The organism is Pseudolysinimonas sp. (assembly GCF_057350545.1).
On record NZ_JBMRCP010000067.1, the window covers coordinates 1 to 55,077 of the forward strand.

At 70.0% G+C, this 55,077-nt stretch carries 58 protein-coding genes (1 of these 58 only partly in view); 15 read left to right on the forward strand and 43 right to left on the reverse strand.

Going from position 1 to position 55,077, the window contains the following annotated elements; genetic code table 11:
• Positions 1 to 677: 30S ribosomal protein S2 (gene rpsB, locus ACO1X9_RS09435; RefSeq protein ID WP_486350574.1), on the reverse strand; the 677-nt coding region annotated here is incomplete at its 3' end.
• Positions 678 to 1,002: 325 nt separating this feature from the next.
• On the opposite strand from rpsB, the gene ACO1X9_RS09440 reads away from it, so the two are divergent.
• Together ACO1X9_RS09440 and ACO1X9_RS09445 are read left to right on the forward strand one after the other, a co-directional pair.
• Positions 1,003 to 1,863 carry a serine protein kinase RIO gene (locus tag ACO1X9_RS09440; RefSeq protein ID WP_486350575.1) on the forward strand — a complete coding sequence of 287 codons (861 nt, stop codon included), beginning with the start codon at positions 1,003 to 1,005 and terminating at the stop codon, positions 1,861 to 1,863.
• An 87-nt stretch (positions 1,864 to 1,950) separates the two neighbouring features.
• The gene (locus ACO1X9_RS09445) at positions 1,951 to 2,397 is read left to right on the forward strand and encodes a M23 family metallopeptidase (RefSeq protein WP_486350576.1); all 447 of its coding nucleotides are present in this window, start codon (positions 1,951 to 1,953) and stop codon (positions 2,395 to 2,397) included.
• 80 nt (positions 2,398 to 2,477) lie between these two features.
• Here the strand turns inward: ACO1X9_RS09445 and ACO1X9_RS09450 are convergent, their stop codons facing one another.
• The 12 genes from ACO1X9_RS09450 to ACO1X9_RS09505 all read right to left on the reverse strand — a co-directional run bounded on the left by ACO1X9_RS09450 (position 2,478) and on the right by ACO1X9_RS09505 (position 14,143).
• Positions 2,478 to 3,386: a tyrosine recombinase XerC gene (locus ACO1X9_RS09450; protein ID WP_486350577.1), complete on the reverse strand. Its 909-nt coding sequence runs from the start codon at positions 3,384 to 3,386 to the stop codon at positions 2,478 to 2,480.
• 64 nt (positions 3,387 to 3,450) lie between these two features.
• Positions 3,451 to 4,386 carry a phosphodiesterase gene (locus tag ACO1X9_RS09455; protein ID WP_486350578.1) on the reverse strand — a complete coding sequence of 312 codons (936 nt, stop codon included), beginning with the start codon at positions 4,384 to 4,386 and terminating at the stop codon, positions 3,451 to 3,453.
• Positions 4,387 to 4,433: 47 nt separating this feature from the next.
• Positions 4,434 to 5,129: a GntR family transcriptional regulator gene (locus tag ACO1X9_RS09460; protein ID WP_486350579.1), complete on the reverse strand. Its 696-nt coding sequence runs from the start codon at positions 5,127 to 5,129 to the stop codon at positions 4,434 to 4,436.
• Between the two features lie 99 nt (positions 5,130 to 5,228).
• On the reverse strand, positions 5,229 to 6,563 hold the full coding sequence (locus tag ACO1X9_RS09465) for an MFS transporter (protein ID WP_486350580.1): 1,335 nt from the start codon (positions 6,561 to 6,563) through the stop codon (positions 5,229 to 5,231).
• 66 nt (positions 6,564 to 6,629) lie between these two features.
• Positions 6,630 to 7,010, reverse strand: coding sequence for a cupin domain-containing protein (locus ACO1X9_RS09470; protein ID WP_486350581.1), 381 nt, complete (start codon positions 7,008 to 7,010; stop codon positions 6,630 to 6,632).
• A complete protein-coding gene (locus ACO1X9_RS09475; protein WP_486350582.1) occupies positions 7,007 to 8,053 on the reverse strand; it encodes a Gfo/Idh/MocA family oxidoreductase in 1,047 nt (348 codons plus the stop codon). The genes ACO1X9_RS09470 and ACO1X9_RS09475 overlap by 4 nt, the downstream gene beginning before the upstream one ends.
• Positions 8,050 to 8,982 (reverse strand): sugar phosphate isomerase/epimerase family protein, encoded by a 933-nt coding sequence (locus ACO1X9_RS09480; protein WP_486350583.1) that lies wholly within the window; start codon positions 8,980 to 8,982, stop codon positions 8,050 to 8,052. Before ACO1X9_RS09480 ends, ACO1X9_RS09475 begins: the two co-directional genes overlap by 4 nt.
• On the reverse strand, positions 8,969 to 9,796 hold the full coding sequence (locus ACO1X9_RS09485; protein WP_486350584.1) for a phosphoenolpyruvate hydrolase family protein: 828 nt from the start codon (positions 9,794 to 9,796) through the stop codon (positions 8,969 to 8,971). The genes ACO1X9_RS09480 and ACO1X9_RS09485 overlap by 14 nt, the downstream gene beginning before the upstream one ends.
• Complete coding sequence (locus tag ACO1X9_RS09490; protein ID WP_486350585.1) at positions 9,793 to 11,016, reverse strand: Tm-1-like ATP-binding domain-containing protein; 1,224 nt, start codon at positions 11,014 to 11,016, stop codon at positions 9,793 to 9,795. Before ACO1X9_RS09490 ends, ACO1X9_RS09485 begins: the two co-directional genes overlap by 4 nt.
• A 66-nt stretch (positions 11,017 to 11,082) precedes the next feature.
• The gene (gene dprA, locus ACO1X9_RS09495) at positions 11,083 to 12,252 is read right to left on the reverse strand and encodes a DNA-processing protein DprA (protein ID WP_486350586.1); all 1,170 of its coding nucleotides are present in this window, start codon (positions 12,250 to 12,252) and stop codon (positions 11,083 to 11,085) included.
• Entirely contained in the window at positions 12,249 to 13,781 is a 1,533-nt protein-coding gene (locus tag ACO1X9_RS09500) for a YifB family Mg chelatase-like AAA ATPase (RefSeq protein ID WP_486350587.1), read from the reverse strand. The genes dprA and ACO1X9_RS09500 overlap by 4 nt, the downstream gene beginning before the upstream one ends.
• Positions 13,781 to 14,143, reverse strand: a complete 363-nt coding sequence (locus ACO1X9_RS09505; RefSeq protein WP_486350588.1) for a YraN family protein — start codon at positions 14,141 to 14,143, stop codon at positions 13,781 to 13,783. Before ACO1X9_RS09505 ends, ACO1X9_RS09500 begins: the two co-directional genes overlap by 1 nt.
• A 203-nt stretch (positions 14,144 to 14,346) precedes the next feature.
• On the opposite strand from ACO1X9_RS09505, the gene ACO1X9_RS09510 reads away from it, so the two are divergent.
• Positions 14,347 to 15,201: a trypsin-like serine protease gene (locus ACO1X9_RS09510; protein ID WP_486350589.1), complete on the forward strand. Its 855-nt coding sequence runs from the start codon at positions 14,347 to 14,349 to the stop codon at positions 15,199 to 15,201.
• 174 nt (positions 15,202 to 15,375) lie between these two features.
• On the opposite strand, the gene ACO1X9_RS09515 is transcribed toward ACO1X9_RS09510, so the two are convergent.
• The 4 genes from ACO1X9_RS09515 to rplS all read right to left on the reverse strand — a co-directional run bounded on the left by ACO1X9_RS09515 (position 15,376) and on the right by rplS (position 17,731).
• Entirely contained in the window at positions 15,376 to 15,699 is a 324-nt protein-coding gene (locus tag ACO1X9_RS09515) for a DUF2469 family protein (protein WP_486350590.1), read from the reverse strand.
• A 17-nt stretch (positions 15,700 to 15,716) separates the two neighbouring features.
• Complete coding sequence (locus tag ACO1X9_RS09520; RefSeq protein WP_486350591.1) at positions 15,717 to 16,409, reverse strand: ribonuclease HII; 693 nt, start codon at positions 16,407 to 16,409, stop codon at positions 15,717 to 15,719.
• 1 nt (position 16,410) lies between these two features.
• Positions 16,411 to 17,274 (reverse strand): signal peptidase I, encoded by an 864-nt coding sequence (gene lepB, locus ACO1X9_RS09525; RefSeq protein WP_486350592.1) that lies wholly within the window; start codon positions 17,272 to 17,274, stop codon positions 16,411 to 16,413.
• Positions 17,275 to 17,383: 109 nt separating this feature from the next.
• The gene (gene rplS / locus ACO1X9_RS09530) at positions 17,384 to 17,731 is read right to left on the reverse strand and encodes a 50S ribosomal protein L19 (protein ID WP_486350593.1); all 348 of its coding nucleotides are present in this window, start codon (positions 17,729 to 17,731) and stop codon (positions 17,384 to 17,386) included.
• 207 nt (positions 17,732 to 17,938) lie between these two features.
• Between rplS and map the strand changes: the two genes are divergently transcribed.
• Positions 17,939 to 18,709 carry a type I methionyl aminopeptidase gene (gene map / locus ACO1X9_RS09535; RefSeq protein ID WP_486350594.1) on the forward strand — a complete coding sequence of 257 codons (771 nt, stop codon included), beginning with the start codon at positions 17,939 to 17,941 and terminating at the stop codon, positions 18,707 to 18,709.
• A gap of 17 nt (positions 18,710 to 18,726) precedes the next feature.
• Here the strand turns inward: map and trmD are convergent, their stop codons facing one another.
• The 8 genes from trmD to ffh all read right to left on the reverse strand — a co-directional run bounded on the left by trmD (position 18,727) and on the right by ffh (position 26,155).
• Positions 18,727 to 19,416 (reverse strand): tRNA (guanosine(37)-N1)-methyltransferase TrmD, encoded by a 690-nt coding sequence (gene trmD / locus ACO1X9_RS09540; RefSeq protein ID WP_486350595.1) that lies wholly within the window; start codon positions 19,414 to 19,416, stop codon positions 18,727 to 18,729.
• Between the two features lie 91 nt (positions 19,417 to 19,507).
• Positions 19,508 to 20,119: a ribosome maturation factor RimM gene (rimM, locus tag ACO1X9_RS09545; protein ID WP_486350596.1), complete on the reverse strand. Its 612-nt coding sequence runs from the start codon at positions 20,117 to 20,119 to the stop codon at positions 19,508 to 19,510.
• Positions 20,116 to 20,355: an RNA-binding protein gene (locus ACO1X9_RS09550; RefSeq protein ID WP_486350597.1), complete on the reverse strand. Its 240-nt coding sequence runs from the start codon at positions 20,353 to 20,355 to the stop codon at positions 20,116 to 20,118. The genes rimM and ACO1X9_RS09550 overlap by 4 nt, the downstream gene beginning before the upstream one ends.
• Before the next feature lie 2 nt (positions 20,356 to 20,357).
• Positions 20,358 to 20,897: a 30S ribosomal protein S16 gene (rpsP, locus tag ACO1X9_RS09555; RefSeq protein WP_486350598.1), complete on the reverse strand. Its 540-nt coding sequence runs from the start codon at positions 20,895 to 20,897 to the stop codon at positions 20,358 to 20,360.
• 194 nt (positions 20,898 to 21,091) lie between these two features.
• On the reverse strand, positions 21,092 to 22,789 hold the full coding sequence (locus ACO1X9_RS09560) for a carboxypeptidase-like regulatory domain-containing protein (protein ID WP_486350599.1): 1,698 nt from the start codon (positions 22,787 to 22,789) through the stop codon (positions 21,092 to 21,094).
• 32 nt (positions 22,790 to 22,821) lie between these two features.
• Positions 22,822 to 23,745 carry a DMT family transporter gene (locus ACO1X9_RS09565; RefSeq protein WP_486350600.1) on the reverse strand — a complete coding sequence of 308 codons (924 nt, stop codon included), beginning with the start codon at positions 23,743 to 23,745 and terminating at the stop codon, positions 22,822 to 22,824.
• A gap of 71 nt (positions 23,746 to 23,816) precedes the next feature.
• The gene (locus ACO1X9_RS09570; protein ID WP_486350601.1) at positions 23,817 to 24,602 is read right to left on the reverse strand and encodes an LLM class F420-dependent oxidoreductase; all 786 of its coding nucleotides are present in this window, start codon (positions 24,600 to 24,602) and stop codon (positions 23,817 to 23,819) included.
• Positions 24,599 to 26,155 (reverse strand): signal recognition particle protein, encoded by a 1,557-nt coding sequence (gene ffh / locus ACO1X9_RS09575; RefSeq protein ID WP_486350602.1) that lies wholly within the window; start codon positions 26,153 to 26,155, stop codon positions 24,599 to 24,601. Before ffh ends, ACO1X9_RS09570 begins: the two co-directional genes overlap by 4 nt.
• A gap of 64 nt (positions 26,156 to 26,219) precedes the next feature.
• On the opposite strand from ffh, the gene ACO1X9_RS09580 reads away from it, so the two are divergent.
• Positions 26,220 to 26,486: a hypothetical protein gene (locus tag ACO1X9_RS09580; protein ID WP_486350603.1), complete on the forward strand. Its 267-nt coding sequence runs from the start codon at positions 26,220 to 26,222 to the stop codon at positions 26,484 to 26,486.
• Between the two features lie 15 nt (positions 26,487 to 26,501).
• Here ACO1X9_RS09580 and ACO1X9_RS09585 read toward each other — a convergent pair whose 3' ends face one another.
• Positions 26,502 to 26,939: a hypothetical protein gene (locus tag ACO1X9_RS09585; protein WP_486350604.1), complete on the reverse strand. Its 438-nt coding sequence runs from the start codon at positions 26,937 to 26,939 to the stop codon at positions 26,502 to 26,504.
• Between the two features lie 148 nt (positions 26,940 to 27,087).
• Between ACO1X9_RS09585 and ACO1X9_RS09590 the strand changes: the two genes are divergently transcribed.
• Genes ACO1X9_RS09590 through ACO1X9_RS09600 form a run of 3 tightly spaced genes read left to right on the forward strand, consistent with a single transcriptional unit; the run spans position 27,088 to position 29,770 of the window.
• Positions 27,088 to 27,936, forward strand: coding sequence for an SDR family NAD(P)-dependent oxidoreductase (locus tag ACO1X9_RS09590; protein ID WP_486350605.1), 849 nt, complete (start codon positions 27,088 to 27,090; stop codon positions 27,934 to 27,936).
• Positions 27,933 to 29,237 carry an AMP-binding protein gene (locus tag ACO1X9_RS09595; RefSeq protein WP_486350606.1) on the forward strand — a complete coding sequence of 435 codons (1,305 nt, stop codon included), beginning with the start codon at positions 27,933 to 27,935 and terminating at the stop codon, positions 29,235 to 29,237. Before ACO1X9_RS09590 ends, ACO1X9_RS09595 begins: the two co-directional genes overlap by 4 nt.
• 5 nt (positions 29,238 to 29,242) lie before the next feature.
• Complete coding sequence (locus ACO1X9_RS09600) at positions 29,243 to 29,770, forward strand: gamma carbonic anhydrase family protein (RefSeq protein WP_486350607.1); 528 nt, start codon at positions 29,243 to 29,245, stop codon at positions 29,768 to 29,770.
• Here the strand turns inward: ACO1X9_RS09600 and ACO1X9_RS09605 are convergent.
• The 4 genes from ACO1X9_RS09605 to ftsY all read right to left on the reverse strand — a co-directional run bounded on the left by ACO1X9_RS09605 (position 29,740) and on the right by ftsY (position 32,330).
• The gene (locus ACO1X9_RS09605; protein ID WP_486350608.1) at positions 29,740 to 30,300 is read right to left on the reverse strand and encodes a hypothetical protein; all 561 of its coding nucleotides are present in this window, start codon (positions 30,298 to 30,300) and stop codon (positions 29,740 to 29,742) included. The two genes, ACO1X9_RS09600 and ACO1X9_RS09605, sit on opposite strands and share 31 nt — an antisense overlap.
• Positions 30,297 to 30,617, reverse strand: coding sequence for a hypothetical protein (locus tag ACO1X9_RS09610; RefSeq protein WP_486350609.1), 321 nt, complete (start codon positions 30,615 to 30,617; stop codon positions 30,297 to 30,299). Before ACO1X9_RS09610 ends, ACO1X9_RS09605 begins: the two co-directional genes overlap by 4 nt.
• A gap of 32 nt (positions 30,618 to 30,649) precedes the next feature.
• A complete protein-coding gene (locus tag ACO1X9_RS09615; protein WP_486350610.1) occupies positions 30,650 to 31,384 on the reverse strand; it encodes a hypothetical protein in 735 nt (244 codons plus the stop codon).
• Between the two features lie 79 nt (positions 31,385 to 31,463).
• Positions 31,464 to 32,330, reverse strand: a complete 867-nt coding sequence (gene ftsY / locus ACO1X9_RS09620) for a signal recognition particle-docking protein FtsY (RefSeq protein WP_486350611.1) — start codon at positions 32,328 to 32,330, stop codon at positions 31,464 to 31,466.
• 14 nt (positions 32,331 to 32,344) lie between these two features.
• Between ftsY and ACO1X9_RS09625 the strand changes: the two genes are divergently transcribed.
• Complete coding sequence (locus tag ACO1X9_RS09625; RefSeq protein ID WP_486350612.1) at positions 32,345 to 32,965, forward strand: histidine phosphatase family protein; 621 nt, start codon at positions 32,345 to 32,347, stop codon at positions 32,963 to 32,965.
• 61 nt (positions 32,966 to 33,026) lie between these two features.
• Here the strand turns inward: ACO1X9_RS09625 and ACO1X9_RS09630 are convergent, their stop codons facing one another.
• From ACO1X9_RS09630 to ACO1X9_RS09690, 13 genes are all read right to left on the reverse strand, one after another.
• Positions 33,027 to 33,992: a carbohydrate ABC transporter permease gene (locus ACO1X9_RS09630; RefSeq protein ID WP_486350613.1), complete on the reverse strand. Its 966-nt coding sequence runs from the start codon at positions 33,990 to 33,992 to the stop codon at positions 33,027 to 33,029.
• Positions 33,989 to 34,915, reverse strand: a complete 927-nt coding sequence (locus ACO1X9_RS09635) for a carbohydrate ABC transporter permease (RefSeq protein ID WP_486350614.1) — start codon at positions 34,913 to 34,915, stop codon at positions 33,989 to 33,991. Before ACO1X9_RS09635 ends, ACO1X9_RS09630 begins: the two co-directional genes overlap by 4 nt.
• A gap of 60 nt (positions 34,916 to 34,975) precedes the next feature.
• A complete protein-coding gene (locus ACO1X9_RS09640; protein ID WP_486350615.1) occupies positions 34,976 to 36,334 on the reverse strand; it encodes an ABC transporter substrate-binding protein in 1,359 nt (452 codons plus the stop codon).
• A 52-nt stretch (positions 36,335 to 36,386) separates the two neighbouring features.
• The gene (locus ACO1X9_RS09645; protein WP_486350616.1) at positions 36,387 to 38,081 is read right to left on the reverse strand and encodes a glycoside hydrolase family 13 protein; all 1,695 of its coding nucleotides are present in this window, start codon (positions 38,079 to 38,081) and stop codon (positions 36,387 to 36,389) included.
• 119 nt (positions 38,082 to 38,200) lie between these two features.
• Complete coding sequence (locus tag ACO1X9_RS09650; RefSeq protein WP_486350617.1) at positions 38,201 to 39,214, reverse strand: LacI family DNA-binding transcriptional regulator; 1,014 nt, start codon at positions 39,212 to 39,214, stop codon at positions 38,201 to 38,203.
• Positions 39,215 to 39,324: 110 nt separating this feature from the next.
• Positions 39,325 to 40,395: a hypothetical protein gene (locus tag ACO1X9_RS09655; protein WP_486350618.1), complete on the reverse strand. Its 1,071-nt coding sequence runs from the start codon at positions 40,393 to 40,395 to the stop codon at positions 39,325 to 39,327.
• A gap of 161 nt (positions 40,396 to 40,556) precedes the next feature.
• Positions 40,557 to 41,720: a hypothetical protein gene (locus tag ACO1X9_RS09660; RefSeq protein ID WP_486350619.1), complete on the reverse strand. Its 1,164-nt coding sequence runs from the start codon at positions 41,718 to 41,720 to the stop codon at positions 40,557 to 40,559.
• Positions 41,717 to 42,658 carry a U32 family peptidase gene (locus tag ACO1X9_RS09665; RefSeq protein ID WP_486350620.1) on the reverse strand — a complete coding sequence of 314 codons (942 nt, stop codon included), beginning with the start codon at positions 42,656 to 42,658 and terminating at the stop codon, positions 41,717 to 41,719. Before ACO1X9_RS09665 ends, ACO1X9_RS09660 begins: the two co-directional genes overlap by 4 nt.
• A gap of 2 nt (positions 42,659 to 42,660) precedes the next feature.
• Positions 42,661 to 44,514: a putative glycoside hydrolase gene (locus ACO1X9_RS09670; protein ID WP_486350621.1), complete on the reverse strand. Its 1,854-nt coding sequence runs from the start codon at positions 44,512 to 44,514 to the stop codon at positions 42,661 to 42,663.
• Positions 44,515 to 44,568: 54 nt separating this feature from the next.
• Positions 44,569 to 45,462 (reverse strand): carbohydrate ABC transporter permease, encoded by an 894-nt coding sequence (locus tag ACO1X9_RS09675; protein WP_486350622.1) that lies wholly within the window; start codon positions 45,460 to 45,462, stop codon positions 44,569 to 44,571.
• Positions 45,462 to 46,367: a carbohydrate ABC transporter permease gene (locus ACO1X9_RS09680; RefSeq protein ID WP_486350623.1), complete on the reverse strand. Its 906-nt coding sequence runs from the start codon at positions 46,365 to 46,367 to the stop codon at positions 45,462 to 45,464. Before ACO1X9_RS09680 ends, ACO1X9_RS09675 begins: the two co-directional genes overlap by 1 nt.
• 62 nt (positions 46,368 to 46,429) lie before the next feature.
• Positions 46,430 to 47,764, reverse strand: a complete 1,335-nt coding sequence (locus ACO1X9_RS09685; RefSeq protein WP_486350624.1) for an ABC transporter substrate-binding protein — start codon at positions 47,762 to 47,764, stop codon at positions 46,430 to 46,432.
• 8 nt (positions 47,765 to 47,772) lie between these two features.
• Positions 47,773 to 50,154, reverse strand: a complete 2,382-nt coding sequence (locus tag ACO1X9_RS09690) for a hypothetical protein (RefSeq protein WP_486350625.1) — start codon at positions 50,152 to 50,154, stop codon at positions 47,773 to 47,775.
• A gap of 182 nt (positions 50,155 to 50,336) precedes the next feature.
• Between ACO1X9_RS09690 and ACO1X9_RS09695 the strand changes: the two genes are divergently transcribed.
• The 6 genes in view from ACO1X9_RS09695 to ACO1X9_RS09720 are tightly spaced (at most 1 nt apart) and all read left to right on the forward strand, a layout consistent with a single transcriptional unit that may run on beyond the window.
• Positions 50,337 to 51,479 carry a mandelate racemase/muconate lactonizing enzyme family protein gene (locus tag ACO1X9_RS09695; RefSeq protein ID WP_486350626.1) on the forward strand — a complete coding sequence of 381 codons (1,143 nt, stop codon included), beginning with the start codon at positions 50,337 to 50,339 and terminating at the stop codon, positions 51,477 to 51,479.
• A complete protein-coding gene (locus ACO1X9_RS09700) occupies positions 51,476 to 52,252 on the forward strand; it encodes an amidohydrolase family protein (RefSeq protein ID WP_486350627.1) in 777 nt (258 codons plus the stop codon). The genes ACO1X9_RS09695 and ACO1X9_RS09700 overlap by 4 nt, the downstream gene beginning before the upstream one ends.
• Before the next feature lies 1 nt (position 52,253).
• Complete coding sequence (locus tag ACO1X9_RS09705; protein ID WP_486350628.1) at positions 52,254 to 53,045, forward strand: amidohydrolase family protein; 792 nt, start codon at positions 52,254 to 52,256, stop codon at positions 53,043 to 53,045.
• Positions 53,042 to 53,812, forward strand: a complete 771-nt coding sequence (locus ACO1X9_RS09710) for a creatininase family protein (protein ID WP_486350629.1) — start codon at positions 53,042 to 53,044, stop codon at positions 53,810 to 53,812. The genes ACO1X9_RS09705 and ACO1X9_RS09710 overlap by 4 nt, the downstream gene beginning before the upstream one ends.
• Positions 53,809 to 54,540 carry an SDR family NAD(P)-dependent oxidoreductase gene (locus ACO1X9_RS09715; protein ID WP_486350630.1) on the forward strand — a complete coding sequence of 244 codons (732 nt, stop codon included), beginning with the start codon at positions 53,809 to 53,811 and terminating at the stop codon, positions 54,538 to 54,540. Before ACO1X9_RS09710 ends, ACO1X9_RS09715 begins: the two co-directional genes overlap by 4 nt.
• Positions 54,537 to 55,077: the 5' portion of a hypothetical protein gene (locus tag ACO1X9_RS09720; protein WP_486350631.1), read on the forward strand. 1,667 nt of this gene lie beyond the right edge of the window; 541 of the gene's 2,208 nt are visible here — the first part of the coding sequence; its start codon is at positions 54,537 to 54,539; the stop codon falls past the right edge of the window. Before ACO1X9_RS09715 ends, ACO1X9_RS09720 begins: the two co-directional genes overlap by 4 nt.

The window sequence follows — 55,077 nt, forward strand, 5'->3', positions numbered from 1 at the left end:
ACGAGACCCTCGGCGGCGGCGTCGGCGATGATGCGGGTGAGCAGCGCCACCGAGCGGATCGCGTCGTCGTTGCCCGGGATCGGGTACTGGAGCTCGTCGGGGTCGGCGTTCGTGTCGAGAATGCCGATGATCGGGATGCCGAGCTTCGTGGCCTCATCGACCGCGAGGTGCTCGCGCTTGGCGTCGATCACCCAGATCGCCGACGGCGTCTTCGTGAGGTTGCGGATACCACCGAGCGTCTTGTGGAGCTTGTCGAGCTCCCGCTTCTTGATGAGGAGCTCCTTCTTGGTGAAGCCCTTGGTGGTGTCGTCGAAGTCGAGCTCCTCGAGCTCCTTCATGCGCGCGAGGCGCTTGGAGACCGTCTGGAAGTTCGTGAGGAGGCCACCGAGCCAGCGCTGGTTGACGAAGGGCTGGCCGACGCGCTGCGCCTGCTCGGCGATGGTCTCCTGAGCCTGCTTCTTGGTGCCGACGAAGAGCACGGTGCCGCCGTGGGCGACGGTGTCCTTGACGAAGTCGTACGCCTTGTCGATGTAGCCCAGCGACTGCTGCAGGTCGATGATGTGGATGCCGGAGCGCTCGGTCAGGATGAAGCGCTTGACCTTCGGGTTCCACCGGCGGGTCTGGTGTCCGAAGTGCACGCCGCTGTCGAGCAGCTGGCGGATGGTGACGACGGCCATGGCCGTACTCCTTTGATCTCAGTTGTCTGATCCCACGGCGGATGCCGGCGATCCCTGGTGCCCGGGCGCGCATCCGCCGCTCATTGCTGAGGGGACTGAAGGAGTTGCGCCGCTGGAGTTGCAGCACGCTGCAGGGCACGCGAAGTCACCTCCCGGAAGAGGTGCTGCGAGAATTGTAGCAGCGCAGGCGTTTGGGGAGTACTCTGGGCGCCGGCTGCAGAAGCGGCTCCAGCTGAGGAAGGGAGGACCCGATGAACACCGACGCTGTCGTGTCCGGAATCCGACCCCTCATCCCCGAGGCCGCCGCCTAACCAGTTCTCTCCCGGTGGCCTCCTATCCGGAGCCCACTCTCTTGAACAACTTCTTCGGCGACGATTTCGTCGTCCCCACTTTCACCTTCGCCGACGTCGAACCCGACGCCGGCCAACGCTGGTCGACCTGGTCGTCGGTGACCCCGAGCGAGCGCGGCCCGCAGCCGTGGCCCGACTGGGTCGTCACGTCGCGCGACGCGATGGACACGGAGCTCGGCGTGCTCAAGACCGGCAAGGAGGCCGACGTGTTCCTCGTCGAGCGCGCCATCCCCGGGCAACCCGGCGTGCTGCTCGCCGCGAAGCGCTACCGATCGAGCGAACATCGCGACTTCCATCGGTCGAGCGTCTACCGCGAGGGACGCAGCGTCGAGAAGAAGAGCCGCGACCAGCGGGCCGTCGAGCGCGGCAGCTCGTACGGTCGCGGTGTCGCGGCGGTCGCCTGGTCGTACGCGGAGTTCGCGGCGCTGTCACGGCTCTACTCGATCGGGCTGCCCGTGCCGTATCCCGTGCAGGTCAACGGCACCGAGATGCTCATGGAGTTCATCGGTGACGGGATGTCCGCGGCCCCGCGGCTCGCGGCATCCCGAGCGACCGGCACCGAGCTCGCCGACCTGTTCGCGCAGGTCGCCGAGATCGTGCTCGCCCTCGCGCGGGAGGGATGCGCGCACGGCGACCTGTCGCCGTACAACCTGCTCGTGCACGACGGGCGGGTCGTCGCGATCGACCTGCCGCAGCTCGTCGACGTCGTCGCCAACCCCAACGGGATGGCGCTGCTCGAACGCGACTGCCGCAACGTGTGCGAGTGGTTCACGCGGCGGGGCCACCGTGCCGACGCGGGCGAGCTGTTCGCGCACGCGCTCGGCGAGCTCGGATGACCCCTCCCCCGGCGGCGAGCGGCCGCGCTCTCCCCCGATCGGCGCTGAGCGCTCCCGGCGCTCGGCGGTCACGGCTGGAATGTCGGGATGCGGCTGCGACGGGTCCTCGCGACGGCCCTCGTCGCAGCCCCGCTCTGGTCGTGGCCGGTCGCCGCGCCGCATCCGATCGCCCGGCCGTTCATCGCGCCCGAGACCCCGTACTCGGCGGGCCACCGCGGGATCGACATCCGTGCGCCGGTCGGTTCCGAGGTGCGTGCCCCCGCGGACGGCGTCGTGCACTTCGCAGGATTCGTCGTCGATCGGCCGGTCATCTCGATCCGCCACGCCGGCGGGGTGCTCTCGTCGTTCGAACCCGTCGAGCCGCTCGTCACGACCGGCGACCGGGTGCGGCGGGGGGATGTCCTCGGCACGCTGCTACCCGGTCACTGCGTGTCCGCGTGCCTGCACTTGGGCGCCCGCGTCGACGGCGGGTACGTCAACCCGTTGCTCTTCCTTGGCGGCCTCGACCACGCCGTCCTCTACCCGTTGGAATGACGCGGAGTTCGAGTGCATCGATTTGCGTCGAGCCCACACCACCCCGCAAGTGCGTTCGACGGAAATCGATGAACTCGGCGCTAGGCACGGGGGTGCGCGAGGCGGTAGGACTCCTTGAGCCGTTCGGCGGAGACGTGAGTGTAGATCTGGGTGGTCGCGAGGCTCGCGTGCCCGAGCAGCTCCTGCACGGCGCGGAGGTCGGCTCCGCCGTCGAGCAGGTGTGTCGCCGCGGTGTGCCGGAAGGCGTGCGGCCCGGCCGGGCCCGACCCGGGCAGGTCGACGAGCAGGTGGGCGACGAGCTCGTACACGGCGCGGGTGCTGAGGGCGCGGCCGCGCGGGCTGACGAAGATCGTGCCGGGATCGTCGCGGTCTCCTCGCAGCACCGCGCGCGCATCTCGCAGGTACGCGTCGAGCGCGCGGCGGGCGGGGATGCCGAACGGTACGACCCGCTCCTTGCCGCCCTTGCCGAGCACCCGGAGGGTCATGCGCTCGAGGTCGAGGTCGGCGGCCTTCGCCCCGACGACCTCGCTCACACGAAGGGCGGACGCGTAGAGCAGTTCGACGACGGCGAGGTCGCGCACGGCGTTCGGCTCTCCCGTGGCAGCGCGTGCGGCGAGGTCGTCGAGCAGTCCGTCGACCTGCGGGCGGGTGAGCACGCGTGGGAGGTGACGATCGGGACGCGGGGCTTTCAGGCGGGAGCCGCTGTCGGCATCCGTCACTCCGGTGCGGGTGAGCCACTTGGTGTAGCCGCGGACGGCGGCGCTGCGGCGGGAGAGGGTCGACTTCGCGAGGCCCGCGCTCGACCCTCGCCAGAGCCAGCCGCGCAGCAGCTCGAGGTCGATTCCGGCGGTGTCGTCGAGCTCTGCGGCGGCGGCGAAGTGGGCGAGGTCGAGCAGGTCGGTGCGATAGCCGCGGAGGGTGTGCGCGCTGAACCCGCGGTCGAGCTCGAGGTGACGGAGGTACCCGTCGATCGACGCGCGGAGGTCCACGCCCCTATGGTCGCGCGCCCGGCTCTCGTTGCTGCTCGGGCGCGCCGGGCTGCTGCGCGCCGGGCTACTCGGGCGCGCCGCTCGCCTCGACCTCGGCTTCGTTGAACGTCGACTTCTTGTTGGAGAACGCTTCGATGCGCTGCTCGTGCGTGAGTTCGGCGAGCCGGTCGAGCACCGAGTCGGGGAAGCCCGACACCGGACGGGTCTCGTTGACCGGCACGACGGTGTGCAGGATCTGGTCGTCGTAGACGTGCACGAGGTTGACCGACTGCGCGCCGTCGACCCCGAGCAGGCTGCCTGCGGGCGCCGACGCGTCGATCGTGTAACACGTGGCCGCGGCGACGGAGACGGGGATGCCGGCGAACGTGCCCGACATCGCGTGGTGCAGGTGGCCGGCGAGGATGCCGCGCACGTCGGTGCCGCGGAGCACGTCGGCGAGGCGATCCATCTGCTGCAGTTCGAGGATCGCCATGATCTCGACCGGCGACGGCAGCGGCGGGTGGTGGAGGGCGAGAAGGGTGCCGTCGGCGGCGGGCTCGGCGAGCACATCGCTCAGCCAGTCGAGTTGGCTGTCGAGCAGCGCGCCGTGGTGGTAGCCCGGAACCGTCGAGTCTAGCGAGATGATGCGCAGGCCGCCGATCATCTCGACGCGGTCTTGCGGGGCAGTGCTTTCCTCGCCGAAGAGTCCGGAGGAGTACGCGGGCCGCTCGTCGTGGTTGCCCATGACCCAGATGATCTGAGCGCCCATCTTCTCGGCGACGGGCTCGACGAGGCTGCGGAGGCGCACATAGGCGTCGGGTTCGGCGAGGTCGGCGAGGTCTCCCGTGAAGACGATCGCTTCGATCGGCAGGTTCGACCGGTGCAGCTGCTCGAGCGCGCGCACGAGCGGCGGATCGGTGTCGACCGTCCCGTAGAGCGCCCGACCCCCGCCCAGGAGATGAGTGTCGGAGATGTGCGCGACGACGTGCCGCGCGGGAGGGAACTGGCCCAGTTGCACCATGCGCGAACTCTACGCGGCGCCGGTGTCGTCGCCGGGTGTTCGGGGTACTACGCCGGGGGACGTCCTGCTTCGCCCGATCGCGGATCTTCGAGCTCCTCGATGAGCGCGATCCGCACGCTCTCGATGTGCTGACGCATCGACTTCACCGCCGCCTCGACATCCGACTCCTCGACCGCGCGCAATAGCACGTGGCGTTCCTGATCGGTCGTCTCCGGGAGGCCGGGGTGTTGATTCGCGAGGTTCCGGGCCATGCGGATGAGCGAGTCGATGCGGGCGAGCACGTCGACGAGCGCCGCATTGCCGGAGTGGTTCGCGAACAGTTCGTGCATGCGATGGTCGTGGGCGGCGAACGCGACGAGGTCACGCCGCGAGAGCGCCTCCTCCGACCCCTCGACGATCTCTCGCAGTTCCGCGACGAACGCCGGCGTTGCGTGCGTCATCGCGAGGCGGACGGCGAGACCTTCCAGCTCTTGGCGGAGGACGTAGAGGTCGTTGACCTCTTTGACGGTGAGCCGCCGGACGAAGCTGCCCTGGTGCGGTCGGTAGTCGACGAGCCCTTCGGACGCGAGCTTCGCGATCGCGTCGCGCACAGGCGTCCTGCTGACAGCGAGCTGCTCCGACAGGGCGCGCTCATCGAGGCGCGCTCCGATCGGAACCCCGCCGGCGAGGACGAACTCGCGAATCCGACGGTAGACGGTCTCGTTGACGGTGCGGGAGTCGTCGAGCCCTTCCAGCGCACTCATCCCGACTCCCTGATTCTCGCGAGTGTCCCGAGCATACCGGCGACGTGCGGGCTCAGGCGGTGGCCCCGCCGATGACGGATCGGCGGGGCCACCGTCGGCTCAGGCGACTCGGGTCGTCGCGGGATCGGTGACCGAATCCGTTCGGTCGAGCTCCTCCACCGGAATGCCCCGCGTCTCCTTCGCACTCAGCGCGGAGAGCGCTGCCACCACGCAGCATGCCGCGCTGAAGACCGCGACCGGCCACCAGCCCATCTCACCGGGCTGCAGGATCGCGTAGCTGATGGTCGGCGCGAATCCGGCCAGCAGATAACCGAGCTGGGTGCCGACCGCGACTCCCGAGAACCGGACCCGCGTCTCGAACATCTCCGTATAGATCGGCAGCTGGAGCGCCTGACCCGCGTAGAGCGACGACATGAGCAGCAGCTCGAACAGGAAGATCATCGGCACGTCACCGAGCGCGAGGAAGTGCATGAACGGGAACACGAAGATGATCGCCAGGATCAGTCCGCCGATGAACACCGGCTTGCGGCCGATCCGGTCGGCCAGCGCTCCCCAGAACGGGATGCTGACGGTTCCGACGAACGTGACGGCGAGCGTGATCAGGAGCATTGTCGTGCGCTCGATTCCGACCGAGTTCACGGCGAAGGAGAACGCGAAGACCGTCACGATGCTCGCGGGGGCGGCCATGACGCACATCAGGATGACGCGGATGACGTTCTTCCAGTGATGACGCAGGAGTTGCGCGATCGGGAACCGCTCGGTGCGACCCGACTGCTGCGTCTCGACGAAGACCTCGGCGTCGTGCAGCGTACGGCGGAGAAGGAGCACACCGATGGTTCCGACGATGCTGATCAGGAACGGGATGCGCCAGCCCCAGCTCAGCAGCTGGTCCTCCGGAAGCGCGAGGATCGGCAGGAACGCGAGCTGTCCGAGGAGGTTGCCCGCCCCCGTGCCGGCGTTGGTCCAGCTCGTGTAGAGGGCACGTCGCTTCGTCGGAGCATGCTCCATCGCGAGCGAACTCGCGCCGGCCTGCTCGCCCGACGCCGAGAAGCCCTGCACGAGACGCAGGAAGACGAGCAGGATGGGCGCTGCGACGCCGATCTGGTCGTAGCCGGGCAGGCAGCCGATCAGGAACGTCGCGATACCCATCGACGTGATCGTGAACAGCAAGAGCTTCTGCCGTCCGATCCGGTCGCCGAAGTGACCGAGGATGAACGCTCCGATCGGCCGCGCGATGTACGCCACCCCGAAGGTGGCCATCGCGCCGATGCTCGCGAGAGCGGGGTCGCCCTCGGGGAAGAACACCCGGCTGAACACCACGGCTGCGACGATGCCGTACATCGCGAAGTCGAAGTACTCGAGCATCGTTCCGAGGAAGCTCCCGAGAGCGGCGCGCTTGGCGGCCGGCCTCTTCGGGACGGTGGAATCAGACATCTTTGTCCTCTCTAGTTGGGTACTGTCCGGCGCATCCCGTCACGGCGCCACTTAATGTGGTGGTGGTCAGTGCTCGGTCTCGTCGACCGTCTCGCGGTAAGCGCTCGAGAACGCGATGGAGAGCTCTGCCGGCTCGTCGCCGATGTTGCGTGCGTTGTGCCAGACGCCGCTCGGGATGGAGATCACGTCGCCGACGTTCATCTCGCGCTCCTCGCCATCCCAGGTCTGCACGATGCGACCCTTGAGCACGGTCAGGATCTCGTCGCAGTTGGGGTGGAAGTGGCGGCCGTTGGCGTCGCCGGCGTCGATGATGCACTTGCCGACGGTCATCGTCTCGGAGTTCCCGATCGCGGCGGAGACGTACCACTCGAGCCGCCCCCAGCGCATCTGCTCGACGACGTGGTCGGCCGGGGTCTTGAGGTGGTCGCTGAAGTCGGCGGCGGTCATGAGAGGGTCTCCAGGTTGATCGTGGTGTCGTTCGAGATGATCGCGGCCTCGTGGACCGCGGCGACCTGTCGTGCGAACTCGAGCGTGGCCAGCTGCGGCTGCCGACGGTCGAGCACGCACTCGAGGAAGTACATGAGCTCGGAGTGGAGCCCCTGCGTGAACTCCGACTTGTTCTCCAGGGTGTTGAGCGAATCCTGGGGCTCCCAGACGATCGCGCCGCTGTCGAGGCCCTCCGGGGAGAAGTTCGACATCTGCGAGTAGTCGAACGGCATCCCTCGCTGGAAGACGACGCGGCGGTTGTTGTCGATCTCGACGCTCGCGTTGTCGCCGAAGACGGAGTACCGCTCGAACGGCTGCGCATAGGGGGCGCCGAACGACAGGTGGAGCGTGCTGAGCGTGCCGGTGCGGTGCCGCAGCACGAGCACTCCGGCGTCGTCGCTCGCGCGATGGACGGTGACGCTCTCGCCTTCGCCGCCGACGGCGAGCAGGAAGGAGACGGGGTGGCATCCGTTCGCGAGCCAACCGCTCGGCTGACTCGCGAGTTCGCGACCGCCGTGCGGGATCGTGAGCGGGTACTCGGCCAGGATCGTGCGCGCCGCCCCGAGCGCCCCCGAGGCGATGAGCTCGAGCGTCTTGGCGGTCGCGGGTGCGAAGACCTTCTTGTAGCCCACGACGCAGACTCGGTCGCCGCGCGCCGCGATCATCCCGTCCACCTCGGCCACCGTCGACGCGGCCGGCTTCTCCATCCAGACGTCGAGTCCCGCCTCGAACGCCTCAGTGGCGAGGATGGGATGCAGCTTCGCGCCGACGCACAGCAGCACGGCGTCGAGCTCCTCGGCGGCGTACATCTCGGCGGCGGTCGCGTAACTGCGCGCTCCGTACTGCTTCGCCGTCAGAGCACCGAGTTCCTCGTTGACGTCGGCGACCGCGACGAGCTCCACCGGCAGGAACGTGAGCACCGCGAGGATGTTGCGGTAGGCGTGGTCGCCGACCCCGACGACTCCCACCCGGACCCGGCGGGCGAAGTTGCGCTGGTACGTCATGCGATCCCCTTCACGGTGCGGCGGAGGAAGTCGATCTCCCTCTCGGTGAGCGGTGCGAGCTCCCACTGGGTGAGCGGGACCTCGGGCGAGTAGGCACCCGGGGCGCCGTAGTCGTAGCCGTCGCGGTAAGCACCGTGCGACGGGTTGAGGCACACCACGGGCGAGACGCCGCTGTCGACGACCGCCTGGGTGATCTCGAGCAGCGGCCACGTGGCCGACTCGAGGCCGACGTTCCAATGCAGCGTCTCGGGCGCCTCGGGCTCGGCCGCGCCGCCCTTGAGGTGCACGTACCCGATGTGGGGCTCGAGCGCGCGGAATCCCTCGAGCGTCGGGTAGGAGCCGAGCTTCCACGCGTTCTGGATGTCCCACGTGAGCCGGAACTCCGGCGGGGGCTGCACCCAGTCGAGGAAGTCGAGGAAGTCGGTCGGCTTCACGAGGAAGCAGGCGTCGGCCTCGTTCTCCATCGTCGGCGTGAACCCTGCCTGCAGAATGCGGTCGATGGCCTCGCGGTAGACGTCGGCGACCCACGGGTACTCGGCGCGAAGTCGCCCGACCGGGTCGGACCCCGCGTCGGAGAGTCGACCCGCGATGATCCGCACGAACCGCGGCTCGAGGATGCGCGCCGCGTCGAGCACCCGGTCGAGGTCACCGAGGTGGTTGGCCCGGAAGGAGGCCTCGCCCTGCTCGACGTGGTCGTCGAACACGCGCGACGAGAGGCAGTAGGGCCGCAGGCCCGCCGCCGCCATGGCGTCGAGAGCGCGCCGGCTCGAGTCGGCGCTCAGCGTCTCGACGGAATCACCGTAGATGCTGCCCCAGAGGTCGATCCAGCGCAGACCCCAGCGCGCGAACGTGCGGGTCGCGGTCTCGAAGTCCCACGACGCCATCACGTTGAGCGCCGTGAGCGCCACGCGAGGCTCAGCCGCCGACATGGATCGTCTTCAGCTCGCGGAGGGTCGCGGAGATGGCGACTTCGGTGGGCAGACGCTCGACGCTCGACGCTCCGAAGAAGCCGTCGACGCCTCTCGTACGTTCGATCACATAGCGGGCGTCTTGGTACACGGCGATCGGCCCCCCGTGGCACAGCACGATGACATCGTCCCGCACCGCCGCAGCCGCATCTCGGATGCGCTGGACCCGTTCGACCGACTCGTCGAGCGTCAACGCCGTCTGGGCGCCGATCGTGCCGGAGGTCGTGAGACCCATGTGGGCGACGATCACGTCGGCTCCTGCCGCGGTCATCGCCTCCGCCTGAGCCTCGTCGAAGACGTACGGGGAGGTGAGCAGGTCGCGCTCGTGGGCGAGGCGGATCATGTCGATCTCGAGCTCGAACGACATCCCTGTCTCCTCCAGGTTCTGCCGGAACACCCCGTCGATGAGTCCGACGGTGGGGAAGTTCTGTACGCCCGCGAAACCCAGGCGTGCGAGCTCGTCGAGGAACACCGGCATCCGACGGAACGGGTCGGTACCGCATACTCCCGCGAGCACCGGCGTGTGCTTGACGATCGTGAGCACTTCGGATGCCATCTCGACGACGATCCCGTTCGCGTCTCCGTACGGCATGAGCCCCGCGAGCGAGCCGCGCCCCGCCATCCGGTAGCGCCCCGAGTTGTAGATGATGATGAGGTCGGTGCCGCCGTCTTCAGCGCTCTTCGCGGAGAGACCAGTACCCGCCCCCGAGCCGATGATGGCCCGGCCTGTGGCGATCTCGGCGCGCAGCCCCTCGAGTGCGTCGATTCGGTTCATGCGTTCTCTCCTCCGGCTCGGATCAGTTGATCGAGCGTGTCGGCCATCTCGACCGCGAACGCCGGATCGTTGACGGGGCTGTCGCGCTCGACGACCGGGATGTCGTGCCGCAGTGTCTCGCGCAACGACCCGAACAGCGCCGTGTCGGCCTCGGGGTCGTGGAAGGGTTGCCCCGCGACATCGATCGCCGAGACACCCCCGCGCGGGATGTGCACGGTGACCGGACCGGTCGACGCATTGAGACGTTCGGCGATCCGCCGCCCGAGCTCGGCGTTCTCGTCGCGTGTCGTGCGCATGAGCGTCACGGACGCGTTGTGGATGTGGAACAAGCGCCCCTCGAACTCGGCGGGGACGGTATCGCGAGGTCCCCAGTTGACCATGTCGAGAGCACCGAGGCTCACGACCTGGGGCACGCCGGCGCGGGCTGCGGCAGTCAGCCGCGTGGGACCGGCGGAGAAGACCCCGCCGACGAGTTCGTCGGCGAGCTCCGTCGTCGTGAGGTCGAGCACGCCGGCGAGCAACCCGGCCTCGACGAGACCTTCCATCGACGAGCCGCCGGCACCGGTCGCATGGAACACGAGCACCTCGTACCCGAGCTGTTCAAGCCGAGCGCGTGCGGCCTCGACGGCGGGCGTCGTGACGCCGAACATGGTGGCACCGATGACGGGGCGCGTCTCCTCGAGAGCCGGGCGTTCCATCGTCGCCATCCCTGCGATGGCGCCCGCCGCGTTCGACAGGATCGGGACCGACACCGAGTTGATGCCCGCGATGTCGACGACGGAGTACATCATGGCGATGTCACGCGAGCCCACGTAGGGCCGGGTGTCGCCCGACCCGACGGTCGAGAGCATCAGCTTGGGGAAGCCGACGGGGAGGGCACGCATCACCTCGGTTGCGAGGGTCGTGCCGCCGGTTCCGCCGAGAGCCAGGATGCCGTGGATGCGACCGGCCTCGGCGAGTTCGGTGGCGAGCGTCGTGGCGCCCCGCGCCATCGTGCTCACGGCCGTCCCGCGGTCACCGCCGGTGCGCAGCGCCGCGACGCTGGTTCCCGCTGCCTGGGCGACGGCGTCGGCGGCGATGTCTGCCGCGAAGGGAGGTTCGCCCAGGACTCCGACATCCATCGTGAGCACCTCGACGCCCGACGAGAGAATGCGGTCGCGGACGAACGCGTATTCCGGTCCCTTGGTGTCGAGCGTGCCTACCAGCAGCACCGTCGGCATCGTTGCCTCCAGATTGTGTGTGGTGTTTGGTACACAATATGCACGATGCCGGCGGTGTGCAAGTAGTCAGAGGCGGCGCCATCCGTTGCTTCGCTCCTCCGCCCGGCCGTCGAGCTCGAGCATCCCGAGCTCGGCCCGCACGGCGTCGACGGACAACCCGGAGATCGCGGCGAGGCGCGCGACGTCCTGCCCCGTGCGGCTCAGAGCGTCGAGTACGCGCGTGCGCTCCGGGCTGCTCTCTCCGGTGCGCGGTCGGGCTGCAGACTCGGGGTCGACGAGCTCGGCCATCTCCTGAGCCGACGTCACGCAGACGGCGTCGTACTCGCGGATGAGGCGATGGCATCCCGCTGAGGCGGAGGAAGTGATCGGCCCCGGGACCGCCCCGAGCGGGCGTCCGAGCTGAGCCGCGTGACCCGCGGTGTTGAGTGACCCCGACCGCCACCCCGCCTCGACCACAACGGTCGCGCGGCTGGCCGCGGCAATCAGCCTGTTGCGCTGAAGGAACCGCCATTTCGTGGGCGCCACGCCGCACGGTACCTCCGACACGACGGCGCCGCGGTCGACGATGCGGGTCAAGAGCGTCTCGTGCGCGCTCGGGTAGAACCGGTCGACGCCGCCCGCGAGGAATGCCACCGTCGCTCCGCCGCTCGCGAGCGCGGCGCGATGGGCGGCGCCGTCGATGCCGAACGCTGCCCCCGAGACGATCGCGAAGCCGCGGTCGACCAGTCCGCTGGATGCCTCGATCGTGACGTGCTCCCCGTAGCCGGTCGCGGCGCGGGCTCCCACGATCGCGATCGACCGGTCGAGCGCCCCGAGCAGTCCGGCGTCGCCGCGCACCCAGAGTGCAGGCGGGGCGTGCGGGCCGAGGTCGTCGAGACCCGACGGCCACTCCGCGTCGCCCGGGACGACGAGCCGCGCCCCGAACCTGGCCGCCTGCCGGAGGTGCAGCCCCGTGTCGGTGCTCCTCAACCGAGGTTGCCAGCGGGCGAGTGCGTCCTCGAAAGACCCTCCCGCGAGGTCGGCCAGCTCCGCCGCTGACGACGTCGCGATCGCATCGGCCGCGCGCACCGGCCCGACCGCGGCCAGCAGCCGGCCGGCGTCGGCGTCCCCCGGCTCGGCGAGCGCCGACCACCGCGCGCGGGCGTACCGCTCGGCGAGCTGCTCTCGGTCGAGGTGCTCCCCCGCGACGGCCCGCACCAGCGCGGCGGCCTCCGACTCGGGCACGCGAGTGCTCATGCGGCGGCCCTCCGCAGCAGGAGCGCACGCCCGACGTGAGCCGCGCGGGGTCGCTCGACGCCGTCGAGGTCCGCGAGCGTCCACGCGAGACGCAGCACGCGATCGTACCCACGCATCGTGATCGCTCCACGCTCGAGTGCGCGGTCGAGACTCGCCGTCGCCCCGCGCTCGGGCACCCCGGCGGGTGAGCGCAGCCACGTGCCCGGGACCTCGGCGTTGAGCCGCCACGGCGTCGCCGCGAACCGTCGCGCCGCCAGGTCGCGCGCCCCCAGCACTCGCGCGCGGGCCGCCGCGGAATCGATGCGGGGCTCCGACGCCGTCCGGAGCTGTGCGGCTGTGATGCGTTCCACCCGCAGCCGGATGTCGACCCGATCGAGCAGCGGACCGGACAGCCGCCCGAGGTAACGGCGCTGCGCGAACGGCGTGCAGACGCATTCCTGGTCGCGGGACCCGGCGTTGCCGCACGGGCAGGGGTTGGCGGCGAGCACGAGCTGGAACCTCCCGGGGAAGCGTGCGGACCCGGCAGCCCGCGAGATGGTGATGACGCCGGACTCGAGCGGCTGCCGCAGGGCGTCGAGGGCGTGCGGTGAGAACTCGGGCGCTTCGTCGAGAAAGAGCACGCCGTGCGCGGCCCGGGCAGCGGCACCGGGCCGCAGCACCCCGCTGCCGCCGCCGATGATGGCGGCGGGCGACGCGGTGTGATGCGGCGCCTCGAGCGGTGGTCGCACCCGCAGCCGCTCCCCCACCGGAAGGCCGGAGAGCGAACGGAGCGACGACACCTCGAGCGCCGCCTCGACGGGCAGGTCGGGCAGGATGCCGGGCAACCGGCTCGCGAGCATCGTCTTGCCCGCACCGGGTGGACCGAGCAGGAACAGATGGTGCCCGCCTGCCGCAGCGACCTGCAGTGCCTCCACGGCATCCCGATTGCCGACGATGTCACCCAGGTCGCCCTCGTCGCGTGCCGCCTCGACCGCCACGGGCGGGAGGAGCAGCGGTTCGACGTCGCGGGGTTCGAACTCGGCACCGTGCCAGATCGCGGCGTCGCGGAGCGACGCGACGCCGACCACGTCGATTCCGTCGACGAGCGCGGCCTCCGCCGCGTTGCCGGCGGGCACGAGCACGGTACGGAAGCCCGCCCGGGCGGCCGCGAGCACCGACGGCAGGACGCCGGGGGTCGGGCGCAGCCGACCGTCGAGTGCGAGCTCGCCGAGATGGATGACGCGGTCGACGGAGGCGGTCGGCACGACTCCGTCGGCGGCGAGCGCGGCCATCGCGATGCCCAGATCGAAGGCCGTGCCGTGCTTCGGCAGCGCCGCCGGCGAGAGGTTGATCGTCAGCTTGCGCGGCGTGATGGGACAGCCCGCGTTCGCGGCGGCGGCGCGCACCCGCTCGCGGGCTTGACCGAGCGCGAGGTCGGGCAGCCCGATGAGCACGAAGGCGGGCAGGTGGTTCGAGATGTCGGCCTCGATGTCGACGACGGTGCCGTCGAGACCGAGGAGGGCGATCGCGTGGGTGCGGGCCACGCGCATCAGAAGATGCCCTCGAGGTGCTCGATCGTCGCCGGCGAGTCACGGGGGGCGATGACGCCGATCGCATCGACCCGGAGCCGGCTCACCCCGCGCACGGGACCGTGTTCATGGAGCCAGGCCGCAGCCAGGCGTCGGAGGCGGGAGAGCTTGCCGGGCGTGATCGCCTCGAACGGGTGGCCGAAGTTCGTCGACGAGCGCGTCTTGACCTCGATGAACACGAGTGCCGACCCGTCACGCCCGACGAGGTCGATCTCGCCATCGGCGCAGCGCCAGTTGCGGTCGAGGATCTCGTAGCCGCGCGCGACGAGAGCCCGCTCCGCGATGCGCTCCCCGCGTCTGCCCAGCTCGTCCTTCGCCGCCATGCGTCGAGGATCGCGTGCCGCACCATCCCGTCGGTGCACCCGTTCGACAGTCGCGGAGAGGCCCCAGAACTCTGGCCTGTGGAGGGCCCCAAGCTCGTGAGACTTCTCTCATCTCGCCCCCGGCGCCCGAACTCCGGGGCGACACTCGAACGCATCAGACACCACGACCCACAAGGTCACGGACACCCTGAGGGGGAAGCACCATGCGGAAGAGAACAGCCGCCGGCCTCGCCGGCATCCTCGCGCTCGCGAGTGTCACGCTCGGCCTCGCGCCGGCCCACGCCACGACCGGCGGGGAACCGGACGGCGACCAGCATCCGGATGTCGGCCTCATCCTGTACTACGCCGAAGACGGCCGGTACCGGTGCAGCGCGACGCTCGTCTCGCCCACCGTCATCGTCACCGCCGCGCACTGCACCGAGGGCACGCTCGGCTCGACGCTCGTGACCTTCGACTCCGTGATCGCCGAGCAGCCGCCGACGCCGTTCCCCGTCGCCGCCGACCCGACCGTGGGCTACACACCGTCCGAAATCACCGCCGCGGGGTACTACTCGGGCACCGCCTACACCCACCCCGCCTATTCCGGCTTCACCGACCTCGACAACTGGAACGACGTCGGCGTGATCGTGCTCGACGCGCCCGTCGACTCGTTCGGCGACGGCTACGCCGGCATCGCCGCGGTCGGCACGCTCGACGCGATCAAGAAGTCGAACCTGTCGAAGACGCTCTTCACGGCCGTCGGCTACGGCACCGAGGTGCGCAAGCCCGACAACGGCCCGCAGAAGCCGCAGCCGATGACGTACCCGCTGCTGCGGCGCAACGTCGACATGCCTGGGCAGAAACTCACGCCGCAGATCCTGCAGACCAACGGCAACCCCAACGACGTGCACGGCACGGGCGGCACGTGCTTCGGCGACTCCGGCGGCCCCGTGTACCTCGGCGGCGAGATCGTCGCGGTCACGAGCTACGGCTACACCGACAACTGCCGCTACCTCGGCGGCTACCAGCGTCTCGACATCCCGAGCGTCGCCGACTGGCTCGCCACCTTCGGGCTCTAGCAGCCACACGATCCGGTTCGCCCTCGGCGCTCTCGACGTCGGGGGCGGGCCGCCTGTGCGGGCACGCCCTCGCCACCCCAGATGTGCGGGGGCGTGCTCTTGGGGTCTCGACACGCGCCCTTCGGGCGCTACTCGACCACCGAAGCACGCGGCGCTCCTCAACCCGCGAGCGGACTACTCGTCGAGCGCGAGTTCCTTCGGGAGCTCGAGGTCTTTGTCGGCGCGCTCCTCGACGTTGACGTCTTTGAAGGTGAGCACGCGCACGCTCTTCACGAACCGGTCGGAACGGTAGACGTCCCACACCCAGACGTCGTTCATCTGCAGCTCGAAGTAGAAGTCGTGCTCGGTGTCGCGGCGCTCGAGCGTCACCTCGTTGGCGAGGTAGAAGCGTCGCTCCGTCTCGACCACGAAACGGAACTGGCCGACGATGTCGCGGTACTCCTTGTAGAGGGCCAGCTCGACCTCGCGGTCGTAGTCCTCGATGTCGTCGTCATCCATACTGCTGACGAGTCTAGCTACGCGATGTCGGCCACCGTGGCGTCGAGATCGAAGAGCCCCGGCTGCTTGAGCCAACTCCAGCGATGGAGGGCGCTCGCGCCGTGCGTGGCGATGCCGGCGTAGTGCTCGGCGGAGGCGTAGCCCTTGTTGCTCGTCCAGACGTAGCCGGGGTGGACGGCATCCCTCTCGATCATGAGCCGATCGCGCGCGACCTTCGCGAGCACCGACGCCCCGGCGACAGCGGCGCACGTGCGGTCGGCCTTGACCTTTGTCGTGACGCGTACCGCGCTGCGCAGGCCGTCGCCGAGCGCCGGCGTCAGCCAATCGTGCGAGCCGTCGAGCAGCACGACGGCTCCGATGAGGTCGACACCCTCCTCGCGCACCGCGTCGAGGGCGCGCCGGGCGGCGAGGCCGAGCGCCGCGATGATGCCGATCTGCTCGATGCGCTCGTTCGACGCCATCCCGACCGCGGCGTGCCGCGACCACCGGGCGACCTTCGGCTGCAGCTCCTCGCGTCGAGGCTCGGGCAGCAGCTTCGAGTCCTTGAGCCCCTCCGGCGCCGTACGGGTGTCGAGGTCGACGATGCTCAGCCCCACGGCCACCGGACCGGCGATCGCACCGCGACCGACCTCATCCATGCCGATGACGAGGCGTGCACCCTCGCGCAGCAGCGTGCGCTCGAGGCGGAGGGTCGGGACGGTCGAGACCATGTCAGCCCGTGGGGGTCGGCGAGGGCTCTTCGGACTCTTCGGTCACGTCGGGCGCCGGCTCGCCAGAGCCCTCGTCGACGCCCGAGAAGACGATCGGATAGTTGTCGAGCCACGACCAGCGGTCGACCGGCCAGGAGATCAGGATGGCGCGTCCGACGACGTGATCGAACGGCACGAAGCCCTTGCCGGGGGTGTCCTGCTGGTAGCGGGAGTCCTCGGAGTTGTAGCGGTTGTCACCCATGACCCAGAGCGAATCCTCGGGCACCGTGATCGGGCCGAAGTCGTCGCGCGACGCCTTTGTGACACCGTCGGGCAGGAGGATGTAGACCTCCTCGAGCGGGATGCCGTTGACGGTCAGCTGACCGAACTCGTTGCAGCACTCGACGACGTCGCCGGGCAGCCCGATGACGCGCTTGATGAGGTGGTCGTTGGAGTCGGGCGCCGTCAAGCCGACGATCGAGAGCAGCCAGTCGAAGAACGCGACGATCGGGTTCTGGTCTTCGAGCACCGGCTCGGGGCCGAGCCAGCCGCCCGGGTCGCGGAAGACGACGATGTCGCCGCGTTCCACCGGCATGAGGTCGGGCGTGAGCTGGTTCACGATGATGCGGTCGTTGACGAGCAGCGTGTCCTGCATCGACTCCGACGGGATGTAGAACGACCGGATCAGGAACGTCTTGATGAGGAACGAGATGACGATCGCGGCGAGGAGGATGACGGCCACGTCGCGCAGGAACGCTTTCCAGCCGCGCAGCTTCTTGCGCTTCGGACGCGTGGGCGCGCCGGATTCGGTCTCGGTCTCGGGCCGCTCGGAGACCGCGATCTCGTCGGTCTCGGCGCCCGGGCGCGCCGCATCCTGCTCAGTCATCTCACCCCTGGGTTCCGCATCAGCATATGCGCCGACCGGCCGGGAAAAGCGCGACGCGCGCGGCCTCTTTTCGAAGCCGCGCGCGTCGCGGGAAATCTGCGGGCGAGATTCAGCTCTCGCGCTTCTCCTTGATCTTCGCCTTCTTGCCGCGAAGATTGCGGAGGTAGTAGAGCTTCGCGCGGCGGACGTCGCCGCGGGTGACGATCTCGATGTGGTCGATGACCGGCGAGTGCACGGGGAACGTGCGCTCGACGCCGACTTGGAACGAGACCTTGCGCACCGTGAAGGTCTCCTTGACGCTCTCGTTCTTGCGAGCGATCACGACGCCCTGGAACACCTGGATACGCGCGCGCGTTCCTTCGATGATGTTCACGTGCACCTTGACGGTGTCACCGGGACGGAAGTCGGGGATGTCCGACCGAAGAGAGGCTGCGTCGACGTCGTCGAGGATGTGCATGGTGTTTCGCTCTCTGCGACCGCCTCAGATCGGGCGCGGTTCTAGGGTGTGGAATTCGAGATCGTGCCCCGGCCGCTCGGTTCAGAACTCGGCGGCTGGCACCCTCGACCCCCCTGAGGCAGGATCGTGCCGGGCACAAACTCATATCCTGCCACACCGCCGGTCCCCTCTCCAACCTCGGGAGCGGCATCCAGCTAAGCTTTCGCGGTGATCGAACTGCGCACCCCCGCCGAGCTCGAGCAGATGAAGCCCGCCGGAGCCTTCGTCGCGAGCGTGCTCGAAGCCACCCGCGACGCCGCCGCGGTCGGGGTGAACCTGCTCGAACTCGACGCGCTGGCCCACGACATGATCCGTGCTGCCGGGGCCGAGAGCTGCTACATCGACTACCACCCGTCGTTCGGCGGCTCGCCGTTCGGCAAGGTCATCTGCACCTCCGTCAACGACGGCGTGCTGCACGGCCTCCCCCACGACTACAAGCTTCGGGATGGCGACCTCCTGTCGCTCGACTTCGCCGCGCTCGTCGACGGCTGGGCGGCCGACTCGGCGCTCTCGATCGTCGTCGGCACGCCGCGTGACGAGGATCTCAAGCTGATCGCGATCGCCGAGGAGGCGCTCGAGGCCGGCATCGCCGCGGCCGTCGTCGGCAACAAGACGGGCGACATCTCGGCGGCGATCGGCGAGGTGGGTCGCCGCAACAAGCTGAAGATCAACCTCGACTTCGGCGGACACGGCGTCGGCCGGGTCATGCACGGCGAGCCGCACATCGCCAACGACGGTCGACGCGGCCGCGGTTACCCGCTGCGGGCCGGGCTCGTGTTCGCGGTCGAGCCGTGGTTCCTGCACACGACCGACAAGATCTACACCGACGCCGACGGGTGGACGCTCAAGTCGCGCGACGGGTCACGCGGCGCGCACGTCGAGCACACGATCGCGGTGACCGACGACGGTCCGCTCGTGCTCACCGCGCGGTCCAGCTAGCCCGCCGCCGGGTCCGGCTAGAACTCCTCGGGCGGCAGCAGGTCGGGACGGGTGCGACGCGTGCGCTCGAACTGCTGTTCACGGCGCCACGCGGCGATCGCCGCGTGGTTGCCGCCGAGCAGCACGGGCGGCGTCTCGAGCCCCCGCCAGACGGCCGGCTTCGTGTAGCTCGGATACTCGAGCAGCCCGTCCTCGTGGCTCTCCTCGACGAGGCTGTCGGGGTTGCCGACGACTCCGGGCACGAGGCGACCCGCCGCCTCGATCATCGCCATCGCGGCGACCTCGCCGCCGTTGAGCACGTAGTCGCCGAGGCTCAGCTCCCGCACGTCAGCCCGAACCCGCGCGTACTCGATCACGCGCTGGTCGATGCCCTCGTAGCGGCCGCAGCAGAAGATCACGTGCTGCTTCTCGCTCAGCTCACGGGCGGCGCTCTGCGTGAAGAGGCTGCCGGCCGGGGTGGTGAACACGACGGTGCTCTCGGGGGTGAGGAGGGCATCCAGTGCCTCGCCCCACGGCTCGGGTGTCATCACCATCCCGGCGCCGCCGCCCGCGGGGGTGTCGTCGACGGTGCGGTGGCGGTCGTGCGTGTAGTCGCGCAGGTCGTGCACGCGGATGTCGAGCGCCCCCGTCTTGCGCGCCTTGCCGAGCAGCGACACATCGAGCACCGAGAAGAACTCGGGGAAGATCGTCACGACGTCGATGCGCACGGGGTCAGGCTATCCGGGGCGGCTCGGGGTCGAGATCATCCATTCGCGTCGAGAGCGCGTGCGCGAATCCGAGGACTCGACGCAGATCGGCCTACTCGGCGTCGGGAGGCGTCGTCGGGGCCGCGACAGAGGGTGCGGGCTCGTCGTCGGGGAGCTCCTCGAAGAGCCCCGGCGGCGGCGTCAGCACGACGCTGCCCGCGGCGAGGTCGACGGTCGGCACGAAGGCCGCGACGAAAGGCACGAGCACCTCGCCGGAGCCGGTGTCGATCGCGAGAAGGTCTTGCGCGGGGAAATGGTCGACGCGCGCGATCCGACCGACGTCGACGCCGTCGCGCACCGCGCGGAGTCCGACGAGCTGATGGTCGTACCAGGCGTCGGGCTCGGTCGGGAGCTCGGCGGCATCCTGATCGACCCAAAGGATGGCGCGCACGAGCGACTCGGCGGCCGTGCGGTCGTCGACATCCTGGAAGAAGCCGACGGGTTGGGCGTTGTACCAGCGCAGCTCGGTGAGCTCGAGCGTCTTGCCGTGCCACGGGGATGACGTGGGCACCTGCAGCGTGAACGTCGCGCCCGGCACGAAGCGGCGTTCGGGTTCGTCGGTGAAGAGTTCGAGTTTGAGCGCGCCCTTCAGCCCGTGGGCTTTCAGAAGGCGGCCGACTCGAAGCTGCGTCGTGCCCGGAGGCGGAGCCTTGCGGGCGTTCACGCCTCGTCGGTGTCGACGACGTCGACGCGCCCGCGCTGACCGTCGGCGAGGGCCGTCACGAGCTGACGGAGGGCCTTCGCCGTGCGACCGGAGCGTCCGATGACGCGGCCCAGGTCGTTCGGGTGGACCCGCACCTCGAGCAGCTCGCCGCGCGACGAGGTCGACGACTGCACCCGCACATCTTCGGGAGAGTCGACGATCCCCTTGACGAGGTGCTCGAGGGCGGATTCCAGCATGATTACTTCTCGTCGCCCTCGGCGGCCGACTCATCGGCAGCGGCCCCGGCGGCCGGCTCCTCGGCGGGAGCCTCGGCCTCAGCGGCCGGAGTCTCCTCAGCGGCCGGAGTCTCCTCGGCAGCCGGGGTGTCCTCGACGGGCTCCGCGGCGGCGGGCGCCTCCTCGGCGACCTCGGCCTTCGGCGCCGGCTTCTCAGCCTTCGGCTTCAGAACGGGCTTCTTCTTCTCGTCGATCGAGAACGCGGCGGGCGCCTCCTTGGTGCGGATGGTGCTCTTGGCACCCTTCTCGCCCTTGAAGATGCCCCAGTCGCCCGAGAGCTTGAGCAGCACGGCGACCTGCTCGGTCGGCTGCGCGCCGACGCCGAGCCAGTACTGGGCGCGCTCGGAGTTGATCTCGATGAACGAGGGCTCCTCGGTGGGGTGGTACTTGCCGATCTCCTCGATCACGCGACCGTCGCGCTTGGTCTTCGAGTCGGCGACGACGATGCGGTAGTACGGGGCGCGGATTTTGCCGAGCCGCTTGAGGCGGATCTTGACAGCCAAGAGTTCTCCAGAGTGTGTGTGCGAAGTGTGCGAACTGCACCGTGAGCGTGGGGTGCACACTCGGGCAGAACAAGTCAGGGAGATCGTCGGCGTCGGATAGAGGGTCGGACACCGGGACCCAACGGACCATTCTGGCAGATTCTCGGCGACCCGGCGACCACGCCGGGCGAACTCACCGCCGGGCGCCCGCCTGCCTACCTCCGACGGAGCAGCAGGATGACTCCGCCGACCACGAGGACCACGAGCAGCGCGAGGCCGACCCAGACGATCCACCACAGATCGGGGGCGGATGCCGGAGCCGGCTCCGGCTCGTCGGTCGCCTCCGGCGCGGGCTCGGTCGACGGACTCGGCGTGACCGTCGGCGTCGGAGTGGGAGTGGGAGTGGCCGTGGGAGTGACGGCCGGAGTGGCCACGAAACCCGTGCCGGGGCGAGGCTTCGTCACCGGCGTGCCCCCGCCGCCCGACGGCGGCGGCGACACCGACGTTCCGGCGAGCGATCCGCACGCGCCGGCGGAGGTCGCGGGATCGAGCACCGCGACGACGACGACGAGGTCCTGCACGTCGCCCGCAGAGGCGTAGCAGGCGGGCAGCGGGCTCAGCTGCGTCCCCGGACCGTTCAGGTCGCTCCTCGCGCCGTCGACGACGCGCAGGATGTCGCCGTCGTCGTCGACGAACTGGACGCGATGAACACCGGCGGGATCGAGGAGGAACCAGAAGTTCGGGTCGCCCGTGGCGCCGCCGTAGCTCTCCGTCACGTCTTCGAGCACCCAGACGCCCCCGGAGGCTCGGTAGAGGTTCACCTCGAGGTCGTCGATCGGGTCGCCGTCGTCATCCAGCGCGGAGCCGATGATCTCCGGCCCGGTGCTGTACTCGAGCAGCTCGAAGTCGATGTCTTCCGCCGGCTCGAGGAGTGACGCGCTGACCGGGTCGAACTCGCAGCCGCAGATGTCCCAGCCGTCGTAGGTCATCCCCGCGTAGTCGTTGTCGCCGTAGGTGTAGACCATGTACTCATCGCCGGGCCGCACGTAGAGCGTGTACTCCCCCGACGCGTCGGTCTCGGCGTAGGTGTAGTCGTCGTCGTTCTCAGCCTCGACCTCGATGCCGTCGAGCGGTACGCCGTTCCCGGTCACGCGTCCGGTGATGATCGCGGCGGCCGGCATCACCACGCTCAGGCCCGAGAATCCGACGCCCGGGAGGCCGTCCAGATGTGTCGCGAGCGCCGGGTCCATGTTGTAGCCGCCGCCGAGGAACGTGTCGATGTACGGTGATGCGTCGTCCTCGACGAGGAAGCGGAGCGTGAACTTCGCTGCGGTGATGGGCGCCAACAGCTCGAACGTGCCGTCGGTCGACGTGAAGGTCGCCGGGGGCTGGATATTGATCTGCTGCCACTGGACACCCCCCTGGAGCACGTACAGATCGACGCGGACGTCGCCCATCGTGGGCGACCAGTTCGAGATCGTGCCGGTGCTGAGCACGTAGCGGTTCGTGACGACATCGCCGAGGTCCGGATCGGGTTCCCCATCCTCGATGGTGAAGAAGTCCTGCACGACGCTGAAGCGCTCGCCCCCGGTTCCAGCTGTGCCCTCCAGGACGAAGGCCTCATAGCCGCCGTCGGCGAGGCCGGAAGCCCCGAAAACCCCGTCGTTCCCCGTCGTCACCGTCTGGCTCACGCCGGAGACGGCGTTGCCGGCACCGTCGCTGCGCTGCGAGATGAGGATCGGAACCCCCGCCGCAGGCGCACCCAGCTGATCCACGAGCCGCCCCGTGAAGCCTCCGACAGCCGACGCCGACGTGACCGGGATCAGCGCCCCGAGCAGACCCAGGGTGAGGGCCGCCAGAGCGGCGACGAAGCGGTGGCGGCGACCGATGGCGGCCTCGGGATGACGGGACACGGGGGGGCCTCGATCTGTGGGGTTGCCTCACCTTAGCGGTGCACGGGCTCCACTTCGACCTGCAGCCCGACGACGCGCGACCGACGCCGCGACAGGGCGACGCCGATGAGGCAGATCACCCCGCCGGCGAGCGCGAGCGGATGCGGGATCTCCTGGAACGCGAGGAAGCCCATGACGGTCGCGAGCGGCGGCGACAGGTAGCTCGCGATGCCGAGTTGCCCCGCGGGCATCCGCTTCAGTGCATAGGCCCACGTCGTGAACGCGAGCGCCGTCGGCACGATGCCGAGGTAGACCGTGCCCCACCACGCCGACGGCGGAGCGACAGCGAGCTGCTCGATGAGGGCCGGGGCGAACGGTAGGCACACGACGAGCCCGATCGCGCAGCCGAGGAACGTCGCCTGGATCGCCGGGATGCGCCGCACGACGGGCTTCTGCGTGAGCACGCCGATGGCGTAGGTGACGGCGGCGACGAGCGCGAGCACCGCCCCGAGCAGGTCGAAGGGATGGGCCGCGCCCGACGCGAGCAGCGTGCCGACGCCGATGAGCACGACGCCCGCGAACGCGACCGCGGCACCGATCGCGAGCCACTTCGGCACGCCCTCGCCGAGGAAGACCCCCGCGCCGAGCGCGATGAGGATCGGACCGATTCCCACGATCATCGCGGCGGTGCCGGCATCCAGGGTCTGCTCGGCGGTGTTGAGCGCGACGTTGTACGCGCCGAACCAGGCGACGCCGTAGACGGCGAGCTGCACCCACTCGCGCCGCGTCGGCCAGACCCAGCGGCGGGCCGCGAGCACGAGGATGCCGAGCGCCACCACACCGACGACGAGACGCCCCAGCGCGAGCGGCCCGCCGTCGAGGAACGGGCCGACACCGCGGATCACGACGAAGGCGCTCGCCCAGGCGAGGAACGTGAAGACGACGGCGCCGAGCAGCAGCCAGCGCGAAGGGGTCACGCGCTCACGCTACGGACCACGACCGACGTGCGACAGCGGAAACCGGACGTCGCGCTACGCGAAGCTGCCGTTCAGGAGATGCTGTCCCGCCACGCGAGCAGTTCGCGCACGGCATCCATCCCCTGGCCGGCGTTGATCGCGATCTCGAAGAGGGTGACGTCGAGTTCGCGGTACTGGTCGAGGGCTGCGCGGTCGAGCGAGCCGAACCCGCGCACGGTGGTGCCGGTCGAGAGCTCGATCTCCGAGATGTCGCGGCCGACCTCCTCGCACCAGTGCCGCAGCACCGAGAGCTTGCGGATGAGGGTGTCGGGGTCGGAGAAGCTGTGCCAGATGTCGGCGTGCTGGGCGACGATCTTGAGCGTCTTCTGCTCGCCGCCGCCCCCGATGAGGATGGGGATGTGCCGTGTCGGCGCCGGGTTGAGCTGCTCCCAGCGCGCGCGGATGCGCGGCAGGTCGACGGCGAGGGCGTCGAGTCGCGAGCCCGCGGTGCCGAACTCGTAGCCGTATTCGGTGAAGTCGCGCTCGAACCATCCCGACCCGGTGCCGAAGATGAACCGGCCGTCAGAGATGTGGTCCAAGGTGCGGGCCATGTCGGCCTGCAGGTCGGGGTTGCGGTACGCGTTGCAGTTCACGAGCGGGCCGAACTCGACGCGGGAGGTCTGCTCCGCGATCGCGCCGAGCATCGTGTACGCCTCGAAGTGCAGGCCGTCGGGGTCGCCCGTGAGGGGGAAGAAGTGGTCCCAGTTGAAGATGATGTCGACGCCGAGGTCTTCGAGCTCGCGCACGGTGTCGCGGATGAGCGAGTACGGCGCGTGCTGGTTGGAGACCTGCACCCCGATGCGCACCGGCCGGGTCATCGGCCCAGCATCTTCTGCAGGGCCTCGAGTTCCTCCGGTGTCGGCGCGGACTTGCCGTTCTTGCCCAGCCCGAACGCTCCCCCGCCGGCGGACGTCGGAGCGATGCCGCCCGACGCGCGGGCCGCGTCCTCGGCGGCGCGCTTCGCGGGGTTACCGCTGCGCGAGCCCTTCTTCGCCTGCGGCTTCTTCTTGCCGCCCCCGTACGACCCACCCGGGATCGGGCCCATGCCCGGCATCTGCGGCATGCCGCCCTTGGCGACGGTCTTCATCATCTTCGCGGCCTGCTCGAACCGCATGACGAGCTGGTTGACGTCGGTGACGGTCGATCCCGACCCCTTCGCGATGCGCAGGCGGCGCGAGCCGTTGAGCAGTTTCGGCGTCGTGCGCTCGGCCTTCGTCATCGACTGGATGATCGCCTCGGTGCGCACGAGTTCGCGCTCGTCGAAGTTGTCGAGGGCCTCGCGCATCCCGCGGGCCCCCGGCAGCATCCCGAGCATGCCCTTGATCGAGCCCATGTTGCGCAGCTGCTGCATCTGCTTGAGGAAGTCGTCGAGGGTGAAGCTGTCGGTCGCGAACTTCTCGGCGACGCGGGCTGCCTCCTCCTCGTCGAACGCGCCCTGCGCCTGCTCGATGAGGGTGAGGATGTCGCCGAGGTCGAGGATGCGCGACGCCATGCGGTCGGGGTGGAAGGGCTCGAAATCATCCAACCCCTCGCCCGTGGAGGCGAACATGATGGGGCGCCCGGTGATGGAGGCCACCGAGAGCGCCGCACCACCGCGGGCGTCACCGTCGAGCTTCGAGAGCACGACGCCGGTGAAGTCGACGCCCTCCTGGAACGCGCGGGCGGTCGTGACGGCGTCCTGGCCGATCATCGCGTCGATGACGAACAGCACCTCGTCGGGGTCGACGGCCTTGCGGATGTCGGACGCCTGCTTCATGAGCTCGGCGTCGATGCCGAGGCGGCCGGCGGTGTCGACGATGACGGTGTCGTACTGCTTGCGCTCCGCCTCCTTGACGCCGTCCTTCGCCACGCGCACGGGGTCGCCCACGCCGTTGCCGGGCTCGGGCGCGAACACGGGCACACCGGCCTGCTCGCCGACGACCTGCAGCTGCGTGACCGCGTTCGGACGCTGAAGGTCGCTCGCGACGAGGAGGGGCGTGTGGCCTTCCTTCTTGAGGTGCTTCGCGAGCTTGCCGGCGAGGGTCGTCTTACCGGCACCCTGAAGACCCGCGAGCATGATGACCGTCGGCGGCTTCTTCGCGAACTCGAGGCGCCTCTGCTGCCCGCCGAGGATGCCGATCAGCTCCTCGTTGACGATCTGCACGACCTGCTGCGCCGGGTTGAGCGCCCTGTTGACCTCGTCGGAGAGGGCGCGTTCGCGCACCGTGCCGGTGAATTCCTTGACGACCTCGAGGGCGACGTCGGCGTCGAGGAGCGCGCGGCGGATCTCGCGCACCGTACCGTCGACGTCCGCGGGCGTGAGCTTGCCCTTGGTGCGGAGGTTCTTGAAGGTCGCGGTGAGGCGATCGGAGAGCGTGGAGAAGGCGGCCATGTCGGAGACAGTTTAGGCGGCGAGCCGCACCACGGCCCGGATCGGGGTTCGACAGAGTGGGCACATGGCTGAGAAGTCCTCGACGAAGACCCTGTTCCCGCACCCCTACCGGAGCCTGCTGTTCGTGCTCGCGATCGGCGGGGCCGTCGCCGCGATCGCCCTCGCGTCGAGCACGGGCCTCGTGCGCGACGACCCGGCTGCGATCGCGTCGATGTGGGTCTGGGCCGGCCACGCCGTCACACTCGCGATCGTCGCGGCGATCGGCGAGCTCGTGCTCGCGGGCGTGCTCTGGCGCGAAGCGGGTGCGGGCGAGCCGCCGACCGAGGGCTGACCCCGACGCGTGGCGTCAGCGGCCGGAGGCGACCGCGACGACGTTGATGACGAAGACGACGAGCCCGATGCCGGCGATGATGAACGACCAGAACCGCATCGGGATGAAGAACAGGCTCGACCCGGGCTTCACGACGATCGGCTGACCCGACTGGCCGTCGACGGCGGGTACGACCTCGTGGGTCTGCACGCGGCCGTCGGGGTGCGTGTAGGGCTGCGCAAGAGGCCGCGTCACGGTGAGCGCTCGCGGCTTGTCGAGGTGCTTGTCGACGACGTGGAGGTTGAAGAAGTACAGGCCGACGGCGGCGAGCATGAGGCCGATGCCGACGAAGACGCCGTTGATCGATCCGGCGGGTCGCACGAGTCCGGTGAGGTTGGCGAGGAGGAAGCCGAGGCCCACGCCGACACCGACGAAGAGGAAAGCGAGGATGCCCCACCGGGTCCAGATGATCATTCCTCGACGTTACCCCTCCCCCGGCGCACTTCCCGTTTTCAGGACGACGTGGGGATGAAGTGGCAGACGTAGGGTCGGACGCCCCACCAGAGGACACCCGCCACAGAAAGTCCTGAAAACGGGAAGTGCCCCGGGCCAGGATGTCCTCATGGCCCTCGTCGAACGTCTGCTCGGGTTGCGGCCCGCCGCTCCGTCGGCGGACCGCCTGCGCGCGCGGGTCGACGGGCGGCTCATCGTCGTGACGGGAGCCTCCCGCGGCGTCGGCGCCGAGACCGCCGCACGCCTCGCCCTCGCGGGAGCGCGGGTCGTGCTGCTCGCCCGGGATGCCGACTCACTGGAGACCGTCGCGCGCGGCATCCGGCGTCGGGGTGGCTCCGCCGAGGTGCTCGCCGTCGACCTCGGCGACGTGACCGCCGCCGCCCGTGCCGGCGACGACATCCTCACGCTCCACGGGGCGCCCGCGATCGTCGTCTCGAACGCCGGGATGTCGCTGCGGCGCACCCTCCTCGCCTCGCGCGACCGCCCGCAGGATCTCGAGCGCACCCTCGCCGTCAACTACTCCGGACCGGTCGCCCTGCTGGGTCGGCTCGTGCCGGCGATGGTGGAGGCCGGAGAGGGACACCTCATCTCGGTCGCGTCGACGAGCGTCGACGTGCCCGCGCCCGGCTGGTCGCTGTACGGCGCCTCCAAGTCGGCGATGGATGCCTGGCTGCGGGCCGTGGCCCTCGAGCTCGCGCCGTCCGGGGTCGCCGTGACGAGCATCCGCCTGCCCCTCGTGCGCACCGCGATGAGCGCGCCGACCGCCGCGTACGCGCGCGTCCCCGCCATGCGCACCGTCGACGCCGCGAAATACATCGCCCGCGCGATCGTCGACCGTCCCCTCGTGCAGTCGCCGTGGTGGTCGCGGTTCGCCGGCATCCTGCTCGCCGCCCACCCCCGCGCGCTCGACCCCGCGCTGCGCGGCTGGGACCGGATGATCGACTCCGGCTCGCGATGACACTGCGCGCGCGGCCCGGTGCCGGAGTCGTCGCCCTCGCCGGGCTGCTCGCGCGGTCAGGTGCGCTACGGCACCCGATGCTCGCGCGGGAGGCGGCTCGGGACGGGCTGCCCGGGGTGATCCGACTCGCGGCGGCTCGGCATCCCCGTCGCGTGGCGCTGCTGCGGGATGCCGACACGATCGCCGCGGGCGACCTCGGTGCCGAGATGGAGGCCCGCGCGACGGAGCTGCCCTCGAACGGACGCGTCGGCGTGCGCAGCGACGGCGGGATCGGGTTCGTCGTCACGCTCGCCGCCGCACTCTCCGCGGGACTCGACGCCGTGCCGCTCGGCCCGCGGATGTCGGCGGCGGATGTCGCGGGGCTCGGGTTGGACGGCATCCTGGAGCCCTTGCGTGCGCGCGAGTTGCAGATTGCGCCCGGAGGACGGGGCAATGTGCAACTAACCCGACAAAACCCCGGGCGACTCCTGCTGCTCACCACCGGGACGACCGGCACTCCCGTCGCGACGACGCGCGGGCGACTCGGGATGCGGGCGCTCGCGCAGCTCGCCGACGTCGAGCGTCGCACCGCGCTGCCGACGGGCGGGCCGCTGCTGCTGCTCGCGCCACCCGACCACGGGCACGGGCTCACCGCGCTCATCGGCGCGCTGCTGCGCGGCATCCCCGTCATGCTGGGCTCCGGCCTCACCCCCGACGCACAGGCCGAGCTCGTCACCCGGCACGACCCGACGTCGGTGAGCGGCGTTCCCGCCCAGCTCGGCCGGCTGCTCGACGTCGGCGGCCTCGGCGGAGCCCGCGTCGTCGTGACCGGGTCGTCGCCGCTCGCCGCCGACCTGCGCACGCGACTCGAAGCCTCGGGTGCCACGGTGCGTGACGGGTTCGGATCAACCGCCACCGGCACCGTTGCGATCGACGGCAGGCCGCTCGCCGGCGTGCGGCTGCGCGTCACCACCTCGGGCGAGCTCGAGGTGCGCTCCCCCCTCGGCGGGCGGCGGTGGATCGCGACGGGCGACCGGGTCGTGGTGCGCGGCGGTCGCGTCCACCCCGCCGGGCGCACGGGACCGCTCGTCGACTCCGGCGGGGAACTCGTCGACCCCGCGCGGCTGCGCGCGCTGCTCGCGGCACACCCCGCAGTGCGGGCCGCCGTCGTCGACGTCGTGCCCGACGACCTGCTCGGCGTCGTGCTGCACGCCCGAGTCGATGCCGATCCCGCGCTCGACGCCGAGCTGCATGCGACGATCGCAGCCCGGCTGAGCCGCGCCGAGCATCCCCGACGGCTCGAGTTCGGACCCGTAATCTAGGGCCTATGGCGCTCCTCGTCCCGTTCGACGGACACACCCCGCACATCGACGACGACGCGTGGGTCGCCCCCAACGCGACCCTCGTCGGCAAAGTGCGCGTCGCACCCGACGCCAACGTCTGGTTCGGCGCCGTGCTGCGCGGCGACATCGACGAGATCGTGCTCGGCGCCCGCAGCAACCTCCAGGACAACGCCGTCATCCACACCGAGGCCGGCAACCCGACGATCATCGGCGAAGACGTGAGCATCGGCCACGGGGCGATCGTGCACGGCTGCGTCGTCGAGGACGGCTGCCTCATCGGCATGAACGCGACGGTGCTCAACGGCGCCGTCATCGGCGCGAACACCCTCGTCGCCGCCGGGGCCCTCGTGCTCGAAGGCACGATCGTGCCGCCGCGGTCGCTCGTCGCCGGCGTGCCCGCGAAGGTGCGGCGAGAACTCAGCGACGACGAGGTCGCGGGGCTGCTCGGCAACTCGGCGCGTTACGTGCCGCGCGCGAAGCTCTACAAGGCGGCGGAGGTCGCCGAGGGCTGACGCCGCGGCCGCCCGGCGCGCAACACGAGCAGCGCCACGGAGAACGTCGCGACGGGTCCGCCGACGAGTCCCGCGACGAGCACGGCCAACGTGGGCGCGAGGAACACCGCCACCGCACCCCCCACGAGGAAGAGCAGCGCCGGGAACACCTTCGCCGGGTAGCCCCGCAGCACGAACCATCCGGCCGTGACGAGAAGTTCCGACGCGAGCCCGACCGTCGACGCCGCCATCCGCCAGTCGAGAACGGGTTCGGCGACGAACACCGTGACGACCCAGAGCGCGATCCCGGCGACGAACAGCAGCACGCCGGGCAGCACCCGGGCGGAGTGGAACGACCCGACGATCCAGCAGACGACGAGGCCGATCGTGCCGAAGAGCGCCAGCGTCACGGCAACGGCGCTCGACGACGTCGTGAGAGCGAACTCCGAACTCACGGGCGGCAGTCCCACGATCGCGACGGACGACAGGGTGAGGGATGCCGCCGCAGCGACATCGAGCAGGCTCGGCGCGCGTGTGGAGGCGGCGCTCATGTCGCGCTCGCGGCGATCCGGATCACGACGATCGCCACCGCCGGGGCGAGTGCGACGACGAAGGCGAGCCCGGCGATCCCGCGGGCGAGGCCGCGGACGAGGCAGACGATCGAGATCACGAGCCCGGCGAGCACCAGCAGGCCGCCGACGAGGAAGACGACGATGTACGGCGTGGAATTCCCGTTACTCGCGTCGAGCCCCGCCGAGATGCCCGCGGGGAAGCTCCACGCCATCGCCGCAGCCCCCACGACTGCGAGCACGAGGGCGATCGTCGCGGGCACGCGGGTGGGACTCACGTAGACATCGCTGTCGCTCATGGCCACACCCTAGGGGGTGGCCACGAGCAGTCCTAGGGGGTGGGCTCGCTCGGCGGCGGCTCGGTGGGTTCCGTCGACGGCGCCGGCGGCGGGGGTGGAGGTGGTGGTGGCGGCGGGGGTGGCGGAGGCGGAGGCGAGGGTGTCACCGGCGGGAAGCAGTGCTTGACCGTGATGATCGCGACCTGACCCGGGTACTCGGTGCCGGTCGCGCTGTCGATGAACGTGTCGGCGTTCACGAGCACGACGACCGCGGATCCCGCGGGCCCGTTGTAGTTCACGGCCGCCGGGATGCGGCGGATGAGCGCGGCGCCGAGCGACTCCGACGGCGGGATATCCCACGGGAGGATCGAGCCGCCGGGACCCCAGACGCACTCGCCGTTGGGCCACGGGCTGTCGGTGTAGGTCGGCAGGTTCCGCGCCGAACGGTAGGCCGAGATGGTCGCGTAGACGGAGGCCTGGGTCTCCGGCACGCGTGGTGTGAAAACCAACCCGGGCAAGATTTCGATCGCGCCCCCCGTGCCCGTACCCGTGCCGCCGTCGGCGGCCTGCGGGGGCTCCGGCTCCCCGGATGCCGACGCGACGCCCGCGGCGACGCCCGCCTCACCTCCCGCGACGACCACCTCGAGCGGGACGTCGGGGACCGGCCCCGCGGAGTCGAGCGCTTCCTCCAACTCGGGTGTCGGTGCCGCGGCGAGCGCGACGCCGACGAGGATCACGAGCGCCGCGACCGACGCGGCGACTCGCACGAGGATGCCTCGGATCGACATCCGGCCTCCCTGAAGACCGCCGACCCCAGTGGCCGGAATGGCTCACTGTAGCAGCGCGATGCGCCCCGTCAGGAGGGGTTCACCCCACGAGCTGCTGCGCGAAGACGTGCGGCGTGAAGCCCGTGAGATCGCCGATCCCCTCGCCCTGACCCACGAGCTTGATCGGGATGCCGGTCTTCTCCTGCACGGCGAGCACGAAACCGCCCTTCGCCGAGCCGTCGAGCTTCGTGAGCACGAGCCCCGTCACCCCGGCGTGCTCGATGAACGCCTGCGCTTGCGCGAGCCCGTTCTGTCCCGTCGTCGCGTCGAGCACGAGCAGCACCTCGGCGATCGGCTCGAGCTTCTCGACCACACGCTTCACCTTGCCGAGCTCATCCATGAGGCCCGACTTGGTCTGCAGACGGCCTGCGGTGTCGATGAGCACGATCTCGATGCCCTCGCGCTGTGCCCGCTCCACCGTCTGGAAGGCGACGGATGCCGGATCCTGCCCCTGCTGTTGCGGGCGCACGATCTGCGCTCCCCCGCGCTCGGCCCAGGTCGCGAGCTGCTCGACCGCCGCGGCGCGGAAGGTGTCGGCGGCCCCGACGACGACCGTGCGGCCGTAATTGGTGAGGAACTTCGCGAATTTGCCGATCGTCGTCGTCTTGCCGACGCCGTTCACCCCGACGACGAGCACGACCGCGGGGCGGTTGCTCAGCGTGAGCGTCGAGTCGAGCCGGGAGAGGCGCTCCTCGATCGTCTCGCGCAGCATCCGCTGGAGGTCGGCCGGATCGGTCGTGCGGAAACGGGCGACCTTGCCGCGCAACTCGTCGACGATCGCGTCGGTCAGATCCGGTCCGAAATCGGCCGAGATGAGAGCATCCTCGAGGTCGCTCCAGGTCTCGTCGTCGATCGTCGCGCGGGAGAACATCCCCTTGAGGGCCGAGCCGAGTGACCACGTCGCCATGCCACCATGGTCGCATGATCGTCGCCTTCATCCGCCACGGGCAGACCGACTGGAACCGCGACGGTCTCCTCCAGGGCTCGAGCGACATCCCGCTCAACGACACCGGCCGGGAACAGGCGCGCGACGCGCTCATGACCCTGCGCTCGCGACCCTGGGATGCCGTCGTGAGTTCGCCGCTGAGCCGAGCGCGCGAGACGGCGACGATCATCGCCGACGGCCTCGGCATCCCGCTCGGGGCGGCGTATCCGGGGCTCGTCGAGCGCGACTACGGGTCGCTCGAGGGGACGTCGTCGGCCGACGCGATCTCGCAGTGGCCCGACCGCGACTACCCCGGCGCCGAGACGCTCGACGCCGTCGCGACCCGAGGTGCCGCGGCGCTCTCGGAGATCGCGGCCGACTTTCCCGACGGCTCGGTGCTCGTGGTCTGCCACGGCACGATCATCCGCTACACCCTTGCCCGCCTCGCCGGGCGGCCCGTGCCCGGGATCGACAACGGGTCGGTGTCGATGGTGCGCGCCGCGGGTGCCGCCTGGGAGGTCGCGACGGTCAACGGCATCCCGCTGGAGGAGATCCCCGAGGAGCACGCCGCCGCGCAACCCTCGCGGGAGGGTGAGGACCGGTCGCACGCGGGCTGATGTCGCCTCAGTTGCAGAATGTCGCCGGAGGACGGAGCAATGTGCAACTAAGTCGACAGAACTACCCCTTCACCGCACCGCCGAGGCCTGCCGACCGCAGGAACACCCGCTGGAACACCAGGAACAGTGCGATCGGGATGGTGGTGGCGATCGCGAGGGCTGCGAGCAGCACGTCGATCTCGACGAACGATTGGATGGCGGGCAGCCTGACTCCGAGGGACTGCAGATCGGGGTCGGTGAGGATGAGCGACGGCCACAGGTAGTCCTTGAGGCTCGCGATGAGGGCGAACACCGACACGACGCCGAGGATCGGTCGCGACATCGGCAGCACGATCCACCAGAACACGCGGAACGCCCCCGCCCCGTCGACCCGCGCGGCCTCGAAGATCTCGCGCGGCAGGTTGTCGAAGAATCGCGTCACGAGCACGATGCTGAACGCGTTGGCCGTCGCGGGCAGCCAGACGCCCCAATAGTTGTTGAGCAGCGAGATGCCGATGACGGGTCGCACGACCGAGAGGTAGAGCGGCACGAGCAGCACGACCGACGGGATGAACAGGGTCGCGAGCACCGCGCCGTTCAGCACGCGGGCGTACCTCGGCCGCAGCACCGAGAGACCGTAGCCCGCCGTCGTCGCGACGAACAGCTGCGTGATCAACGCGCCGAACGCGAGGATGAGCGTGTTGCCGAAGTACTGCCCCACCTCGACGTCGAGCCACGCCTGCGACAGATTCGCCCAGTCGACGCCGCTCGGCCAGAGTGCGAGCGGCTGCTGGATGCTGTCCTGCGTCGTCGTGATGGCGGCTTTCGCGAGCCAGAGGATCGGCCCGAGGCCCGCGACCACGAGGCCGACGAGCAGCACGACGTGCACGCCCGCCATCGCGACGCGCACGCCCGGTCGGCGGCGGTCGAAGACGGAGAGGATGCCGCGGTCGGGCTGGTCGGGCTCGCGCACGGCATCCTCGGCGGGCTCGAGAGCCGGCGGTTCGGTCGTGACGGCTCCCGAGGCCGAGGCGGTCGTCGTCGTCATGAGCTGCTCCAACGCTTGGTGGCCTGGAAGTACGCGAACGACAACAGGCCGAGCACGACCGCGAGCATGAGACTGAGCGCCGTCGCCTCGCCGTAGTTGCCGCCGAGGCTGTTCTGGAACGCGTAGCGGTAGATGAGCAGCAGCACCGTGACGGTCGAGTTGTTCGGTCCGCCGCTCGTGAACAGGAAGGGCTCGAGGAAGACCTGGGCGGTCGCGAGCACCTGGAGGATGAGCATGACGAAGATCACGCCGCGCAGCTGCGGCAAGGTGACGTGCCAGATCTTGCGCCAGATGCCCGCGCCGTCGACCTCGGCGGCGTCGTAGAGCTCGGGCGGAACCGAGAGCAGCGCCGCGAGGTAGATGATGACGCTGCCGCCGGCCGCCGCCCAGGTCGCCTCGAGCACGAGTGACGGCATCGCCGACGCCGAGCTCTGCAGCCAGGGCAGGGGGCCGAGTCCGACCCAGCCGAGGATCGTGTTGAAGACGCCGTTCGGGCTCGCGTCGAAGAAGAACTTCCAGAGCAGCACCGCGACGACGGGCGGCACGACCACGGGAAGGTAGGCGAGCACGCTGTAGAGCCCCTTCGCCCGTCGCACCTCGCTCATGAGCACGGCGAGCAGGATCGGCACGGGGAAGCCGAGGATGAGCGCGAGAAGCGCGAAGTAGAGGGTGTTGAGCACCGCCGTCGGCAGCACGGGGTCGTTCAGCACGTTGACGAAGTTCTGGATGCCGACGAACTGCGAGGTGATGAGGTTCGTCTTCTGGAACGCCATCGCGACCGTCTGGAGGATCGGCCCCCAGGAGTAGAGCGCGAAGACGATGATCATCGGCGCGAGGAACAGCAGGTTCGACAGACCGCCCCCGCGCAGCCAGGTGGCTGGGGTCCGGCGCCGGAGGCGTCGAGGCTGCGCGGGAGCGGTCATGTCGCGTGATTCCTTCAGTGATCTGTGGCCGAGTAGCGCCCGGAGGGCGCGTGTCGAGACCTAGTTGCCGTCGAGGATCGCCTGGGCGTCGACGTCGGCCTGGGTGAGCAGCGCCTCGATGTCGGCGTTCGGATCGGTGAGCACCGCCTGGACGACCGGGTCGAGCAGCGCATAGATCGCCTGCGTGCTGCCCTTCGGCTCACCGACCGGGGTCTGCGCGAAGATGCCGTCGAAGAACCCGGACATCTGGTCGAGGGGCACGTTGACGTACTCCGCGATCCACTCGCGACCCTGCTCGTAGGTCTCCTGGTCGAGCACCGGGAGCACGGGCGTGCCGACCGCCTGGCCGCTCGCGACGAGGGTCTCGGCATCCTGCTTCGCCGCGTCCTCGTTCAGGAGCTTCTGCATGTAGTACCAGTCGATCCACTCGACGGCCGCAGCCTTCGTCGCGGCGTCGATCGAGGGGCTGACCACGGCGATGTCGCCGCCGCCGAGCACGCCGCCGTCACCGTCGACCGGCATGACCGTGAGGCCGTACGAGTCGGGGTTCAGGCCGAAGTCACGCACGAGCGCCGTGTAGACGTCGGAGCCCGACGTGTACATGCCGATGTTGCCGGCGGCGAACTCCTGGTTGATCGAGCCCCAGTCGAGCAGGAAGTTGCTGCCGAGCGAGTCGTCCTCGAAGCGGAGGTCGTGGAGGAACTCGAGCGCCGCGACGGTGCCCGGGTTGTTGATCGTCGACGTGTAGGTGCCGTCGGCGTTCGCCTCCTGGATGCTGCCGCCGCGGGCGACCGTCGCCGCGACGAGCTGCCAACCGCCCGTGTTGTTCATGGTCATCTCCATGAAGCCGGCCTTGCCGGTCGCCTCGGAGATCGCAGCCGCGGCTTCGCGCACCTCGTCCCACGTGGTCGGCGGCGCGTCGGGGTCGAGCCCCGCCGCCACGAACAGGTCGCGGTTGTAGTGCAGACCCATCGCGTACGCCTGGCGCGGAAAGCCGTAGAGCTTCCCGTCGGCGCCCGTGACGGCGTCGAGGATGATCGGGTTGAACTTGTCGGTGTAGCCGAGCGCGTCGATCTCGGCCGTGACGTCCATGAGCTGCCCGTTCTCGAGCAGCGTCTTCGCGTCGGTGAACGGCACCGTGAAGACGTCGGGGAGCGATCCGGCGGCGAGCTGCACCGCGAAGGTCGGTCCCTTCCACTCGTACTCGACGCCGACGACGTCGATGTTCGGGTGCTCCTCTTCGAACTGCGCCTCCTGCTCGGCGAACGCCTCGTAGGCGGCCGCGTCGGCGCCGGGCGGGAACGTCGCGACGCGGAGTTCGGTCTTACCCGATCCGCCGCCGCTCGTGCACGCAGCGAGGGCCGCGAGGGTGACGATCGCGGTTCCGACCGCGATGACCTTCCGTGACTTCATCGTCATGCCTTTCTTTCTACTGGTTCAGGGTTTCTGGGGTGATGCAGGGTGGTGTTTCTCAGTGGTCTCCGGCGGCGGGGATGCGCAGCCACGCCGTGGAGTCGGGGGGAAGCACGCCGTCGGCGCACTCCTCGCTGGCCAGGACGAGCTCTCCCGCGGGGAGCGCGACGCCGGTGCCGGCGAAGTTGGTGATCGACACGAGGTCGGTGGCGGTCCCGTCGCCGCGACGGAAGGCGAGGACATCCGTCCCGAGGTCGAGGAAGGCGAGCGGCCCGTCTCCGAGCGCCGGCTCGCTCTTCCGGAAACGTAGGGCGGCGCGGTAGAGCGCCAGCATGCTGCGCGGGTCGTCCTGTTCGGCCTCGACCGAGTACCGTCCCCAGTCGCTCGGCTGCGGCAACCACGGCTCGCCGACGGAGCCGGCGGGGCTGAAGCCGAACGGCGCGCGGTCCCCCGACCACGGGAGGGGCACGCGGCAGCCGTCGCGGCCCGGGTCGACGCCGCCGGAGCGGAAGTGCATCGGGTCCTGCAGCACGTCGCGCGGCAGCTCGACCTCGGGCAGCCCGAGCTCGTCGCCCTGGTAGACGTAGAGGCTCCCGGGGAGGGCGGCCGTCAGAAGCGCGGCGGCGCGGGCTCGACGCGTGCCGAGCTCGAGGTCGCTGCGGGTGCCGAAGCGTTTGGTGAGGAACGCGAAGGACGAGTCGTCGCGGCCGTAGCGGGTGACCGGCCGCGTGACGTCGTGGTTGGAGAGCACCCAGGTGCTGGGCGCCTGCACCGGGGCGTGGGCCGCGAGGGTCTGCTCGATCGACGCGCGCAGCTCGGCGGCATCCCACGGCCGCGACAGGAAGTCGAAGTTGAACGCCGTGTGCATCTCGTCGGGCGCCAGGTACTTCACGAAGCGCTCGACGTCGGGCAGCCAGATCTCGCCGACGAGCACGCGCGTGCCGGGGTAGGAGTCGGCGACGGCTCGCCAGCCGCGGTAGATGTCGTGCAGCTCGTCGCGGTCGGTGTGCGGGTGGTCGCCGGGTGCGTGGTCGTCGGTGACCTCACGCAGGTCGGGGTCTTTGACGAGCAGCGCCGCGGAGTCGATGCGCACGCCGCCGGCGCCGCGGTCGAACCAGAAGCGCAGGATGTCCTCGTGCTCGCGCCGCACGTCGGGGTGGTTCCAGTTGACGTCGGGCTGCTCGGGCGCGAAGAGGTGCAGGTACCACTGGCCCGGCGTGCCGTCGGGGTTCGTCGTGCGCGTCCAGGTCTCCCCCGCGAACGGCGACACCCAGTGGTTCGGGATGCCGTCGCCGTTCTCGCCCGTGCCGTCGCGGAACCAGAAGCGCTCCCGCTCGGGGCTGCCGGGGCCGGCGGCGAGCGCCGCCTGGAACCACTCGTGGCGGTCGGAGACGTGGTTGGGGACGATGTCGACGATCGTGCGGATGCCGAGCTCGAGAGCTTCGCGGATGAGCGCCTCGGCCTCCTCGAGGGTGCCGAAGTCGGGGTGGATGGCCCGGTAGTCGCTGACGTCGTAGCCGCCGTCGGCGAGCGGGCTCTCGTACCACGGGGTGAACCAGATCGCGTCGACGCCGAGGTCGCGCAGATAGCCGAGCCGGGAGCGCACGCCGGCGAGGTCGCCCGTGCCGTCGCCGTCGCCGTCGGCGAAGCTGCGCACGTAGATCTGGTAGATCACGGCGGAGCGCCACCAGTCGGTGTCGGTCTCGGGGGGTGCCGGCCAGACGGGGGCGGCGGTGGGGACAGGTGCGTCCACGCGGGCTTCCTTGCTCGTTCCTGCGACGCGGCGGTGCGTCGTGATTCGGAATGTAGCTATCCCGACAGAATGATGCAAGAACTAAACAGCCAGCGAAAATCTTGCGTGATCTTGCGTGCTCAGGCGCGCGGAACGGCCCGTCCGGTCGACCCGCGCACGACGAGTTCGGGCTCGAACAGATACTCCTCCGCCTCCACACGCTGACCCGCGAGCTGGGTCACGAGCATCTCGATGACCATGCGCCCCATCGGCTCGATCGGCTGCCGCACGGTCGTGAGCGGCGGATCGGTGCTGTTCATGAGCGCGGAGTCGTCGAACCCGACCACGGAGACGTCGCCCGGCACCGTGAGTCCCGCGCGACGCACGGCGCGCACCGCGCCGAGGGCAAGCGGATCCGACGCGCAGACGACCGCCGTGACCCCCGCGGCGAGCAGCCGCGCCGTCGCCGCCTGACCGGCCTCGAGGTTGTAGTGCGAGTGGGCGATCCGCGACTCCGGCAGCTCGACCCCCGTCGCCGCCGCCATCCGCCGCGCCGACTCGAGCTTGCGCCGCGACGGCAGATGGTCGAGGGGCCCCAGCACGAGCCCGATGTCGCGGTGGCCCAGCTGCACGAGGTGATTCCAGGCGAGTTCGATCGCGACCGCGTCGTCGGTCGACACCGTCGGGAAGCGGATGCCCTCCACCGGGGCGTTCACGAGCACGGTCGGGAGCCGCACCTCGGCGAGACGCCGGTAGTGGTCGTGGGGCGCGTCTTCTTGCGTGTACTGCCCGCCGACGAAGACCATGCCCGAGACCTGCTGCTGCAGGAGGAGATCGACGTAGTCGGCTTCCGAGATGCCGCCGGCCGCTTGCGTGCACAGCACCGGGGTGTAGCCGTTCTGCGCGAGCCCGCCCCCGACGACCTCGCCGAACGCGGGGAAGATCGGGTTGTGCAACTCGGGCAGGAACAGCCCGACGAGACGGGCACGGTCGCCGCGCAGTTTGCTCGGACGCTCGTAGCCGAGCACGTCGAGGGCCGTGAGCACGGTTTGCCGGGTGGCTTCGCTCACCCCGGGCTTGCCGTTGAGCACGCGGCTCACGGTCGCCTCGCTCACACCGACCTGCTTGGCCACTTCCGCCAGACGCCTCGACATGCGCCGAATCTACGCAAGAGAACGCAAGAAGTCGACAGAGCGATTCGATCGTCGACGCGCGAGCCCCGGCCGCGCGGGCTCGTTGCTCCGCGCGGCCGGGTCTCAGCCGATCATGCGCAGTGCGGGTTGGCGTTGTACGGAGCTCCGATGATGTTGCCGCTCACGTCGCGCGGCGCGTAGGTATACAGGTCGTTCGTCTGGTACGCGATCGAGTCTCCGGTGACGAAGCTGTCATCGAAGATCGCCCGCGCAGCCACGTAGTCCGCGTCACTGCAGGCGATCGCAGGCGACGTGTTGAAGGCCTGGGTGGCCAGCGCGGCGATCCGCGGCCGCTCGCCGTGCTCCAGCGCCAGAGCGTCCCGCACGTCCGCGAGATCCTCGGTCTGCGTCACGAGGTTGCCGGCCCCGGGGAACCCGGTGTAGTAGCCCTCGACCATGATGTAGTCGTCGTCGTCCAGGTAGGCCGAGTCGGCGGCGAACTCGTAGTTCGGAACGTAACCGATCGACGGGCTGCCGGGAACGAGGGAGTTCATCATCACGCGGAGCCCGAGACCCTTCACGTACGAGTACAGATTGTCCCGGATCGTGGCGTTCATGTGCTGCTCGCTCACGTAGTCGATGAAGATCCCGTCGATGTACGTGTGGAGGTCGTCCGACGTCGTGATCCACTCCTGCACCCAGCGCACGAAGTTCAGGCACATCCCCTGCGGGCACGCGGTGAACTCCGTCGTCGTCGACGACGGGATGATGTTGTTGACCGAGTTGCCGCAATCCGCCGTGACCGTTCCCGAACCCGTGGTCTCGTCGGGGGCATCCGCGGTGCCCGCGACGTAGCCGAACACGAGCACGTCGGGATTCACGCTCTCGACTCCGTCCAGCACGTCGATGAGCGAGTCGCGGTTGTCGAAGTCGCCGCAGCCTCGCGCGCCGTAGGCGAGATTCGGCCACTCGCTTCCGCCGACGCTGAGGTCGGCCGGGTGCGACAGCACCAGGATGTCCGCTTCCGCGAACTCGTCGACGACCGTCGTGAGTCCGTCGTCGGCGATCCAGGCGTCGAGGTCGCCCTGGAATACCAGGATCTCGAGCGGTGTGGTGGTCGCGAGCGCGGCGGGTGCCGGGCTCACGAGACTCAGCGCGGCGATGACCGGCGCTGCGACCAGCGCCTTGGTGCGATTTCTCATAGCAGTCCCCAAACTAATTATGGAAATGAATTATGCGCGCATGATAATTGCGCGCACGGTGCCGAACCCGGCGGAATACATAGAGAATATCCTCGACTAATGCAACACTCAAGGAAAAGCATTTATGGAAATGCGTGCGTTATTTCCTCCCTCGGCGAGTGTCACCCGAGGACCTCGCCGATCCAGGCGAGGGACGCCGTCGGCATCATGCCGTAGTGGTAGAACGCCACACGCTCGGCACCTGCGGCGCGCACGCGAGCGAGCTTGCCGGCGAGTGCCGATGGCCCGTCCACATCGGGCGACATCGGGCGCAGCAGTGCGTCGACCTCTCCACGGAAGCGATCCCGATAGGCGAGCACCTCACGCTCGGCGCGCTCGAGGTCGGACGTGTAGGGCACGGCGAGCAGCCGCATCCCGGGGTCGAGCCTCGAGACGTCGACCCCGAACTCCCACCCGACGTCCACTCCGAGCGGCCCCGACGCGCGACCGTCGACCCAGCCCTCCACGCCCGCGGACACGTCGAGGAACACGAACTCCGCCCCCGCGTCGCGGGCGACCGCGGCGCACTCGGCCGCGAGGGATGACACGGCGCGCTCTCGGGTCTCGAGGTGCTCGGCGAGCCCGGCCAGCGAACTCGCGACCACGTCGCGCGTCCAGACGTCCGGTGCGACCGCGTCGCCGTCGACCGCGTCGCGGATCGAGGCGGCGAGCGCCGCCGAGTCGCCCGTCTGGCCGCAGGCTTCGCAGAAGCACAGCGACAGCAGGAGCTGCCGCCACCGGTCGAGCGGCGCGAACCGGCGCTCGTGGTGGTAACCGTGCTCGAAGCCGAGATAGTGCAACGCTTCGGCCGCGATCGACCGCACCCCCGTACCGGCGATGTCGGCGGTCAGAGCGGTGGCGTAGCCGCGCGACGCCGGATGCGCGGCGCACAGCGACCCGACGTGCTCGTCGCCGAAGGCGTTCACGACGGCCCCGGGCTGCCCGGCCGGTCCGTCGTTGTGCAGGAAGACCGCCCACGCGTCGACGGTCGACGCCCCCGACTCGGCGACGAGCTCGCGCAGCACGTCGCGGCCCTCGCAGGCGGGCAGGAGGGCCGCGGGCCCGAGACCCCGCGGGTAGCGCTCGCCGCGGGTGCGGAACGACGTCCCCGCTGGTGCGTAATGCACGCGCGAACGCGGATGGTGCGGCAGATAGTCGCGGGCCTCGTGATACGCGGCCGCGAGCGTCACCCCGTCCAGCCCGGCCGCGCGGGTGCGAGCGAGCAGTTCGCCCGCACCCGCGCCGACCACGTCGACCGCGAACGCGTAGATCGAGGTCGAATTCACGACGTGCGACCACCCGGGATCGCCAGTCCCGCCGCCCCCGGCGCCGAGCACGACGCGAGATCGATACCGTCACGCTCGAGCGCGTCGAGCGCGATCCGGGCGCGACGCACCCGCTCGATCCCGAGGGTGACGGCGACCTGCTCCCAGTGGCCGCCCGCCGGATAGATGAGCGCCGCATTGCGGAGTCCGAGCTTCACGTAGACCGGTGCGGTGCGCCGCACGAGCGCGGCCACCTCGTGGTACCTCACGAAGCCGCCCACGTCGTCAGGGGCTTCGATGTACATGTCGATCGGGACGTCGCCGATCTCGGCGCGGATCTCGGCGATCTGGTCGATCGTGAGATCGGGCGAGACGTTGACCGTGTCGGCTCCGAGATCGACGAGCACGCGCGCGGTACCCGGGTTCGAGACCGCCATCATCACCGACACCTTGGCCTGCATGTCCGGCGGCAGCACGCCGTCGGCTCGAGCCCTCCCGAACGCCGCCAGGACGCCGTAGTCGGCGATGAGCACGCTGCGCACCCCGAGGTCGGCGGCACGCGCGATCTGCCGAAGGGCGGCCTCCAGATGAGACGAACCTCGAGCGACGGAGGCGAAGGCGGCTCCCGCCGACGCCCGGCTCGAGGCCGAGACGTCCCATCCGGCCGACGGGCGGGCGAACAGGCACACCTCGACGCCCTGCTCACGACCGAGGTCGGCCATCGCCGTGATCTCGGCGTCGGTCATCAGCTCGATTCCGCTGCCCTGCGAGACGCGGGTGACCGGCACGTCGAGGAGTCGTGCCTCGTCGAGCACCGCTTCCATGCATCGCGGACCCTCCACGCTGGGGATCTCGATGCGGAAGGCGGCACCGTCGGGGAAACGTGCGGTCGACTCACCGGCGGAGGGGGCGGGCATCCCGCCCCACTCCGCCAGCTTCGACGAGCTGGTTGCCGCCACGCTCACCACCCCGCGCACTGCCCGGAGCGCGCGCCCCGGATGTCGTTGACCGAACCGCCGTCCACCGGGGCGGGCGAATTGCCGGTGCAGCTCAGCGCGCCCCTGATCTCGTTGCCGCCGATCGTCACGCCGGACGTCGAGCCGCTCACGCGCACCGGGCCCGAGATCACGTTGTCGGTGAGCACGACCGCGCCCATCGAGCCGGTGACCGTGACGGCTCCGCTCAGCCGGGAGTCGCGGACGACCACGCCGGTCGGCGACTGCGCCGATACGGCGCCGCGCAGGGTCGAGTCGTCGACCCGGAGCTCCGCGCCCGCCCGCACCGAGATACTGCCGGAGACCGTCGCACCGTCGAGGCAGGTGACGCCCGACGCGACGACGAGCGCACCGGGATGCGTCCCCGTGATCGTGCGGTCGCACGCGACCGGCGCCGGACCCTCGGCGTACAGGTACACCCGCCCGCTGGGGTAGGTGTTGCCGGTCGCCGGATAGGCCTCGGGCGTGATCTCGACGCCGCCGCTCGAGGTCAGCACGGCCTCGGCGCCGGTGTAGACGTCCCACAGCACGGCATCCTCGGGCGCCATCGCCGCGTCGGGCTGGACCGTGATCGCCTGCGCCTCACGCGACACGACGACGAAGCCGTTCTCGTAGTAGCGGACGACCTGGTCGTCGAGCTCCCGGTAGCTGGACTCGAGAGGCTCTCCGAGCTCGGTGAAGTAGATCTCGTCGCGCCCGCTCGCCGCCGCGTACCAGTCGCTCGCGAAGGGCGTCGTTCCGACGAGCGCCGAGAGCGCGTACCCGTAGAAGATCGCCGGACGGTCCGAAGCGGCGCGGTAGACCGGGACCTCGACCCCGTCGACGACCGCGACGTCGCCCGTCGGCAGGTAGCGCGCCTGCACGTAGTTGATCTCGAAGAACTGCACGGGCTGGCCCGCCGTGACGCTGCGGGGCCACTCGATGTACGCCTCGTAGCCCGCCTCGCCGTCCCACGGCCGGTAGAACGTCTCGAAGATGTGCGTCATCCCGGCGTTCTCGACGTAGATGTCGGTCTCGGCGCCCCAGATGAACGTCGTGCCGTACGACTCGGTCACGTCGTAGTCGAGCGGCCCGTAGTAGTCGTGGGCGTTCGACAGGCGGTAGGCCTGGTTGCCGAAGATTCGGCCGTCCTCGCCGAGTGCCGCACGCAGCTCCTCGACGAGCAGGAGGCCCGCCTCGTCGTAGGTCGTGCCGGGGTACTTCGCGTTCCAGAGGTCGACGATCTGCGGCGGTAGAGCCCAGCCGCCGATGTAGTCGAAGAACACGCCGTCGTAGCCGGTCTCCTCGAGCCGGTCGACGAGGGCGTCGACGTAGAACTCGCGCAGGTCCGCGTTCATCCAGTCGTAGAAGTAGGCCGGGTAGACCGCACCCGAGCCCGACTGCGGGTCGCCCGGGTTGAGCAGCCAGTCGTCGTGGGTGTTGATCTCCTGGAAGACCGCCTGCACCTCGGGGAACTGCCCGTAGTAGGCGTTCGCCGGATCGAGCTCGGTCTCGTAGTAGCCGTTGAACCAGCGGTAGACGAACAGCTCGCAGCCCGACCCCTGGATCGTCGCGAGATCGGAGCCCTCGAAGACGTTGTAACCGTTGGTCAGACAGACGTCGAACCGCTGAAGGTAGTCGAAGTAGTTCGCCTTCGCGGTCGCGTCGACGAACACCGTGCTCGGGAAGAAGATGAACTCGGCCCGTTCGTTCGGCGCCGGCGGCGTCACGGCGGGTGCGGCCGGGACCGCCACCGCGGCCGATCCCGCGCCGAGCGCGAGCGTCGCGGCGGCCGCGAGCGCCACGAGCGCGCGTCGCGCTCGCAGGGTGGGATGCGTCATGGATGTCTCCTCAGGATGAAGCCGGAACTGCGGACTGACGGTCGCGACGGGGGGTCACCCCTTCATGCCGCCGAAGGTGAGGCCCCGCGCGATGCGCTCTTGAGCGACCGCGAAGAGCACGAGCATCGGGATGGAGGTCAGGATGAGCCCGGCGAAGAGCTGCACCCAGTTCGCGCTGTACTCGGCCTGGATCGACAAGCCGAGCATCCCGACGGGGATCGTGTAGTTCTCCGCGCGCGGCAGCAGCACGAGCGCGAGGATGAACTCGTTCCAGATGTTGAGCGTGTTGAGCACGACGAGGCTCACGACCATCGGAGTCGTCTGGGGCACGACGATCGAGACGAACGCCCGGAACGGCGAGGCGCCGTCGACGTAGGCCGCCTCCTCGAGCTCGCGCGGCATCGAGGTCATGTAGCCGCGCAGCAAGAAGACGTTGAGCGGGATCTGCGTCGCCACGTAGACGAGCACGAGGCCGTTGAGGGTGCCGAGCAGACCGAGGTCGCGGAGCAGCACGTAGAGCGGGATGATCGCGCCGAATCCGGGGAGCATCATTCCCGCGATGAACACGGTCTGCACGACCTCGCTGCCGCGGAACGGGATCCGCGAGAGCGCATAGGCGGCCAGCAACGACACGATGATCGCGATCCCGACGCTCAGCACCGTCGTGTAGAGGCTGTTGAAGAGGAAGCCGCCGATGCCGGCCTTGTCCCACGCGTCGAGATAGTTCGAGAACTGCGGGACCTCGGGCAGCGACCACGGCGACCGCGAGAAGAACTCCGGGTTGGTCTTGAGCGACGTCGAGACGTACCAGGTGAAGGCGCCGACCGACCCGAGGCAGTAGGCCGCGAGTACGAGGTGGAGCACGAGGCGCGACGCGATCTTCGCGGGACTCTGGCGAGCGCGACCCCGCCTGCGAGGTGCGCCCGGGCGGACGGTGAGCGTCGTCATCAGTACTGCACTCCCTCGGACTTGCCGCCGAACCGTCGCGAGAGCACGGTGAGCGAGATCACGACGAGCGACAGCGACACCGCGACCGCCGCCGCGTAGCCGTAGTCGAAGTCGGTGAACGCCTGCTTGTAGAGGAAGGTGCCGATGACCTCGGTCGAGCCGAGCGGGCCGCCGTTGGTGATCGCGATGATGAACCCGAACGCCTGCGAGGCCTGGATGATCCACAGCACCACGAGCGTGCGGGTGACCTCCCAGATGAGCGGGAAGGTCACGTAGCGGAACACCTGGAAGGCGTTCGCCCCGTCGAGCGTCGCGGCCTCCCGCAGTTCCGGGGGCACGCGCTCGATCGCGGAGATGAAGAAGAGCATCCAGATGCCGACCCCGTGCCAGACGGTCGCGAGGATGACGATGAGCATCGCGGTGCTCGACTCGCCGAGCCACTCCCACGCCGCGAGCGACTCGAGCCCGACGCCGGCGAAGAGATCGGAGACGAAGCCGAAGTTGGGGTTGAAGGCGAACTTCCACAGCAAGGCGGCGGTCGTCACCGAGAGCGCGACCGGCGCGAGGATGAGGAAGCGATAGACCTTTCCGCGCTTGAGCGCGCGCGTCGCGAGGGCGAAGAAGATCGCGAGCGGGAAGAGGATGAGGCCGCCCACCACGACGAAGAAGAGGGTGTTCCCCGCGACCCGGTGCAACCGGGCATCGCCGACGAGCCGCACGAAGTTGTCGGCTCCGGCGAAGGCGGCGTCGCCGATGCCGCCCCATTCGGTGAAGGCGATGAACAGGGTCGAGATGCCGGGGTAGAGCGTGAACGCCCCATAGAGGATGACCGCGGGCAGCAGGAACGGGATGAGCAGGCGTCTCTTCTGCCGGTCGACGATGTTGTAGCGACTGCGGGTGCTCACGCGGGCTCCTGACGGGTGGTGCGGGCCGGGGCGTATCACGATCCCGGCCCGCACTGCGGGTTCTACTGGTTCGCCGCGTCGAGACGCTGCGAGATCAGATCGACCATCTGCTGGGCATCGATCTCACCGAAGAAGAGCTGCGTGAGCGGCTCCTGCACGGCGGTCTGGATGTCGGCGTTCTGTCCGAGCAGTCCGAAGTAGAGCGGCTGCAGGTCGCCGGCCGCGAGGATGTCGACGACGGCCTCGAAGCCCTCGGGGGCGGGAACGCCCTGATAGGCGGAAATCGCTCCGAAGTCGCGGGCGTAGTCCTCCTGCACCTCGCGCTGACCGAGGAACTTCAGCCAGGCCACCGCAGCCTCGGGATTCTGACCGTCGGCGGCGACGGAGAGCCCCTGCACGCCGCCGATCGACGACTCCTGATCGCCGCTCGCGCCGGGCGCGGTCGGGAAGGCGAAGGTGCCGACGTCGAACCCATCGGGGATCGCGTCGCCCATCTCGGAGACGAGCCACGAACCCATGAGGATCATCGCCGCGTCGCCCTGGAAGAACGAGAGCTGCGCTGCCGTGAAGTCGGTGCTGCGGAAGCCGTTGAGCAGATTCCCGTCCGACACGATCCGCTCGAGATCCTCCGCGGCATCCATCACGCCCGGGAGATCGGCGAACAGCGGGCGCTCGCCCTCGATCGGGTCACGCGTCGTCTGCGCTCCGCCGATCGCCTGCAGCACCGGCTCGGCTCCGACGTGCCGGATGAGCAGGTAGTCGAAGTAGAGCTGCATGTAGTACGCGAAGGTGCCCGTCACGGCGAACGGGGTGACGCCCGCCTCCTTGAGCGCGTCGGCCGTGTCGACGAGTTCGTCGATGGTCGTCGGCACCTCGAGGCCGTTCTCCTCGAAGATCGTCCGGTTGTAGAAGAACTGGATGACGGTGACCGACTCGGGGGCCATGCAGACCTCGCCGTCCTCGATCCAGCTCTCGATCTGCGGGCGCACGGCGGGATAGATCGCGTCGGACCACGTGCCGCCGTCGCCGAAGTCGCTCGCCATGGCGTCCGAGAGGTCGTAGCTGAGGCCGCCCTCGAGCAGCTCCCCGTTGGGGCACTGTCCCGGAAGCACCGGGTTGACGTCCGGCGGATCGCCGGCGCGGTAGCGCGTCATGATCGGCGGCATGCCGGGGCCACCGCCGAATGTGATCTCGACGTCGAGCCCCTCGTTCTCGGCTTCGAACTCTCCGACGAGCTCGGCGAGCCGGTCGTAGAGCGGCGTGCCCTCCGGGTGATAGCTCACGATCTCGAGCTTCCCCCCGACGTTCTCGTCGGCGGGGGGCGTCGTGCAGGCCGCGAGGCCGACGGTGAGCGCTCCGATGCTGAGTGCAGCGAGCGCGGATTTCGTCTTACGCATGTCTCTCCTCATGAGTGGTGCTGTCGGGTGTAGCGGATGGTCAGCGCGAAGCTGTCGTGCGCGGGGTCGAGCACGAGACGCTCTCCATCGAGCGTCACCGCGGCCGCGTCGGGTCCGTCGACGCCTGCGATCACGTGGGATCGCGGGGCGCGGACGTCGAGTGACACGGGGATCGGGGGCCGCCCCGGCGTGAGCTCGACGCGAACGTCGACAGCTCCGTCGTCGAGGCGGGAGTCGAGCGAGTAGGCGACGTCGCCCACCGCGCTCGGGAGGCGCGCGACCGAGATCCGCTGACCGGACCGCAGCCAGTGCCGCGGCGTCGAGGGCGCGAGCGAGACCGCCTCGAGCCGCCCGTCGGCACGGGCTTCGTGCAGCAGCATGAGCCGCAGGGTCACGAGGAACAGTGCGTTGCTCGTGCTGTTCGGCGGGTACCAGGACGAGCGGTGGTACTCCCCCGGTACGGCACCCACGGTGGTCGCCTCGCCGTCGAGGTGCGTTCCGCGCGTCATCCCGTGCGCGAGCTTGCTGTAGAGCGTCAAGGCGAGGCGGTCGGCCTCTCCGAGGTCGGCGAGTACGCGCATCTGCTGCAGACCGAAGGCGTTGTCGATGCCCGCGACTTTGTAGCCCGCCGTGCCTTCGTCGAAGACTTCGCCTTGCTGCGGGATCGGCTCGTAGAGCCCGCTGAATCGGGCGAGCCCGAGCAGGAACCCTCCGTGGAGGTCGAGGTAGCGCTGGAGACGCGGCAGCTCGGGGCCGGCGGACGGCAGGATGCCGGTCGCGAGCGCGTACGGGAACACGAGTGTCCAGTAGTTGCCGTGACGAGTCTCGGGCAGGAAGTCGAAGGGCGCGGCGAACGCGTCCGAGCCGAGCACGACGGGGATGAACGTCGAGCCGTCGGGCAGTTCGACGGCCGCCTCGCGGAGCGCCGTTCGCAGGCTCTCGCCGAATCGGGTGATCGCCGCCTCGGTCTCCTCCCCGAGCGGGTCGCCCGTCGCTCGGAAGACGCGGGCGGCGTCGACGAGACCTCGCCAGGCGACCGACTGGCTGTGCGCTCCGTAGACCACTTCGGGGATATCCCAGGCGTAGCGTTCCGGCGACAGGAGCCCTCGAGGGTCGGTTGCGAGCTGAGCCACGAGGGCGTCGACGTACCCGCGGTAGGTCGCACGGCTCGCCGTCAGCGGCTCGCCGTCGCCCGTCAGCTCCACGTACTCGGCGATCGCCGAGAGCTTCGTACCGCGCTCCCACGACTCGTACCACTCCGCGCCCGACCCGTTGGTCAGATCCAGCAACTCGCGCAGCTGCTCGCGGTACCGGTCGTGATGGCCGAACCAGAGCAGCGGCTGCGTCGCGAGGTGGCCCTCGGCGAGGAACGCCCGTTCGTAGGGGTTGCCGATCGAGTAGCGATGGCCCATGACGAGGTTCTGCAGCACGAGACTCTTCGTCGCGGCGACGACTCGGGCGTCGGGCACCTCGACGAGCGCTCCGGCCTCGAGGGCAGCCGTCCAGGTCTCGGCGACCGCGGCGCGGGCCGCATCGAACTCGGCGGAGAGCGTGGCCCGGCCGCTGCCCCGCGGATCGGGTTCGAGGGGCAGCGCGAGTTCAAGGGTCGTCGTCCGGCCGGGTTCGAGCTCGAGGCGGAAGACCGCGGCCTCCCCGTCCCAATCGAAGGGATGGCTGGCCGTGAGGACGACTCCGCTCGCCGCGGTCACCTCCTCGTCGGCTCGGAGCTCTCCGAACGACGGCGCATCGACCCGCACGCGGAGCGTGACCGTCGTGCGCTGGTGGGTCTCGACGGTGAAGCGCAGCCAGTTGGTCAACGGGCGGTCGGTCGCCGGGGTGGTCACGAACGACGTGCGTCGGTATCGCACGCCCGCCTCGTCGCGGTACGCGAGTTCGAGAATCGGGAGGTACCCGTCGGCGAGCTCGGAGCGATCGAGCCGGGCCAGGTCCGCCCCGAACTGCTCGTCGCCCGACGCTCCGACGGAGAAGAACCAGCGTGCGGCGTCGTCGCGTACACGGGCCGGTTTGTGTGCGCGCTCGGCCTCCTCGCCGTTCGGAAGGACCGCACCCTGGATGAGCCAATTGCGGATCCCCTCCGCGAGGATCTGGCTTCCGTCGATGAGGTGGAGCGCGAAGCTCGTTCCGCGCACGCCATCCGTGAGCGGAAGATACGGCACGGGCGTCTGGTACACGGGATCGGCGAGGAACGACGGGGTCAGCAGGTCGGACACGTCCTCCCACGCGACGCCGTCGGGGGCGTTGGCGAGCACCGATTCGCCCCAGACGTCTCGGTGCGAACGGAGTGCCGCGGTGACGCGGGCGACGTACTCGGCCGAGTGGACGCGGCTGTCCCGAGCGGCGAGGTAGTCGCTCTCGACGAGTGGCTGCATCCGTCCTACCTTTCAGTCGCAATTCGTACGTAATTGCTCGGCGTGGTTTCGGCGACGGTACCACTCGTCCGAGCGCAAGGTCAACGCCATTAATTCAGGCGACATTGTTGACCGTGGGCCCGTTCTGGGCCTAGTGTTCGAAGCGCAATTTACGTACCTATTTACGAACGAGAGAGGCGCCGGTGCCGAACGAACACCGCGTACCGCGCGAGTTGCGCATCCTCGCGCTGGACGTCACCCCCGTGCGCGTCCCGCTCCGTCGCCCGCTGGTCACGGCTCTCGGCGACATGCGCGATTCCTCGTACGCCGTTCTGCGCCTCGAGTGCGAGGGCGGGATCACGGGCCTCGGTGAGGTCTCGTTGATCTGGCACGGCGACGGCGCCCTGCTCGGCACCTCGGTCGCCCCGCTCCTGCGCGCCGCTGCGGTCGGCGGCGACGCCTTCGCCCGCACCGCGCTCCTCGCGGCGGCGCGCGAGGAGCTCCGGTTCGGCAAGCACTCGCTCACCGCCCTGGCCGCGCTCGACATGGCGCTGCTCGATGCCGTCGGTCAGGCGACCGGTCTGCCGGCGCATGCGTTCGTCGGCGGCGCGGTGCGCGACCGGGTGCTGGTGTCGATGTCGCTCTCGGTCGCCGACGTCGACGCGACCCTCGCCGAGGCCCGCGGCCACGTCGATGACGGCATCCGCGCGCTGAAGATCAAGGGACTGCGCGACGGGCAGCATGTCGCCGAGATCGCTCGTGTCCTGCGACGCGAGTTCGGCGACGAGCTCTCACTCCGGGTCGACCTCAACATGGCCTGCCGCACCGCGAAGGAGGCGCTCGGCATCGCACGGGCGCTCGAGCCGCACGGCATCCGCTCGCTCGAGCAGCCGCTGCCGCCCGACGATCTGGCGGGGCTCGCCTTCCTCCGCGCACACACCCCCATCCCGCTGATGCTCGACGAGAGCGTCTGGGACGAACGAGACGCCGATCGCGCCATCGCCGCCGGGGCGCTCGACATCGCGAACATCTACGTCGCCGAAGCGGGAGGCGTCGACGCGGGGCTCGCGATCGCCCGTCGCTGCGCACTCGCGGGGGTCGAGGTGACCGTGGGCTCGATGCCCGAACTCGGCATCGGTACCGCCGCGGCGGCTCACCTCGCCGTCGCCCTGCCCCACCTCGAGCACCCCGCCGACGTCGTGGGCTTCCGCTATCACTCCGACGACGTCGTGCGACACGACCTGCGGGTGGAAGACGGCTATCTGCTGCGTCCGGATGCGCCGGGCCTCGGCGTGGAACTCGACGTGGACGCCCTCGCCCGCTTCGCGATCGGAGCCGCCGCGTGACCGCCGACATCGAGTACCTCGACAGCGGGATGCTCGTCGGGCGCACCGCGACGGCGGGGTTCGGCGACGTCGCCTCGCTGCTCGACCTGATCGACCGGATCGGGGTCGCCGGCGCCGCCATCCACCACGCCGTGGCGCGCGAGCACGATCCGATCAGCGGCAACCGGCTGACGCTCGAAGCCGCGGCGCAGTCGCCGCGCCTGATGCCGGTGTGGACGGTCCTCCCCCATCACACCGGCGAGTTCCCTCATCCCGCCGAGCTCGTCGCCGAGGCCGTCGCGGGCGACGTGCGCCTCGCGCGCATGTTCCCCTCGCCGGACCTGTCAGGGCATCGCTTCGCCCTGCGTTCCTGGGTCACGGGAGAGCTGCTCGGCGCGCTCGAGGCGGCGCGGATGCCGCTGTTCCTCGACTTCACGCTCTTTCGACGCGGCGAACCGCCGTGGGACGACATCGCGGGCGTGTGCGCCGACCATCCCCGGCTCCCGATCGTGCTCGTCGAGGTGCAGGGTCGCAACAATCGCAACCTCTACCCGATGCTGGAAAGATTCCCCGAGCTCCGCGTGCAGACGGGCGGCTACAACGTGCACGCGGGGCTCGAGGATGTCTGTGCACGATACGGGCCCGAACGCCTGATCTTCGGCTCGAACCACCCGTTCTCCTCCGCCGGGGCGGCCCGGTTCCACCTCGAGCGCGCGCTCATCGCCGACGACGAGCGGCAACTCATCGCCTCGGGCAACCTCCGCGCCCTCCTCTCCCGAGCACACGGAGCCTGACGTGAGTCCGAACAAGACGGCCCCGACCGACTTCACGCCCATCATCGACGCGCATGCCCATCTGGGGAAGTTCCGGAACTTCCACATCCCGCGGGCCGACTCGGCGGGGCTCGTCGCCTCACTCGACGCCTACGGGATCGATGCTGCGGTGATCTCCTCCCATGCGGCGATCTCCGCCGACTTCGTCCGAGGCAACGACGAGACCCTCGACGCTCTCGACTCCCACCCGGGGCGGCTGTACGGCTACACCGTCGTCAATCCCAACTACGGCCACGAAGCTGCGGCCGAGCTCGAGCGCTGCTTCTCGCACCCGGCGATGCGCGCGATCAAACTGCACCCGGAGCTGCACGGCGATCAACCCGTCACGGGGAGCGGCTATGCGCCGGCGTGGGAGTTCGCCGACGCCCACGGACTGCCGGTGCTCTCCCATACCTACTTCGCGGGCGACTCGCTCGACGCGTTCGGCGGGCTCGCGGATCGCTACCCGGGGGCGACCCTGCTCATCGGTCACGCCGGCATCGACCACGGCATCCGCGATGTCGTGCGCCTCGTGACCGAGCACCCCAACGTCGTGCTCGACCTGTGCGGCGCCCTCGTGCATGCGGGCGTCCTCGAGGAGCTGCTCGCGCACGTGCCGGTCGAGCGTCTCGTCTTCGGGACCGACATGCCCTTCATCAGCGGCGCGCGACAGATCGGCACCATCCTGTACTCGGGCCTCTCCCGGGACGACCAAGCGTTGATCCTGGGCGGCACGGCGACCCGGCTGTTCAAGATCTCGGAGGTGGCGTCATGACATCGGTGCAGTGGGCGGAGCACACGAGCGACGAGCTCGCGCGAGTCGCGTCCCAGGTCGTCGTGCTCGTCCCGATCGGTGCGACCGAACAGCACGGCCCCCACCTCCCGGTGGGCACCGATCACTTCGTCGCGGCCGACATCGCCCGCCGTGTGGCCGAATCGACGACGAACCCCGACCGACCCGTCCTGGTGACCCCGGTGATCCCCGTCGGGTCGTCGCATCACCACCTCCCCCGCGCGGGCACGCTCTCGCTCACCGCGGCGACGACGCTCGCCGTGCTGCGCGACGTGCTGGAATCGCTCGCGATCACGGGAGTGCGCCGAGTGCTCGTGATCAACGGCCACGGCGGCAACGACGACGTGATCCGGCAGGCCGTACGCGACATCACCCTCACACGACCGCTCGTCGCGGGCGCCACGAGCTACTGGACACCGGTCGCCACCGCCCTCGCCGCACTCACCGAGGGAATCCCCGTGCCGGGTCACGCCGGTTCGTTCGAGACCTCGCTCGCGCTCGCGCTCGTCCCCGAGCTCGTCGGCGATGCTCGGCCCGACGGCCGCCACCCCGAGTCGGTCCCGCCGCTGACGGGCGCCTACATCGAGCGCCATCGGTGGATCGACGAGATCGGCGGCTCGAGCGACGACGCGGCTCGTGCGGATGCGGAACTCGGCGACCGTGCTCTCGCGCTCATCGTCGACGCGCTCGCCTCGACCGTGAGGGTACTCGCGGCGCATCCCGACCCCCTGGAAGGAGACCCCTCATGACCGACGGCGACAACACCGTTCTCGTGACCGGCGCCGCCCGCGGCATCGGCTTCGCGATCGCCGAGTGGTTCGCCGCACGCGACTTCCGAGTGATCGTCTGCGACGTCCACGAGGACTCGGCGGCCGAGGCTGCCCGACGCCTGCCGGGCGCCCGGGCGCTGGCTGTCGACGTGCGCGACACCTCCGCGGTCGCCGCCTGGCTCGACTCGAGGGATCTCGCTCCCCGTGTGCTGGTGAACAACGCCGCGATCGCGCCGCGCCGCGCCGTCGAGGACTTGGACGCGACCGAGCTCGATGCGGTGCTCGCCGTCAACGTGCGCGGACCCGTGCTGCTCGCGGCGCTGCTCGCTCAGCGTCGAGCCGGAACCGGCGGTGCGATCGTCAACGTCGCGAGCGTCAACGCCTTGCGCGGCCAGCCCGAGATGCTCGCCTACAACGCCTCGAAGGCTGCGCTCGTGTCGGCGACGCAAACCCTCGCCGTCGAGCTCGCCCCCCTCGGTTTCCGAGTCAACGCGGTGCTCCCGGGCTCTACTCACACCGAGATCTGGGAGGAGGGGGGCTGGTCGGAGGCCGACCGTGCCGCCATCGCCGACAAGAACCTCCTGCGCCGCCTCGCCGAACCGCGCGAGATCGCGGAGGTCGTCGGCTTCCTCGCGTCCGACGCCGCCTCGTTCGTCACCGGTCACGCGCTCGTGGTCGACGGCGGCCTCACCGTGAGGATGACATGAGCCGCAGCCGTACGGAGATCGACGACGCCCTGCGTGATCCCGTGGATCGATGGGGTGAGGCCGAACTCGCGCGACCCGAGGGTCCCGCCCTCGCGAGCATCCGCGGCTACCTCCCCCCGCTCGCACTCGGCGACCCCGACTATCTCGCGGAGTCGGGCGCGACCTACGTCGTCTTCGCGCATCCCCTCGAGACGCCCGAATACGCTCTGCATCTCGCCGACGGCAGCCAGATCCTCGCCGAGTACACGCCGCGCTGGGGCGCCCCCGAGTGGGCGCTCGCGTTCCCGCGACCCGCGCGCGACGACGGGCGCCTCGCCCAGCACGATCTGCTGCTCGACGAGGAGGTCCACGGCAGCGCACCGGAGCGACTCGAGCAGCCCGTGCTCGCCGACGGCCATCTGCCGGTGCTCGCGACCCGCTATCGCGACGCGCGCGGAACCGCGTGGGCCCGCGAGTCGTATGCCGTCCGCGACGGTGACCGGCTGAGCAGCCGCCTGCGGCTCCGGGTCGAAGAGTGGGGTCCGGGCGTCTCCTCGG

Bases quoted from the DNA above. Each gene is read 5' to 3' on its own strand.
- ACO1X9_RS09470 (WP_486350581.1), bottom strand. From the start codon at position 7,010: ATGACCGCCGCCGACTTCAGCGACCACCTCAAGACCCCGGCCGACCAC.
- ACO1X9_RS09500 (WP_486350587.1), bottom strand. From the start codon at position 13,781: ATGCGCGTGGCCCGCACCCACGCGATCGCCCTCCTCGGTCTCGACGGC.
- ACO1X9_RS09580 (WP_486350603.1), top strand. From the start codon at position 26,220: ATGGCTGAGAAGTCCTCGACGAAGACCCTGTTCCCGCACCCCTACCGG.
- ACO1X9_RS09585 (WP_486350604.1), bottom strand. From the start codon at position 26,939: ATGATCATCTGGACCCGGTGGGGCATCCTCGCTTTCCTCTTCGTCGGT.
- ffh (WP_486350602.1), bottom strand. From the start codon at position 26,155: ATGGCCGCCTTCTCCACGCTCTCCGATCGCCTCACCGCGACCTTCAAG.
- ACO1X9_RS09610 (WP_486350609.1), bottom strand. From the start codon at position 30,617: ATGAGCGACAGCGATGTCTACGTGAGTCCCACCCGCGTGCCCGCGACG.
- ACO1X9_RS09460 (WP_486350579.1), bottom strand. From the start codon at position 5,129: ATGAGTGCGCTGGAAGGGCTCGACGACTCCCGCACCGTCAACGAGACC.
- ACO1X9_RS09445 (WP_486350576.1), top strand. From the start codon at position 1,951: ATGCGGCTGCGACGGGTCCTCGCGACGGCCCTCGTCGCAGCCCCGCTC.
- ACO1X9_RS09655 (WP_486350618.1), bottom strand. From the start codon at position 40,395: ATGAGAAATCGCACCAAGGCGCTGGTCGCAGCGCCGGTCATCGCCGCG.
- ACO1X9_RS09615 (WP_486350610.1), bottom strand. From the start codon at position 31,384: ATGTCGATCCGAGGCATCCTCGTGCGAGTCGCCGCGTCGGTCGCGGCG.
- ACO1X9_RS09630 (WP_486350613.1), bottom strand. From the start codon at position 33,992: ATGACGACGACGACCGCCTCGGCCTCGGGAGCCGTCACGACCGAACCG.
- ACO1X9_RS09475 (WP_486350582.1), bottom strand. From the start codon at position 8,053: ATGACGTACCAGCGCAACTTCGCCCGCCGGGTCCGGGTGGGAGTCGTC.
- ACO1X9_RS09505 (WP_486350588.1), bottom strand. From the start codon at position 14,143: ATGGCGGCGAAGGACGAGCTGGGCAGACGCGGGGAGCGCATCGCGGAG.
- ACO1X9_RS09710 (WP_486350629.1), top strand. From the start codon at position 53,042: ATGACATCGGTGCAGTGGGCGGAGCACACGAGCGACGAGCTCGCGCGA.
- ACO1X9_RS09635 (WP_486350614.1), bottom strand. From the start codon at position 34,915: ATGACCGCTCCCGCGCAGCCTCGACGCCTCCGGCGCCGGACCCCAGCC.
- ACO1X9_RS09480 (WP_486350583.1), bottom strand. From the start codon at position 8,982: ATGTCGGCGGCTGAGCCTCGCGTGGCGCTCACGGCGCTCAACGTGATG.
- ACO1X9_RS09515 (WP_486350590.1), bottom strand. From the start codon at position 15,699: ATGGATGACGACGACATCGAGGACTACGACCGCGAGGTCGAGCTGGCC.
- ACO1X9_RS09690 (WP_486350625.1), bottom strand. From the start codon at position 50,154: ATGCAGCCACTCGTCGAGAGCGACTACCTCGCCGCTCGGGACAGCCGC.
- rplS (WP_486350593.1), bottom strand. From the start codon at position 17,731: ATGCACATCCTCGACGACGTCGACGCAGCCTCTCTTCGGTCGGACATC.
- ACO1X9_RS09465 (WP_486350580.1), bottom strand. From the start codon at position 6,563: ATGTCTGATTCCACCGTCCCGAAGAGGCCGGCCGCCAAGCGCGCCGCT.
- ACO1X9_RS09600 (WP_486350607.1), top strand. From the start codon at position 29,243: ATGGCGCTCCTCGTCCCGTTCGACGGACACACCCCGCACATCGACGAC.
- ACO1X9_RS09455 (WP_486350578.1), bottom strand. From the start codon at position 4,386: ATGGTGCAACTGGGCCAGTTCCCTCCCGCGCGGCACGTCGTCGCGCAC.
- ACO1X9_RS09625 (WP_486350612.1), top strand. From the start codon at position 32,345: ATGATCGTCGCCTTCATCCGCCACGGGCAGACCGACTGGAACCGCGAC.
- ACO1X9_RS09715 (WP_486350630.1), top strand. From the start codon at position 53,809: ATGACCGACGGCGACAACACCGTTCTCGTGACCGGCGCCGCCCGCGGC.
- ACO1X9_RS09490 (WP_486350585.1), bottom strand. From the start codon at position 11,016: ATGCCGACGGTGCTGCTGGTAGGCACGCTCGACACCAAGGGACCGGAA.
- lepB (WP_486350592.1), bottom strand. From the start codon at position 17,274: ATGACTGAGCAGGATGCGGCGCGCCCGGGCGCCGAGACCGACGAGATC.
- ACO1X9_RS09650 (WP_486350617.1), bottom strand. From the start codon at position 39,214: ATGTCGAGGCGTCTGGCGGAAGTGGCCAAGCAGGTCGGTGTGAGCGAG.
- ACO1X9_RS09675 (WP_486350622.1), bottom strand. From the start codon at position 45,462: ATGACGACGCTCACCGTCCGCCCGGGCGCACCTCGCAGGCGGGGTCGC.
- ACO1X9_RS09605 (WP_486350608.1), bottom strand. From the start codon at position 30,300: ATGAGCGCCGCCTCCACACGCGCGCCGAGCCTGCTCGATGTCGCTGCG.
- ACO1X9_RS09520 (WP_486350591.1), bottom strand. From the start codon at position 16,409: ATGGTCTCGACCGTCCCGACCCTCCGCCTCGAGCGCACGCTGCTGCGC.
- ACO1X9_RS09670 (WP_486350621.1), bottom strand. From the start codon at position 44,514: ATGACGCATCCCACCCTGCGAGCGCGACGCGCGCTCGTGGCGCTCGCG.
- ACO1X9_RS09595 (WP_486350606.1), top strand. From the start codon at position 27,933: ATGACACTGCGCGCGCGGCCCGGTGCCGGAGTCGTCGCCCTCGCCGGG.
- ftsY (WP_486350611.1), bottom strand. From the start codon at position 32,330: ATGGCGACGTGGTCACTCGGCTCGGCCCTCAAGGGGATGTTCTCCCGC.
- ACO1X9_RS09570 (WP_486350601.1), bottom strand. From the start codon at position 24,602: ATGACCCGGCCGGTGCGCATCGGGGTGCAGGTCTCCAACCAGCACGCG.
- ACO1X9_RS09510 (WP_486350589.1), top strand. From the start codon at position 14,347: ATGCGGAAGAGAACAGCCGCCGGCCTCGCCGGCATCCTCGCGCTCGCG.
- ACO1X9_RS09550 (WP_486350597.1), bottom strand. From the start codon at position 20,355: ATGCTGGAATCCGCCCTCGAGCACCTCGTCAAGGGGATCGTCGACTCT.
- ACO1X9_RS09685 (WP_486350624.1), bottom strand. From the start codon at position 47,764: ATGCGTAAGACGAAATCCGCGCTCGCTGCACTCAGCATCGGAGCGCTC.
- ACO1X9_RS09590 (WP_486350605.1), top strand. From the start codon at position 27,088: ATGGCCCTCGTCGAACGTCTGCTCGGGTTGCGGCCCGCCGCTCCGTCG.
- ACO1X9_RS09640 (WP_486350615.1), bottom strand. From the start codon at position 36,334: ATGACGATGAAGTCACGGAAGGTCATCGCGGTCGGAACCGCGATCGTC.
- ACO1X9_RS09485 (WP_486350584.1), bottom strand. From the start codon at position 9,796: ATGAACCGAATCGACGCACTCGAGGGGCTGCGCGCCGAGATCGCCACA.
- dprA (WP_486350586.1), bottom strand. From the start codon at position 12,252: ATGAGCACTCGCGTGCCCGAGTCGGAGGCCGCCGCGCTGGTGCGGGCC.